Source organism: Pseudomonas sp. QTF5, assembly GCF_000512695.2.
In the GTDB taxonomy this organism is placed as follows: domain Bacteria; phylum Pseudomonadota; class Gammaproteobacteria; order Pseudomonadales; family Pseudomonadaceae; genus Aquipseudomonas.
Genome location: NZ_AZRW02000045.1, coordinates 1 through 52,189 on the forward strand (window position 1 = coordinate 1; position 52,189 = coordinate 52,189).

At 58.6% G+C, this 52,189-nt stretch carries 56 protein-coding genes; 22 read left to right on the top strand and 34 right to left on the bottom strand.

Annotated features, from left to right (window positions below):
- Window positions 1–157 precede the first annotated feature (157 nt).
- Window positions 158–1,078: a zinc ABC transporter substrate-binding protein ZnuA gene (locus tag IC37_RS25095; protein ID WP_030129663.1), complete on the bottom strand. Its 921-nt coding sequence runs from the start codon at window positions 1,076–1,078 to the stop codon at window positions 158–160.
- Between the two features lie 66 nt (window positions 1,079–1,144).
- On the opposite strand from IC37_RS25095, the gene zur reads away from it, so the two are divergent.
- Genes zur through IC37_RS25115 form a run of 4 tightly spaced genes read left to right on the top strand, consistent with a single transcriptional unit; the run spans window position 1,145 to window position 3,941 of the window.
- The gene (gene zur, locus IC37_RS25100) at window positions 1,145–1,627 is read left to right on the top strand and encodes a zinc uptake transcriptional repressor Zur (RefSeq protein ID WP_008076248.1); all 483 of its coding nucleotides are present in this window, start codon (window positions 1,145–1,147) and stop codon (window positions 1,625–1,627) included.
- Window positions 1,627–2,406, top strand: coding sequence for a zinc ABC transporter ATP-binding protein ZnuC (gene znuC, locus IC37_RS25105; RefSeq protein WP_030129662.1), 780 nt, complete (start codon window positions 1,627–1,629; stop codon window positions 2,404–2,406). The genes zur and znuC overlap by 1 nt, the downstream gene beginning before the upstream one ends.
- Window positions 2,399–3,187: a zinc ABC transporter permease subunit ZnuB gene (gene znuB, locus IC37_RS25110; RefSeq protein ID WP_030129661.1), complete on the top strand. Its 789-nt coding sequence runs from the start codon at window positions 2,399–2,401 to the stop codon at window positions 3,185–3,187. The genes znuC and znuB overlap by 8 nt, the downstream gene beginning before the upstream one ends.
- Window positions 3,188–3,224: 37 nt before the next feature.
- The gene (locus IC37_RS25115) at window positions 3,225–3,941 is read left to right on the top strand and encodes a PA5502 family lipoprotein (protein ID WP_030129660.1); all 717 of its coding nucleotides are present in this window, start codon (window positions 3,225–3,227) and stop codon (window positions 3,939–3,941) included.
- 189 nt (window positions 3,942–4,130) lie between these two features.
- Here IC37_RS25115 and katE read toward each other — a convergent pair whose 3' ends face one another.
- Window positions 4,131–6,269: a catalase HPII gene (katE, locus tag IC37_RS25120; RefSeq protein ID WP_030129659.1), complete on the bottom strand. Its 2,139-nt coding sequence runs from the start codon at window positions 6,267–6,269 to the stop codon at window positions 4,131–4,133.
- 265 nt (window positions 6,270–6,534) lie between these two features.
- Between katE and IC37_RS25125 the strand changes: the two genes are divergently transcribed.
- From IC37_RS25125 to IC37_RS25135, 3 genes are all read left to right on the top strand, one after another.
- Complete coding sequence (locus tag IC37_RS25125; RefSeq protein ID WP_030129658.1) at window positions 6,535–7,542, top strand: methionine ABC transporter ATP-binding protein; 1,008 nt, start codon at window positions 6,535–6,537, stop codon at window positions 7,540–7,542.
- Window positions 7,542–8,216 carry a methionine ABC transporter permease gene (locus IC37_RS25130; protein ID WP_030129657.1) on the top strand — a complete coding sequence of 225 codons (675 nt, stop codon included), beginning with the start codon at window positions 7,542–7,544 and terminating at the stop codon, window positions 8,214–8,216. The genes IC37_RS25125 and IC37_RS25130 overlap by 1 nt, the downstream gene beginning before the upstream one ends.
- A 77-nt stretch (window positions 8,217–8,293) precedes the next feature.
- Window positions 8,294–9,067, top strand: coding sequence for a MetQ/NlpA family ABC transporter substrate-binding protein (locus IC37_RS25135; protein ID WP_030129656.1), 774 nt, complete (start codon window positions 8,294–8,296; stop codon window positions 9,065–9,067).
- Between the two features lie 173 nt (window positions 9,068–9,240).
- Here the strand turns inward: IC37_RS25135 and IC37_RS25140 are convergent, their stop codons facing one another.
- Genes IC37_RS25140 through IC37_RS25160 form a run of 5 tightly spaced genes read right to left on the bottom strand, consistent with a single transcriptional unit; the run spans window position 9,241 to window position 13,143 of the window.
- Window positions 9,241–9,876 (bottom strand): SCO family protein, encoded by a 636-nt coding sequence (locus IC37_RS25140; RefSeq protein WP_030129655.1) that lies wholly within the window; start codon window positions 9,874–9,876, stop codon window positions 9,241–9,243.
- Window positions 9,873–10,772, bottom strand: a complete 900-nt coding sequence (gene cyoE / locus IC37_RS25145) for a heme o synthase (protein ID WP_030129654.1) — start codon at window positions 10,770–10,772, stop codon at window positions 9,873–9,875. The genes IC37_RS25140 and cyoE overlap by 4 nt, the downstream gene beginning before the upstream one ends.
- Complete coding sequence (locus tag IC37_RS25150; protein ID WP_030129653.1) at window positions 10,760–11,833, bottom strand: heme A synthase; 1,074 nt, start codon at window positions 11,831–11,833, stop codon at window positions 10,760–10,762. The genes cyoE and IC37_RS25150 overlap by 13 nt, the downstream gene beginning before the upstream one ends.
- 10 nt (window positions 11,834–11,843) lie before the next feature.
- A complete protein-coding gene (locus IC37_RS25155) occupies window positions 11,844–12,437 on the bottom strand; it encodes a hypothetical protein (protein ID WP_030129652.1) in 594 nt (197 codons plus the stop codon).
- Window positions 12,403–13,143, bottom strand: a complete 741-nt coding sequence (locus IC37_RS25160) for an SURF1 family protein (protein WP_030129651.1) — start codon at window positions 13,141–13,143, stop codon at window positions 12,403–12,405. Before IC37_RS25160 ends, IC37_RS25155 begins: the two co-directional genes overlap by 35 nt.
- A 70-nt stretch (window positions 13,144–13,213) precedes the next feature.
- Between IC37_RS25160 and IC37_RS25165 the strand changes: the two genes are divergently transcribed.
- The gene (locus IC37_RS25165) at window positions 13,214–13,417 is read left to right on the top strand and encodes a twin transmembrane helix small protein (protein WP_030129650.1); all 204 of its coding nucleotides are present in this window, start codon (window positions 13,214–13,216) and stop codon (window positions 13,415–13,417) included.
- A 24-nt stretch (window positions 13,418–13,441) separates the two neighbouring features.
- Here the strand turns inward: IC37_RS25165 and IC37_RS25170 are convergent, their stop codons facing one another.
- From IC37_RS25170 to coxB, 4 genes are all read right to left on the bottom strand, one after another.
- Window positions 13,442–14,329, bottom strand: a complete 888-nt coding sequence (locus tag IC37_RS25170; protein ID WP_030129649.1) for a cytochrome c oxidase subunit 3 — start codon at window positions 14,327–14,329, stop codon at window positions 13,442–13,444.
- Window positions 14,330–14,362: 33 nt separating this feature from the next.
- Window positions 14,363–14,920: a cytochrome c oxidase assembly protein gene (locus IC37_RS25175; RefSeq protein WP_030129648.1), complete on the bottom strand. Its 558-nt coding sequence runs from the start codon at window positions 14,918–14,920 to the stop codon at window positions 14,363–14,365.
- Window positions 14,921–15,046: 126 nt separating this feature from the next.
- The gene (ctaD, locus tag IC37_RS25180) at window positions 15,047–16,639 is read right to left on the bottom strand and encodes a cytochrome c oxidase subunit I (RefSeq protein WP_030129647.1); all 1,593 of its coding nucleotides are present in this window, start codon (window positions 16,637–16,639) and stop codon (window positions 15,047–15,049) included.
- A gap of 82 nt (window positions 16,640–16,721) precedes the next feature.
- Complete coding sequence (gene coxB / locus IC37_RS25185; protein WP_030129646.1) at window positions 16,722–17,849, bottom strand: cytochrome c oxidase subunit II; 1,128 nt, start codon at window positions 17,847–17,849, stop codon at window positions 16,722–16,724.
- 371 nt (window positions 17,850–18,220) lie between these two features.
- On the opposite strand from coxB, the gene IC37_RS25190 reads away from it, so the two are divergent.
- Window positions 18,221–18,871, top strand: a complete 651-nt coding sequence (locus tag IC37_RS25190) for a hypothetical protein (protein WP_030129645.1) — start codon at window positions 18,221–18,223, stop codon at window positions 18,869–18,871.
- A 119-nt stretch (window positions 18,872–18,990) separates the two neighbouring features.
- Here IC37_RS25190 and IC37_RS25195 read toward each other — a convergent pair whose 3' ends face one another.
- The 3 genes from IC37_RS25195 to IC37_RS25205 form a co-directional block, all read right to left on the bottom strand.
- Window positions 18,991–20,517: a SulP family inorganic anion transporter gene (locus IC37_RS25195; protein WP_030129644.1), complete on the bottom strand. Its 1,527-nt coding sequence runs from the start codon at window positions 20,515–20,517 to the stop codon at window positions 18,991–18,993.
- A gap of 81 nt (window positions 20,518–20,598) precedes the next feature.
- Window positions 20,599–21,330 carry a carbonic anhydrase gene (locus IC37_RS25200; RefSeq protein WP_030129643.1) on the bottom strand — a complete coding sequence of 244 codons (732 nt, stop codon included), beginning with the start codon at window positions 21,328–21,330 and terminating at the stop codon, window positions 20,599–20,601.
- Window positions 21,331–21,574: 244 nt separating this feature from the next.
- Window positions 21,575–22,633 (bottom strand): PA0069 family radical SAM protein, encoded by a 1,059-nt coding sequence (locus IC37_RS25205; RefSeq protein ID WP_030129642.1) that lies wholly within the window; start codon window positions 22,631–22,633, stop codon window positions 21,575–21,577.
- A 229-nt stretch (window positions 22,634–22,862) separates the two neighbouring features.
- Between IC37_RS25205 and IC37_RS25210 the strand changes: the two genes are divergently transcribed.
- Both IC37_RS25210 and IC37_RS25215 read left to right on the top strand, forming a co-directional pair.
- Window positions 22,863–23,165: a hypothetical protein gene (locus IC37_RS25210; protein ID WP_030129641.1), complete on the top strand. Its 303-nt coding sequence runs from the start codon at window positions 22,863–22,865 to the stop codon at window positions 23,163–23,165.
- Window positions 23,166–23,353: 188 nt separating this feature from the next.
- Window positions 23,354–23,995 carry a tyrosine-protein phosphatase gene (locus tag IC37_RS25215; protein ID WP_030129640.1) on the top strand — a complete coding sequence of 214 codons (642 nt, stop codon included), beginning with the start codon at window positions 23,354–23,356 and terminating at the stop codon, window positions 23,993–23,995.
- A 9-nt stretch (window positions 23,996–24,004) separates the two neighbouring features.
- Here IC37_RS25215 and IC37_RS25220 read toward each other — a convergent pair whose 3' ends face one another.
- From IC37_RS25220 to prlC, 3 genes are all read right to left on the bottom strand, one after another.
- Window positions 24,005–26,044: a M3 family metallopeptidase gene (locus IC37_RS25220; RefSeq protein ID WP_030129639.1), complete on the bottom strand. Its 2,040-nt coding sequence runs from the start codon at window positions 26,042–26,044 to the stop codon at window positions 24,005–24,007.
- Between the two features lie 112 nt (window positions 26,045–26,156).
- Window positions 26,157–26,444, bottom strand: coding sequence for a YheV family putative zinc ribbon protein (locus tag IC37_RS25225; RefSeq protein WP_030129638.1), 288 nt, complete (start codon window positions 26,442–26,444; stop codon window positions 26,157–26,159).
- Window positions 26,441–28,492 carry an oligopeptidase A gene (gene prlC, locus IC37_RS25230; protein ID WP_030129637.1) on the bottom strand — a complete coding sequence of 684 codons (2,052 nt, stop codon included), beginning with the start codon at window positions 28,490–28,492 and terminating at the stop codon, window positions 26,441–26,443. Before prlC ends, IC37_RS25225 begins: the two co-directional genes overlap by 4 nt.
- Before the next feature lie 101 nt (window positions 28,493–28,593).
- On the opposite strand from prlC, the gene IC37_RS25235 reads away from it, so the two are divergent.
- Both IC37_RS25235 and IC37_RS25240 read left to right on the top strand, forming a co-directional pair.
- Window positions 28,594–29,139: a gamma carbonic anhydrase family protein gene (locus IC37_RS25235; RefSeq protein ID WP_030129636.1), complete on the top strand. Its 546-nt coding sequence runs from the start codon at window positions 28,594–28,596 to the stop codon at window positions 29,137–29,139.
- Window positions 29,140–29,178: 39 nt separating this feature from the next.
- Entirely contained in the window at window positions 29,179–29,829 is a 651-nt protein-coding gene (locus IC37_RS25240) for an HAD family hydrolase (RefSeq protein ID WP_030129635.1), read from the top strand.
- Between the two features lie 110 nt (window positions 29,830–29,939).
- Here the strand turns inward: IC37_RS25240 and IC37_RS25245 are convergent, their stop codons facing one another.
- Window positions 29,940–31,031, bottom strand: coding sequence for an aminopeptidase (locus IC37_RS25245; RefSeq protein WP_030129634.1), 1,092 nt, complete (start codon window positions 31,029–31,031; stop codon window positions 29,940–29,942).
- A 58-nt stretch (window positions 31,032–31,089) separates the two neighbouring features.
- On the opposite strand from IC37_RS25245, the gene IC37_RS25250 reads away from it, so the two are divergent.
- Window positions 31,090–31,506, top strand: a complete 417-nt coding sequence (locus IC37_RS25250; RefSeq protein ID WP_030129633.1) for a hypothetical protein — start codon at window positions 31,090–31,092, stop codon at window positions 31,504–31,506.
- A 40-nt stretch (window positions 31,507–31,546) separates the two neighbouring features.
- Window positions 31,547–31,966, top strand: a complete 420-nt coding sequence (locus IC37_RS25255) for a hypothetical protein (RefSeq protein WP_030129632.1) — start codon at window positions 31,547–31,549, stop codon at window positions 31,964–31,966.
- Between the two features lie 6 nt (window positions 31,967–31,972).
- On the opposite strand, the gene IC37_RS25260 is transcribed toward IC37_RS25255, so the two are convergent.
- Window positions 31,973–32,206, bottom strand: coding sequence for a DUF1161 domain-containing protein (locus tag IC37_RS25260; RefSeq protein WP_030129631.1), 234 nt, complete (start codon window positions 32,204–32,206; stop codon window positions 31,973–31,975).
- A gap of 161 nt (window positions 32,207–32,367) precedes the next feature.
- Window positions 32,368–32,799 (bottom strand): OsmC family protein, encoded by a 432-nt coding sequence (locus IC37_RS25265; RefSeq protein ID WP_030129630.1) that lies wholly within the window; start codon window positions 32,797–32,799, stop codon window positions 32,368–32,370.
- Window positions 32,800–33,036: 237 nt separating this feature from the next.
- Here IC37_RS25265 and IC37_RS25270 point away from each other — a divergent pair, with 237 nt between their 5' ends.
- Window positions 33,037–34,038, top strand: coding sequence for an LLM class flavin-dependent oxidoreductase (locus tag IC37_RS25270; RefSeq protein ID WP_030129629.1), 1,002 nt, complete (start codon window positions 33,037–33,039; stop codon window positions 34,036–34,038).
- A 64-nt stretch (window positions 34,039–34,102) separates the two neighbouring features.
- On the opposite strand, the gene IC37_RS25275 is transcribed toward IC37_RS25270, so the two are convergent.
- The gene (locus IC37_RS25275) at window positions 34,103–34,327 is read right to left on the bottom strand and encodes a DUF1161 domain-containing protein (RefSeq protein ID WP_030129628.1); all 225 of its coding nucleotides are present in this window, start codon (window positions 34,325–34,327) and stop codon (window positions 34,103–34,105) included.
- A gap of 130 nt (window positions 34,328–34,457) precedes the next feature.
- Window positions 34,458–34,673, bottom strand: coding sequence for a dodecin (locus IC37_RS25280; RefSeq protein ID WP_007902773.1), 216 nt, complete (start codon window positions 34,671–34,673; stop codon window positions 34,458–34,460).
- A gap of 156 nt (window positions 34,674–34,829) precedes the next feature.
- On the opposite strand from IC37_RS25280, the gene IC37_RS25285 reads away from it, so the two are divergent.
- On the top strand, window positions 34,830–35,156 hold the full coding sequence (locus IC37_RS25285) for a YqjD family protein (RefSeq protein WP_030129627.1): 327 nt from the start codon (window positions 34,830–34,832) through the stop codon (window positions 35,154–35,156).
- Here the strand turns inward: IC37_RS25285 and IC37_RS25290 are convergent.
- Entirely contained in the window at window positions 35,153–36,046 is an 894-nt protein-coding gene (locus tag IC37_RS25290) for a LysR family transcriptional regulator (protein WP_030129626.1), read from the bottom strand. The genes IC37_RS25285 and IC37_RS25290 overlap by 4 nt on opposite strands.
- Window positions 36,047–36,158: 112 nt before the next feature.
- Here IC37_RS25290 and trpB point away from each other — a divergent pair, with 112 nt between their 5' ends.
- The 3 genes from trpB (at window position 36,159) to IC37_RS25305 (ending at window position 38,779) form a co-directional block, all read left to right on the top strand.
- Window positions 36,159–37,394, top strand: coding sequence for a tryptophan synthase subunit beta (gene trpB, locus IC37_RS25295; RefSeq protein ID WP_007902766.1), 1,236 nt, complete (start codon window positions 36,159–36,161; stop codon window positions 37,392–37,394).
- Window positions 37,394–38,206, top strand: a complete 813-nt coding sequence (gene trpA, locus IC37_RS25300) for a tryptophan synthase subunit alpha (protein ID WP_030129625.1) — start codon at window positions 37,394–37,396, stop codon at window positions 38,204–38,206. The genes trpB and trpA overlap by 1 nt, the downstream gene beginning before the upstream one ends.
- A gap of 120 nt (window positions 38,207–38,326) precedes the next feature.
- Window positions 38,327–38,779: an anti-virulence regulator CigR family protein gene (locus tag IC37_RS25305; RefSeq protein ID WP_030129624.1), complete on the top strand. Its 453-nt coding sequence runs from the start codon at window positions 38,327–38,329 to the stop codon at window positions 38,777–38,779.
- Window positions 38,780–38,907: 128 nt separating this feature from the next.
- On the opposite strand, the gene IC37_RS25310 is transcribed toward IC37_RS25305, so the two are convergent.
- From IC37_RS25310 to IC37_RS25360, 11 genes are all read right to left on the bottom strand, one after another.
- A complete protein-coding gene (locus IC37_RS25310; protein ID WP_030129623.1) occupies window positions 38,908–40,869 on the bottom strand; it encodes a DUF4105 domain-containing protein in 1,962 nt (653 codons plus the stop codon).
- Window positions 40,866–41,186, bottom strand: coding sequence for a DUF2388 domain-containing protein (locus IC37_RS25315; RefSeq protein WP_008008047.1), 321 nt, complete (start codon window positions 41,184–41,186; stop codon window positions 40,866–40,868). The genes IC37_RS25310 and IC37_RS25315 overlap by 4 nt, the downstream gene beginning before the upstream one ends.
- Before the next feature lie 28 nt (window positions 41,187–41,214).
- A complete protein-coding gene (locus IC37_RS25320) occupies window positions 41,215–41,532 on the bottom strand; it encodes a DUF2388 domain-containing protein (protein ID WP_030129622.1) in 318 nt (105 codons plus the stop codon).
- Between the two features lie 222 nt (window positions 41,533–41,754).
- Complete coding sequence (locus IC37_RS25325; protein WP_007902756.1) at window positions 41,755–42,072, bottom strand: DUF2388 domain-containing protein; 318 nt, start codon at window positions 42,070–42,072, stop codon at window positions 41,755–41,757.
- 136 nt (window positions 42,073–42,208) lie between these two features.
- Window positions 42,209–42,418, bottom strand: a complete 210-nt coding sequence (locus IC37_RS25330; RefSeq protein ID WP_030129621.1) for a DUF1127 domain-containing protein — start codon at window positions 42,416–42,418, stop codon at window positions 42,209–42,211.
- A gap of 261 nt (window positions 42,419–42,679) precedes the next feature.
- Window positions 42,680–42,895: a DUF1127 domain-containing protein gene (locus tag IC37_RS25335; protein WP_030129620.1), complete on the bottom strand. Its 216-nt coding sequence runs from the start codon at window positions 42,893–42,895 to the stop codon at window positions 42,680–42,682.
- Between the two features lie 319 nt (window positions 42,896–43,214).
- On the bottom strand, window positions 43,215–44,708 hold the full coding sequence (locus IC37_RS25340; protein ID WP_030129619.1) for an acetyl-CoA hydrolase/transferase family protein: 1,494 nt from the start codon (window positions 44,706–44,708) through the stop codon (window positions 43,215–43,217).
- 188 nt (window positions 44,709–44,896) lie between these two features.
- A complete protein-coding gene (locus IC37_RS25345; protein WP_030129618.1) occupies window positions 44,897–46,333 on the bottom strand; it encodes an NAD(P)(+) transhydrogenase (Re/Si-specific) subunit beta in 1,437 nt (478 codons plus the stop codon).
- Window positions 46,333–46,656, bottom strand: coding sequence for an NAD(P) transhydrogenase subunit alpha (locus IC37_RS25350; protein WP_003187010.1), 324 nt, complete (start codon window positions 46,654–46,656; stop codon window positions 46,333–46,335). Before IC37_RS25350 ends, IC37_RS25345 begins: the two co-directional genes overlap by 1 nt.
- 15 nt (window positions 46,657–46,671) lie before the next feature.
- Window positions 46,672–47,793, bottom strand: coding sequence for a Re/Si-specific NAD(P)(+) transhydrogenase subunit alpha (locus IC37_RS25355; RefSeq protein ID WP_030129617.1), 1,122 nt, complete (start codon window positions 47,791–47,793; stop codon window positions 46,672–46,674).
- Window positions 47,794–48,229: 436 nt separating this feature from the next.
- On the bottom strand, window positions 48,230–49,129 hold the full coding sequence (locus IC37_RS25360) for a LysR family transcriptional regulator (protein WP_030129616.1): 900 nt from the start codon (window positions 49,127–49,129) through the stop codon (window positions 48,230–48,232).
- Between the two features lie 158 nt (window positions 49,130–49,287).
- On the opposite strand from IC37_RS25360, the gene IC37_RS25365 reads away from it, so the two are divergent.
- The gene (locus IC37_RS25365; protein WP_030129615.1) at window positions 49,288–50,469 is read left to right on the top strand and encodes an acyl-CoA dehydrogenase; all 1,182 of its coding nucleotides are present in this window, start codon (window positions 49,288–49,290) and stop codon (window positions 50,467–50,469) included.
- Window positions 50,470–50,482: 13 nt separating this feature from the next.
- Complete coding sequence (locus IC37_RS25370) at window positions 50,483–51,703, top strand: CaiB/BaiF CoA-transferase family protein (RefSeq protein ID WP_030129614.1); 1,221 nt, start codon at window positions 50,483–50,485, stop codon at window positions 51,701–51,703.
- Window positions 51,704–52,189: the final 486 nt, after the last annotated feature.

Consider the following 52,189-nt stretch of genomic DNA (forward strand, 5'->3'; position numbering starts at 1 on the left):
AAATGAAGGCCTGCCTGACGGCAGGCCGTTACCGGCCCGCACACAAAAAATCTGACACTCTCCGGAGCAGCCCCAAATGAGTCGGTCAGGTAGACCGCATGGGAGCGCTTCGCACTCCAACGGGGGCAAGCCCCCTCGCCACAGTTCTGCGGGACGGTTACAACGACTCCAGACACCCCGCCAAATCATTCCCCAGCTTTTCCAGCAACTGCTCATACCCCTGAGCGGTCGCTGGCGTGTACCCGCCCAGTGCGTCCAGTTCCGCCAGTTTCACCGGCAGCCCGGCCACCAGGGTTTCTGCCAGGCGCGGGCGCAGCGGTGGTTCGCTGAACACGCAGGTCTTGCCGACTTCCTGCAACCGCGTGCGCATCGCTGCCACGTGCTGGGCACCGGGCTGCACTTCGGCAGCGACACTGAACACGCCGGCGTGCTTGAGGCCGTAAGCGTCTTCGAAGTAGTCGAAGGCTTCGTGGAACACGAAGTAAGGTTTGCCCGCGATGCCCGCCAGGCGGGCCTTCAGGCGCAGGTCCAAAGCATCGAGACGCTCATCGAACGCCTTGAGATTGCTCTGGTAGCGCGCCGCGTTGGCCGGATCTACAGCACTCAGATCGGTGGCCATTTTGGTAGCGATCACGCGGGCGTTGATCGGTGACAACCACAAGTGTGCATCCAGGCTGCCAGGGCGATGATCATGGTCATGCTCGTCGGCTTCTTCAGCGTGGGAGTGATTGTCTTCGGCGAAATGTCGCAGTTTCAGCCCAGGCAAATCCTGCACCGCGACGCTGGGCAACGTACGACCTTTCAGCACGCGAGGCAGGAAACCTTCCATGTCCGGGCCGATCCAGTACACCAGATCCACCGATTGCACTTTCCGTACGTCGGAAGGGCGCAAGGCGTAGTTATGAGGTGAGGCGCCGGGCGGTAGCAAGACTTCCGGAACCGCTATACCGTCCTGTACCGCAGCGGCGATCAGCTGCAGGGGCTTGATGCTGGTGAGCACTTTGACTTCGGCTTGAGCTGATCCGATCAGCAGGAAACTGGCGACAAATGCGACAAAGATAGAAAAAAGTCGGGACACGATGACCACTCGAAGAGGCGAGAACGGGTAACATAATAACGTCTCTCACAAAACTCGTCGCCGCTCATGCCTAAAACACCGATTGCCAGCCGTCCCCACGACCACTCTCATTGCGTCCATAGCGCATTGTCTGAGGCCGATGTCTTGTGCGCTCGTCAGGGGCTGCGGCTCACTGCCTTGCGCCGGCGGGTGCTGGAACTGGTCTGGCAAAGCCACAAACCGCTGGGTGCCTACGACATTCTGGCGGTGCTCAGCGAGCAGGACGGCCGCCGCGCCGCGCCTCCGACCGTGTACCGCGCGCTGGATTTCCTGCTGGAAAACGGCCTGGTGCACCGCATCTCCTCGCTGAACGCTTTCGTCGGCTGCAATCACCCGGAACATGCTCACCAGGGCCAGTTCCTGATCTGCCGCGAATGCCACGCCGCGATTGAGCTCGAACAGAAATCCATCAGCGACGCGATCATCGATAGCGCCAAAGATGTCGGATTTATCGTCGAGGCCCAGACCGTTGAAGTCATTGGTCTCTGCTCGGGTTGCCAGGGGGCTTGATGAGCAACGCGCTGATTCGCCTCGAGCAGGTGGCCGTCACCTTTGCCGGGCAAAACGTGCTGGACAACATCGAGCTGAGCGTCGAGCCGGGGCAGATCGTCACCCTGATCGGCCCCAACGGTGCCGGCAAAACCACGCTGGTACGCGCGGTGCTCGGCCTGTTGAAGCCGGACAGCGGCAGCGTGTGGCGCAAGCCGAAACTGCGGGTCGGTTACATGCCGCAAAAACTTCACGTCGATCCGACCCTGCCGCTTTCGGTGCTGCGCTTCTTGCGTCTGGTGCCGGGCGTGGATCGCACTCGGGCCTTGGCGGCCCTCAAGGAAGTCGGCGCCGAACAAGTCATCGACAGCCCCGTGCAAAGTGTTTCCGGTGGCGAAATGCAGCGGGTGCTACTGGCGCGGGCATTATTGCGCGAGCCGGAATTGCTGGTGCTCGATGAGCCGGTGCAAGGCGTCGATGTGGCCGGTCAAGCCGAGCTGTACAGTCTGATCACGCGTCTTCGTGACCGTCACGGCTGCGGCGTATTGATGGTTTCTCATGATCTGCATCTGGTGATGAGTACCACCGACCAAGTGGTGTGCCTGAACCGCCACGTCTGCTGTTCCGGGCATCCCGAGCAGGTCAGCGGCGATCCTGCGTTCGTCGAGTTGTTCGGAAAAAACGCACAAAGCCTGGCGATTTATCACCACCATCACGACCACGCCCACGACCTGCATGGCTCGGTGGTCAGCGCGGTCCCGTCGACTCACGTTCATGGAGATAGCTGCAAGCATGGCTGATTTTCTGCTTTATGCCCTGCTTGCAGGTCTGGCCCTGGCGCTGGTCGCGGGTCCGTTGGGTTCGTTCGTGGTCTGGCGGCGCATGGCCTATTTCGGCGACACCCTTTCCCACGCCGCACTGCTCGGCGTGGCGCTGGGTTTTCTGCTGGATGTCAGCCCGACCGTTGCCGTGACTGTAGGCTGCTTGTTGCTGGCGGTATTGCTGGTGACGTTGCAACAACGTCAGCCACTGGCGTCCGACACGCTTTTGGGAATTCTCGCACCGAGCACGCTCTCCCTGGGCTTGGTGGTACTAAGCTTCATGCATGAAGTGCGGATCGACCTGATGGCTTATCTGTTCGGCGACTTGCTGGCGATCAGCCCGACCGATCTGGCCTGGATTCTCGGCGGTAGCGCGGCGGTGCTGGCATTGCTGGTCACGTTGTGGCGACCTTTGCTCGCGATCACGGTGCACGAAGAATTGGCCAAAGTGGAAGGTTTGCCCGTGGCGGCTTTGCGCCTGGCCTTGATGTTGCTGATCGCTGTAGTGATCGCGGTGGCGATGAAAATCGTCGGCGTGTTGCTGATTACTTCGTTACTGATTATTCCGGCGGCTGCGGCACAGCGTCACGCCCGTTCGCCGGAGCAGATGGCACTGGGCGCGAGCCTGCTGGGCATGCTCGCGGTGTGTGGCGGGTTGGCGTTGTCCTGGTTCAAGGACACCCCGGCCGGCCCATCGATTGTGGTAACGGCCGCCGCGCTGTTTCTGCTGAGTTTTGTCCTGCCCCGTCGAGGGGTGTAGACTTGCTCGTTTTTTGCGCAAATAGAGAGTCGCAGGAATGAAGCCGTTCGCCTCCCGTTATCTGCTCCTTGTCGCATTTTCGCTGCTGCTGGGCGCTTGCCAAAGCACGCCACCGGCAGCCACCGAGGCTCCCGATGCGCGGGCCACGGCCATCGCACAGCTGGAACAAAGCCTGGCCAGCAGCGAGCTGGCCACGGCCGAAGGACAATTGGCAGCCTTGCAGGCCGAGTCACCCAACGATCAATCCCTCGAGCAATACCAGCGGCAATTGGCCGAAGCCTATTTGCTGCGTAGCCAGATCGTGTTGCAAAAAGGTGATGTGAATGCCGCGGCCACTGCCCTCAGCCGTGCCCGCGTATTGATGCCCAAGGCTCCGGCGCTGACCGGTGGCGTCAACAGCGCCATTGTTCATGCGCGCAAGGCTGAACTGGATAAAGCCGAAGCGGCACTTAAGGCTGCCGAAGCCAAACCTCAGGCCAAAGTCATCGATCCGACGGCGGAAAGCACTACGGTGGCGTTGAACCTCGCCGACATGAGCAAGCTTCGTCGTCAACTGGATGCCATCGCCGCCGATGTGGTGAATTATCAATGCGACGTGAGCATTCAGGCGCCGCGCACCCAGGATTACCCATGGCTGGCCACGCTGCTGACCAAACGGGTGAAGAAGCTGGATTCGGGGTTTGATCTGAAGCTGAAGAAGCAGATTCTGCGCAATATCCCGGCGCAGATGGTTTTGAGTCCGCGCAAGCCTTAAAAGCTTCGCGGGCAAGCCTCGCTCAGGTCCGCGCTGATTTCGAAATCGACACCAACCCTGTAGGAACGAGGCTTGCCCTAAATGCCAGTCAGTTAAGCGCAACCCATGTGGGAGCGGGCTTGCTCGCGAAAGCGGTATGTCAGGCGACNAGGCTTGCCCGCGAAGGCGCCCTTCCTAACGATAAAAATCTTAAGCCGGAACCGCCTTGGCCTTAGGCTCCCTATCCCACACCCGATGCTGACCGATCGCGGCAAAAAACGCCTGGAACAGCTTGGCATCGTTACCCACGATCAACCCCGCATCCACTTCCAGTTTCAATACATCCAGCAACTGCCTGGCCTCGCTATGCAGCGCAATTGCTTTCAAGTGCTTGTACGCCTCCAGCAGATAATGCAACGCCACGCCATCAGTGCTCAGCGCCTTGATCGACGCCGCGCCACCCGGCACGAACACTGCGTCGAATGCTACTGAAGGCAGACCTTCCATCGATGCATCCACCGGCAACGTTTTGCCATCGGCGGTTGTGACGGGGGCCGAGGTCGGGCCGAGCAGTTTGGCGTGCGCGCCTTCGGCCATCAGTGCCTGCTTCATCGCATCAATCGCCGCGCCATCTACCCCATTGGCTGCCAGAATCGCCACTTTTCGGGTTTTGATGTCCCCCGACAGCAGGTTGGCCTGGCTCAGGGCGGGGGAGTGATCCAGTGAAGTTTTACGCACCTCGACCGTTCCAGCCTTCGGTACCGGCAAGCCCAGGTTCTGCGCCACGCGTTTGGCCAGTTCCAGATCGATATTGGCGAGGATCTCATTCACCTGACGTGCACGAATAAACTCGCGTTCGACCTTGCCCAACTCAAAGCTGTAAGCCGCGATGATGTGTTCCTGTTCGTGCTTGCTCATGCTGTGGAAAAACAGCCGCGCTTGAGAGAAGTGGTCGCTGAACGACTCGCTGCGCTGACGGATTTTCGCAGCGTCGATGCGCTCCGGATAAGTCTCGAAGCCGCCGTTCTGCGCTGCCGGTGGGGTTTCCTTCGGCCAGCCACTGTCGATGGAGTTCGGCTCGTAGGAAGCGCGTCCCTTGTCGATGGTGGTGCGATGTTGGGCATCCCGTTGACCGTTGTGGAATGGCGACACCGGGCGGTTGATCGGGATCTCGTGAAAGTTCGGCCCACCGAGTCGGCTGATCTGCGTATCGGTGTAGGAAAACAACCGACCTTGCAGCAACGGGTCATTGGAGAAATCGATCCCCGGCACGATATGCCCGGGGCAGAAGGCGACCTGCTCGGTTTCGGCGAAGAAGTTGTCTGGGTTGCGGTTGAGTACCATCTTGCCTAGCGGAGTGATCGGCACCACTTCTTCAGGGATCAGTTTGGTCGGGTCGAGGATGTCGAAATCAAAGGCATGTTCGCTTTCTTCCTCGATAACCTGTACACCCAATTCCCATTCCGGGTAATCCCCCGTCTCAATGGCCTCCCAGAGATCACGACGGTGGAAGTCGGTGTCTTTACCGGCGAGCTTCTGCGCTTCATCCCACACCAGCGAGCAGGTGCCGGCAGCGGGGCGCCAGTGGAATTTGACGAAGTGCGCTTTGCCTTCGGCGTTGATCATGCGGAACGTGTGCACGCCGAAGCCCTGCATGGTGCGCAGGCTTTTGGGGATCGCCCGGTCGGACATGGTCCAGATCACCATGTGCGCGGATTCCGGCACCAGGGACACAAAGTCCCAGAAGGTGTCGTGGGCCGAGCCGCCGGTAGGAATCTCGTTGTGAGGTTCGGGTTTTACCGCGTGTACGAAGTCAGGGAACTTGATCGCATCCTGAATGAAGAACACCGGCATGTTGTTGCCCACCAGATCGAAGTTACCTTCGTCGGTGAAAAACTTTACCGCGAAACCTCGTACGTCCCGCACGGTATCGCCTGACCCGCGCGGACCTTGCACCGTGGAAAAGCGCACAAAAACCGGCGTTTTTTGGCTTGGGTCTTGTAGGAACCCGGCCTTGGTCAGTACGGAATGGGTTTCATACGCCTGGAAGTAACCATGGGCGCCGGTGCCGCGGGCATGGACGATGCGCTCGGGAATGCGTTCGTGGTCAAAGTGCGTGATCTTTTCACGCATGATGAAATCTTCCAGCAACGACGGCCCGCGGGCGCCGCCCTTCAACGTGTTCTGATTGTCCGCGACCTTCACGCCCTGGTTGGTGCGCAGGGCCTGTTCGGTGGCATCGGAGCGAAATTTTTCCAGGCTGTCGAGCTTGGCGTTGGTGTTGCTGCGGTCCAGGGTATCGGTCCCGGCCAGTGCACTTTTGGGGGCGGCAGGCTTTTTAGTACTCATCAGACGTAAACTCCTCGTTGCGATTCCCGTCGTAGCCAGGATTCAAGAGCAATTGGCCCAGGACGGCACCCAGGCATTTTCGAGTTGCTAAATCAGTGACTGATGAGGAGCTTGCGCCGTTCCTTTTTTCTGACCTTTGATCGCGTTATTGCCAAATCGCTGGATGAATGCGAAATAAATGCTAAGAACCTCTATACGGACAGGCTAAAATGCGCGCCCGGCTAACCGCTGATCCTTTTCTAACGCGCCCCACAAGGTTCGCTACGTGATCGAGTTTCAAAACGTCCATAAAACTTACCGCGTCGCCGGTAAGGATATTCCCGCCCTGCATCCGACCAGTCTGACGATTGAGAATGGTCAGGTCTTTGGCCTGATCGGCCATTCCGGCGCGGGAAAAAGTACGCTGCTGCGCCTGATCAACCGCCTGGAAGACGCCAGTGGCGGCAAGATCATCGTCGATGGTGAAGAAATCACCGCGCTGGATGCCAATAGCCTGCGGCGCTTCCGTCAGCAGGTCGGGATGATTTTCCAGCACTTCAACCTGTTGGCGTCCAAGACCGTGGCCGACAACGTCGCGCTGCCGCTGACGCTCGCTGGTGAACTGTCGCGCAGCGAGATCGACCAGCGTGTGGCGCAGTTGCTGGAGCGGGTTGGCTTGTCCGACCATGCAAAAAAATACCCGGCGCAACTGTCCGGTGGTCAGAAGCAGCGTGTCGGCATCGCCCGGGCCTTGGCAACCAAGCCGAAAATCCTGCTGTGCGATGAAGCCACCAGTGCCCTGGACCCGCAGACCACGGCGTCGGTCCTGCAACTACTGGCCGAAATCAACCGCGAGTTGAAGCTGACCATCGTCCTGATCACCCACGAAATGGACGTGATCCGTCGGGTCTGCGATCAGGTGGCGGTGATGGATGCCGGCAAGATCGTCGAGCAGGGTCCGGTGGCCGAGGTGTTCCTGCATCCCAAGCACCCGACCACCAAGCGCTTCGTGCAGGAAGACGAGCAAATCGACGAAAGCGAACAGCGCGATGACTTCGCCCACGTACCGGGGCGCATCGTTCGCCTGACCTTCCAGGGCGAAGCGACCTACGCGCCATTGCTGGGTACCGTCGCCCGGGAAACGGGCGTGGACTACAGCATCCTGGCGGGTCGCATCGATCGCATCAAAGACGTCCCTTACGGGCAATTGACCCTGGCCGTCACCGGTGGCGACATGGAAGCGGCGTTTGCTCACTTCACCGCAGCTGACGTCCACATGGAGGTGCTGCGCTGATGGAAGTCCTGATGAGTTTCTTTTCCAATATCGACTGGTACGAAATCTGGCTGGCTACCTGCGACACCCTGCTGATGCTCGGCGGTTCTCTGTTGTTCACCGTGCTGTTGGGTCTGCCGCTGGGCGTGTTGTTGTTCCTGTGCAGCCCGCGCCAGTTGCTGGAAGCCAAAGGCGTCTACGCGATGTTGTCGCTGATGGTGAACATTCTGCGTTCGCTGCCGTTCATCATTTTGCTGATCGTGATGATTCCGTTCACGGTGTTGATCACTGGCACCTCCTTGGGTGTCGCCGGTGCGATTCCACCCTTGGTGGTGGGCGCCACGCCGTTCTTCGCGCGATTGGTGGAAACCGCTTTGCGTGAAGTGGATCGCGGCATCATCGAGGCGACCCAAGCCATGGGTGCGACGACACGTCAGATCATCACCAATGCCTTGCTGCCGGAAGCCCGCCCGGGCATCTTCGCGGCGATTACGGTGACAGCGATTACACTGGTGTCCTACACGGCAATGGCCGGTGTGGTCGGCGCTGGCGGCCTGGGCGACCTGGCGATCCGTTTCGGTTACCAGCGTTTCCAGACGGATGTGATGGTTGTGACGGTGGTGTTGCTGCTGATGCTGGTTCAAGTGCTGCAAACCGTTGGCGACAAATTGGTTGTCCATTTCTCACGCAAATAAACAGTTCACGTAACCAAGACATGAGCCGGCCATTCGCTGGCAGGCGCCAAACGGGCGCCTCACAAGGAGTTAGCTGAATGAAAAAACTACTCGTCGCGTTCGCTGCCGTTGCAGCCTTTTCCGCACACGCTGCCGACACCCTGACCGTCGCGGCCACCCCGGTGCCTCACGCGGAAATCCTCGAGTTCGTTAAACCGGCCCTGGCCAAAGAAGGCGTGGACCTGAAGGTTAAAGTCTTCACCGACTACATCCAGCCGAACGTACAGGTGGCCGAGAAGCGTCTGGACGCCAACTTCTTCCAGCACCAGCCGTACCTGGATGAGTTCAACAAGGCCAAGGGCACTAACCTCGTCAGCGTTGCCGGTGTGCACCTGGAGCCGCTGGGCGCTTACTCCAGCAAGTACAAAACGCTGACCGAGCTGCCGGGCGGCGCCAACGTGGTGATCCCGAACGACGCTACCAACGGCGGTCGTGCGCTGTTGCTGCTGGCGAAGGCTGGCCTGATCAAGTTGAAGGATTCGAACAACATCCTGTCGACCGTGAAGGACATCACCGAGAACACCAAGGACCTGAAATTCCGTGAACTGGAAGCCGCGACCATCCCGCGCGTGCTGACTCAGGTCGACCTGGCGCTGATCAACACCAACTACGCGCTGGAAGCCAAGCTTGATCCGTCCAAGGACGCGCTGGTCATCGAAGGCAACGACTCGCCATACGTGAACATCCTCGTTGCCCGTCCGGACGACAAAAACAGCGCCGCGATGCAGAAACTGGTTGCTGCCCTGCACAGCCCGGAAGTGAAAGCCTTCATTCTCGAGAAGTACAAAGGCGCGGTATTGCCGGCGTTCTGATCAGATGATCTAAACGAAAAAAGGGGCGCAATCACTGCGCCCCTTTTTTTGTGCCTGAAACACCGTACCTGTGGGAGCGGGCTTGCTCGCGAAGAGGTCATAACATCCAACATCAATGTTGACTGTTACACCGCTTTCGCGAGCAAGCCCGCTCCCACAGGTTATTGTGTTGGTTATTCGCGCTTGAGCATCACCGGCAACTGCGCCACCAGCTTCTGGTTGTTCAACGGTGCACGAATGAACCCGCGCTGCGTCCCGTCCGGCCCGATCACCGCAAGGTTGCCGCTGTGGTCGACGGTGTAATTAGGCTTGCTAGTGTCCGCCGGAATAAACGGAATGCTCACCGCATTGGCCAGTTTCTGAAGGTCTTCGACCGAGGACGCAGTCAGCCCGATGAACTGCGGATCGAAGTAGCCCAGGTATTGCTTGAGTTGCTTGGGTGTGTCGCGATTCGGGTCGACGCTGACCAGAACGATCTGCAACTTGTCCACCGAATCCGCTGGTAGTTCGCTTTTGATCTGCCGCAGCTGTGCGAGGGTGGTCGGGCAGATGTCCGGGCAGAAGGTGTAGCCGAAGAACAGCAAACTCCACTTGCCTTTGAGCTCGTTGACCGCCACTGGCTTACCGTCCTGATCGGTCATCTTCACGTCCGGCAGGTTACGGCTTTGGGGCAACAGGATGATCCCCGCATCGATCAGTGCCGTCGGGTCGCCCTGGTTTTTCCCGGTCAGTACTTTATTGATAGTCAGGCCCAGGATCAGCGCGATCAAGGCGACGAGAATGAAGACGGTTTTCTGGGTTCGGGTCATAGGATCAACAGTAAGTAGTGGTCTACGAGCAGCGCGATAAACAGCAGGAACAAGTAGTAGATAGAGTACTTGAACGTGTTGATCGCCGCGTGCGGCCGAGTGCCACGGTACAGCACCACGGCCCATTGCAGAAACCTCGCGCCCAGTGCGAGGGCACACATCAGGTAGAGGACGCCGCTCATGTGGATCACGTAGGGCATCAGGCTGACGGCCAGCAAGGCAAAGGTATAAAGCAGGATGTGGACTTTGGTGTAGTGCTCGCCATGGGTCACCGGCAGCATCGGAATGTCAGCCTTGGCGTATTCCTCCTTGCGGTGAATCGCCAGCGCCCAGAAGTGCGGCGGGGTCCAGGCGAAGATGATCAGTACCAGCAGCAACGGTTCGGCACTGACATGACCCGTGGCGGCGGTCCAGCCGAGCAGCGGCGGGGCCGCACCAGCGAGGCCGCCGATGACGATGTTCTGCGGCGTCGCGCGTTTGAGAAAACCGGTATAAACCACCGCATAACCGAGCAAGGACGCGAGGGTCAGCCATGCCGTCAACGGGTTGGTGAAGGCCAGCAGCAAGGCCTGGCCGGTCAGCGCCAGGACCAGCGCAAACGTCAACGCCGCCGTTGGAGATACCCGACCTTCGGCCAAGGGCCGCTTGTAAGTCCGGGCCATGACGGCGTCGATGCGCCGATCCACCACATGGTTGACCGCCGCCGCACCGCCGGCACACAAGGCAATCCCCAGATTGCCGAACACCAGCACCGTCCACGGCACCCCGGCACGGGTCGCGAGAAACATGCCGACCAGCGAGGTGATCAGCATCAGCACCACCACTTTGGGCTTGGTCAGCTCCAGGTAATCCCGCCAGATGGCCTGACTGTGACGTTCGCCGATCAGAATCGCCATGGCATCTCTCCTTTTATTGTTATGGGCCCGGCTGAATGTTTACGTGGGCTGAAGCGCCAGCGTGTCGGCTGCTTGACCCGAACCAGACTGGTCCGCGCGTGGTAATTGACCAGCACCATCGTCAGCAACAGCGCCGCGCCCCCCGCGTTGTGCGCGACAGCCACCGGCAGAGGTAGATGAAACAGCACGTTGCTGATGCCCAGGGTGATTTGTGCGGCAAGGGCGATCAGCACCATGGCAGCCAGGCGCGTCATGCCGACGACCTTCAGTTGCCAGGCCAGACCGAGCAGCACAAGGGTGACCAGTAACGCGCCGATGCGGTGAGTCAGGTGAATCGCGGTGCGGGCATCGCTGTCCAGTTGCCCGCCCAGGTAATTGGGGCCGATGTGTTGGGTCAGGTGAAAGCCGTTGGCGAAATCAGCCGGTGGCAGCCATTGCCCGTGGCAAGTCGGAAAATCGATGCAGGCCACCGCCGCGTAATTGGAACTGACCCAGCCGCCGAGGGCTATCTGCCCGATCACCAGCAACAACCCGGCGGTCGCCCAGTGCTGCAAACGTCGAGGCACGGTCAGCGCCGGCAACACGCCGGACAGGCGCAAGGTCAGCAGAAACAACAGGCTCAAGGTCGCAAAGCCGCCCAGCAAATGCCCGGTGACCACTTGCGGCCAGAGCTTGAGCGTCACCGTCCACATGCCGAACGCCGCTTGGGCGAACACCACCGCCAGCACAAACAACGGTAATTTCACTGGCTGCCCCGGGTGATGACGATGGGTCCAGGCGCGGCCCGCCAGCACCGTGATCAACAGCCCCAATGTGCCGGCGAAGTAGCGGTGAAGCATCTCGTTCCAGCCTTTGTGGGCTTCTACCGGCGTATCGGGAAAATGCAGTTCGGCATGAGCCAGTTGGGCTTCGCTGTTCGGCACGCTGATAAAACCGTAGCAGCCGGGCCAGTCCGGACAGCCGAGGCCGGCGTGGGTCAGGCGCGTGTAGGCGCCGAGCAACACCACAATCAGTGCCAGCAAGGTGGCAAACAGCGCGAGGCGAAATCCAGGTTTGGCCATGACGATGCCCTTATCCGATGTTCGACAGTTTCAGCAAATGGCGCAGGTCGTTGAGCAGGTCCTTGCCCTTCACCGTCGGGTCGTAGCGCAGCACCAGATTGCCGTGAGGGTCGATGATCCACAGGTGCGGCGTGTCATTGCTCTGAGCGCCTTTGATGTAGGTCGGCGGGTCCAGCGAATAGCGCTGCAACTGCGGGTACTCGCGTTGAAGTTTAGTCGCGTAATCGCTGTTCAGTGGCTGCGCGATGGCCAGCGCATGGCTGGCGCGGGAGGCATCGCGACCGAGGCCGATCTGGATCTGCCGCGCCAGATACACCAGCTGCTGGCAGTCCACCGAACAGTCCTTGGGCGCTGTCACCAGCAATTGCCAACGGTCTTCTTGTGCCTGCACGCCGATGTCGGCGCGGGTCTGGCCGTTGCCGATCAGTTCACCGTGATAACTGCGGCCATCGGGCACCCAGAACTGCAATTTGTACATGCCGGTGGCGAGGATCATCGGACCCACCACTCCCAATACGATCAGTAACAACTGCAAGCGCCCGCGCCGACGATTTACCGGCGTTTTGGCCTCAGACATGCCGGGTGGATTCATGGCCGCTCCCATTATTGTTCTCCTTTGCGTTGTGCCATCCGAGATAGAGGTAAAGGCCGAGCAGGGCAATCGACAGGGCAAACCACTGCACGGCATAAGCCAGATGTTTTTCCGGCCCCATGACCACCACCGGCCAATCGGCCTGGTAGGTCGCGGGGCCGCTTTGCGCGCGTAATTCATAGGCGAAACCGTCACGGTCAAGCGCCGCCCAGAGCCTGGCCGGCTCAACGGCGGTGATCAGTTGTGGCCAGGTCGTGGCGTTTGGGTCGGCGTGCAATTGGAACGTTGCACCGGGGGAGACGTAGACCCAGGCGTCGAGGCTCAATGCCTGGGTCGGGGTGGTGAATGACGGCGGTGTGCGCCGATCCGGCCACGGCAACCAGCCGCGATTGACCAGCAGCCAGAGCCCGGTCGCCTGATCCTGGAATGGTTGCAGCAGTTCGACCCCGACCTTGCCGTCGCGCTGACGGTTGTCCAGCAGCAGGCTGTGTTCGGCATCGAACTGGCCGTGCAGGCGAACCCGGCGGAAGGCTGGATTTTCGGTGTGTTGCAGTTCGGTGCTGGCCATCGGTTCGGCCGCCCGGCGTTCGGCATAGCTTTGCAGCAGTGCGCTTTTCTCCGCGCCCCGGCTCAACTGCCAGAACCCGAGTGACACCAGCAAAGGCAGCAGCATCGCGACCACCAGGGTCGGCACGAGGCCCGGCCGGAAGCGCTTCATGGCGTCGCCAGAAAGTCGGTAGTCGCGATAGCTATACTCAAATGCATCGCCTGTCCCCCGGAGTGTCACCATGCTCAAAGCAGCCATCGTCCTGATGCTGATTGCCACGGTTGTCAGCCTGTTCAGCGGCCTGTTTTTTCTGGTCAAGGACGACAGCCACTCGAATCGCCTGGTCATCGCCTTGAGTGTTCGTGTTGCGCTGGCCGCCACCACTGTCGGCTTGATTGCCTGGGGTTTTTTCAGCGGCCAGTTGGTGTCTCACGTGCCTTGGTAGCTGTAGGAGCGAGCAAGCTCGCTCCTACAGCACGTAGACGAAAACGAACAGACCGATCCACACCACATCCACGAAGTGCCAGTACCAGCTCGCCGCCTCGAAGCCGAATTGATGGTCGGCATCGAAGTGCCCGCGCATGACCCGCATCAGCATCACGAACAGAATGATGGTGCCCATGGTCACGTGGGCACCGTGGAAACCGGTGAGCATGAAGAACGTTGCACCGTAGATGCCGGAACCCAGAGTCAGGCCCAGTTCGTGGTAAGCGTGGATGTACTCTTCCGCCTGGAAACCGAGGAACGCGCAACCGAGCAACACGGTCAGCGCCAGCCAGATTTTCAATGCGCCGCGATGGCCCTTCTTCAAGGCGTGGTGAGCGATGGTCACGGTGACGCTGGAACTCACCAGCAGCACGGTATTGAGCAGCGGCAGACCCCAGGGGCTGATGACTTCCTTGGGTGGAGGAAAGAGTTTCGGGTCCGGGTTGTTCAGCAGCGGCCAGGTGAATTCAAACGTTGGCCACAGCATGTGAGCGAGGCCTTTGGTGCCTTCACCGCCCAGTGCCGGGCCCGTGATGTTGCGCACATAAAACAGCGCACCGAAAAAGGCGATGAAGAACATCACCTCGGAGAAAATGAACCAGCTCATGCCCCAGCGGAACGAGCGGTCCATCTGTGCGCTATACAACCCTTGGCGACTTTCCTTGATCACCGTACCGAACCAGCCGAACAGCATGTAGGCCAGCAGCAGGCCGCCGACAAAAAAGATCAGCGGGCCGTGGGATTCCGGCCGCGCAGCCTTCAGGTCGTTGAACCAGGTGCCCAGGCCGAACACCGTGACGAACATGCCGACCGTGGCGATAATCGGCCATTTGCTTTGGGCTGGAACGTAATAATGTTCGTGAGTTGCCATTTATTGTTCTCCTTATCGGGCACGCTTTAACGTCTAGCCGCCGGTGCTTGCTGCAACAGCCACGGGCGGATGACGTGCGGTGATATCGAACAGCGTGTAGGACAGCGTCAAGTGCTTCACATCCTTGGGCATGTCGCGGTCAACAATGAACCGTACCGGCATCTCGATGCGTTGACCGGGCTGCAGCACTTGCTGGGTAAAGCAGAAACATTCGGTCTTGTGGAAGTACGCTGCGGCTGCGCTGGGCGCGATGCTCGGCACTGCCTGAGCGCTCATCGGGCGATCGGTCGGGTTGTGGGCGATAAAAATCATCTCGTTCACCGCCCCCGGGTGAGCGGTCAGCTCATCACTCTTGGGATAGAAATCCCAGGTCATGTCGGCGGAGTTGGTCGACAGAAACTGCACGCGAACCTGCCGCGAGGCGTCGACTGTTTGCTCGCCTTCATACTGCCCGGAGGTTTTGCCGTTGATGCCGAACGCCTTGCACATCACGTCGTAGATCGGCACCAGGGCAAAGCCGAAGACAAACATCGCCACCACCACCAGCAACAGGCGGGTGACCAGTTTCTTCATCGAAATCGAATCAGCCACGATGCAAGCCCTCCACATTGAACCCTGTGGGAGCGGGCTTGCTCGCGAAGAACGATGACGCGGTCCGTCTACCAGACCGCGGCGCCTGCTTCGCGAGCAAGCCCGCTCCCACAAAGGCTAGAGCGTTCATTTCACTTCCGGCGGTGTGGTGAAGGTGTGATACGGCGCCGGCGACGGAATGCTCCATTCCAGGCCTTCTGCCCCATCCCACGGTTTGGCCGGTGCCGGCTCACCGCCACGAATGGTCTTGATCACGATGAACAGGAAGAAGATCTGCGTGGCACCAAACATGAACGCACCGATCGACGACACCATGTTGAAGTCGGCGAATTGCAGGTTGTAGTCCGGAATCCGCCGCGGCATGCCCGCCAGGCCCACGAAGTGCATCGGAAAAAACGCCAGGTTCATGCCGATGAACGAGAGCCAGAAGTGCAGCTTGCCGAGGGTTTCGTCGTACATGTGGCCAGTCCATTTCGGCATCCAGTAGTAGGCCGAGGCGAAGATCCCGAAGATCGCCCCCGGCACCAGCACGTAGTGGAAGTGCGCGACCACGAAGTAGGTGTCCTGGTACTGGAAATCCGCCGGGGCGATGGCCAGCATCAACCCGGAGAACCCCCCAATGGAGAACAGGATGACGAACGCCACGGCGAACAGCATCGGCGTCTCGAAGGTCAGCGAGCCTTGCCACATGGTGCTGGCCCAGTTGAACACCTTGACCCCGGTGGGCACCGCGATCAGCAGCGTGGCGTACATGAAGAACAACTCGCCCACCAGCGGAATGCCGACCACGAACATGTGGTGCGCCCAGACGATGAACGACAGGAACGCAATACTCGCCGTGGCGTAGACCATCGAGGTGTAGCCGAACAATGGCTTGCGCGAAAAGGCCGGAATGATCGAGCTGACGGCACCGAAGGCCGGCAGGATCATGATGTACACCTCGGGGTGACCGAAGAACCAGAACACATGCTGGAACAATACCGGGTCACCGCCACCGGCGGCACTGAAGAAGCTGGTGCCGAAGTGAATGTCCATCAGCATCATGGTCACGCAGCCGGCCAGTACCGGCATCACCGCGATCAGCAGGAATGCGGTGATCAGCCAGGTCCAGACGAACAGCGGCATTTTCATCAACGTCATGCCGGGCGCGCGCAGGTTGAGGATGGTCGCGATTACGTTGATCGCGCCCATGATCGAACTGATCCCCATCAAGTGGATGGCGAAGATGAAGAACGTCACGCTTTCCGGTGCGTAGGTCGTCGACAGCGGTGCATAGAAGGTCCAGCCGAAGTTCGGCCCGCCACCGGGGGTGAACAGGGTCGATACCAGCAGCAGGAACGCTGCCGGCAACAGCCAGAAGCTGAAGTTGTTCATCCGCGGCAGGGCCATGTCCGGCGCGCCGATCATCAACGGGATCATCCAGTTGGCGAGGCCGACGAAGGCCGGCATCACCGCACCGAAGACCATCACCAGGCCGTGCATGGTGGTCATCTGGTTGAAGAATTCCGGCTGGACGATTTGCAGTCCCGGCTGGAACAGTTCGGCCCGGATCACCATGGCGAACGAGCCGCCCAGCAGGAACATGGAGAACGCGAACCACAGGTACAGCGTGCCGATATCCTTATGGTTGGTGGTCAGCACCCAGCGCATCAGGCCTTTGGCGGGGCCGTGGGCGTGGGCGGTGCCGGTATGAACATGGTCATCGACTACAACTGTCATGGCCTGTCTCCTGCAAACGGATGGGCTGGGCGGGCCGGGGCGTCATGTCCCGAGCGGTTCCTTACGTACGCAATAAACCGGGTCATTGGCTTTCCGCCTGTTTCAGCTCCAGCACTTCTTTAGGGGTGACCATGTCGCCTTTGCTGTTGCCCCAGGCGTTACGTTCGTAGGTCACGACCGCTGCGATATCGACTTCAGACAGCTGTTTGCCGAACGCCGCCATGGAGGTGCCGGGCTTGCCGTGGAAGACGATGTTCAGGTGATCCTTGATCGGCCCGGTGGCGATTTTCGAGCCCTTGAGTGCCGGGAACATCGGCGGCAGGCCCTGGCCTTCAGCCTGGTGACAGGCCACGCAAGCGGTGTGATAGACCTTGTCGCCGCGCTCCTTGAGCTCATCGAGGGTCCATTCCTTGCTGGTCAGCTCTTTGAGCTGCGCAGCTTCTGCCTTGCGCTCGCCCAGCCAGGTTTCGTAATCGGCCTTTTCCTTGACCTCGACCACGATCGGCATGAAGCCGTGATCCTTGCCGCACAGCTCGGCGCACTGGCCACGGTAGATGCCGGGCTTTTCGACACGGGTCCAGGACTCATTGACGAAGCCCGGAATCGCATCGCGCTTGACCGCGAAGGCCGGCACCCACCAGGAGTGGATGACGTCGGCGGAGGTCACCAGAAAGCGCACCTTGGCACCGATCGGCAGCACCAACGGCTTGTCGACCTCCAACAGGTAATGCTCGCCCTTGGCTTCCTTGTTGTGGATCTGATCGGCGGGGGTGTTCAGGTTGCTGAAGAATTCGACGTCCTGACCCAGGTATTTGTAGTGCCACTTCCACTGGTAGCCGGTGACCTGGATATCGATATCCGGCTCAGTGTTGTCGTACATCTTGATCAGGGTGGCGGTTGCGGGGACCGCCATGGCCACCAGAATAAGCAGGGGCACGATGGTCCAGAGAATTTCGACGGTGGTGCTTTCATGAAATTTGGCGGCCACCTGCCCGGTAGAGCGGCGGTGGACCATCATCGACCAGAACATGGCGCCGAAGACGATGATGCCGATCACTACACAGATCCAGAAAATGGTCATGTGCAGATCGAATACTGCGTGACTGATTTCAGTCGCTCCAGGCGCCATATTCACAGTCCAGGCCGCTTGCGCCTGACTGAAAATCGACCACAACAGGAGGCCCATCCAGACATGTGGATGTCGCATCATTGCGGGTTCCCCTTATAGTTCTTTTTATCCCGCCGGCTTTCACCTGCGGCAAGGGAGCGGCTTTTTCAGACTACGAACTTGAATCGCCGAGCCTTGCTGCATATGCAGTCGGGCGTCATCAGCTAACTCCATTCAGAACCGAGTATAGACAGCGACTGCCACCTCGCAACGCGATGGCGTAAATCAACCGAAACAGGTTGGACTTGCGTTCCAGGTCGCGAATGGAGAAGGATGCAGACGAGTGGTGGCAAATCGATATAACGTAGACGTCTCAAGGATGAAATAATTATGACAAATGCGTCTTAGCCTTTTTCGTAAGCCAGCTAAGTTATGTCTTCCCTATTTCATTGCCTTTGTTTCCTGGAGTTTTCATGAACACCGCCGCATTGCGCGAGCAGATCCAAAAAGCCCAACAACATGAGGCCGAGACCGGCCTGTTGACTCGTCAGCTGGAAACCCAACTGCCGCACCTTCACTCCGCTATCCAATTGCCGGATGTCGATGCCAACGGCGTGATGACGCGTTTTGTGGCCGCGTATATAGAACAAGTGCCGGACCTGCTGGACGCAGCCAATGAAGTCGCGAGGGAAGCGGGCATCGAATCGCAGATCAAGCCGGTATTGAAAATCGCCGAGCAGTTCTTCCTCCAGCCGCCGGCGATCATGGCCGGTCATATCGGCCTGGACGGTCTGCTGGATGAAGCTTATCTGGCGCATCGGTTGGTCGAAGAGGTCAACGACCTGTACATCAAGCATTTTGGCCAGCCATTGATCCCCTTGGACATGACTGTTGCCAACCTGATTGCCCACCAACTGATCGGCGAGGAATTTGCCAATCAACTGGATGAGGCGGTGCATCACGCTGTGGACGAGATGCTTAACGATGAAAGTTTCGCGCTGGAATCGGTAGAGACCTACCGCGAGAAACTCAACAGCCCGGACACTGGCGCCGCGTGGAAGCGCTGGCCATGCCTGTCGCGCCAGCTGGGCGTGGGCCTTGAGCTGGATCAGCCAGCGGCTTGATTTAACGGTAGCAATTGAACACCTGTGGGAGCGGGCTTGCTCGCGAAAGCGGCGGATCAGTCGACATTAATGTTGAATGATTGACCGCTTTCGCGAGCAAGCCCGCTCCCACATTGTTTTTAAGCGGCTGAGCCTACTCCGGTTGTGGTACGTAACCGTCCTTCAAGCCTGCGCTTCAATCCCCGCGCTTCAATCAGCAGCTTCGAACCCTTGGCCGCATTGGCCCGGCCCCACTCCTCAAGCAACTCCAGACACGAGTGATCGATGTAGCTCAGGTTATTGAGCGGCACATGCACCGTTGCGCCTGCCGGAATGGTCCCCAGCACTTGGGTCAGCGCCGGTACCTTGAGGAAAGTCGCCGCCCCCACCAATCGCAGTTCCATTTCGCCGTCCGCTGGAAGATCGATCAGGCTGATTTTCAGGCGCGAAGCCTTCCACGCCAGTTTGGCCAGTGTCAGACCGAAGCCGATCAGCACGCCGGTCAGCAGGTCGGTGAAGATGATCGCCAGTGCGGTCGCCGCATAGGTGAACATCGGCATCCGGCCATAACGGCCCAGGCCGCGAAAGGCCTTGAGGTCCACCAGCTTGAAACCGGTGTAAACCAGGACGCCCGCCAGGCTCGCCACTGGAATGCTTTGCAGCACGCTCGATAGCAGCAGCACGAACGCCAGCAACCACAGACCGTGGAACACCGTCGACAGTCGGGTGGTGGCGCCGGCCTGAACGTTGGCCGAACTGCGCACGATCACTCCGGTCATCGGCAGTGCACCGAGCAAACCGCAGAGCATATTGCCGACGCCTTGTGCTGACAGTTCGCGGTCGAAGTCCGAGCGTTGTCCACTGTGCATGCGGTCCACGGCGGCGGCCGAGAGCAGGGTTTCGGCGCTGGCGATAAAGGCCACGGCGAAGGCAGCGATCAGCAAGGCCGGGTCTGCGAGATTGAGCAAGTCTGCCGGGCGCAGCCAGTCGATAGCTTCTGCCAGGTTGGCCGGGACTTCCACGCGTTTGACCTGCAAAGTGAGCATCAGGCTGGCGACCGTTGCCAGGCCGACCCCGAGCAATGCTCCGGGAACGAACCGCAGGGAATGCGGGCGCAGTTTTTCCCACAGCCACATCACGGCAATGGTCGACAGCCCAAGCAAACCTGCTTGCCAGCCAAACGAAGGCAAAGCCTGAATCACTGCAGCAGGGAAGGCCGCCAGATTATCCAGCCCCGACGGCTTGGGCACGGCATCGAGCATTACATGCACCTGTGACAGCACGATCAGCACCCCAATCCCGGCGAGCATGCCGTACACCACCGCGGGCGCGGTGACCCGAAACCAGCACCCCAGCTTCAAGCGTCCGGCCACCAATTGCAGAAAACCCGCCAGCAGCAGGATCGGCCCGAGCATGGCAATACCATGTTGGCGCACCAGTTCGAACACCAATACCGCCAGACCCGCCGCCGGGCCGCTGACTTGCAGTGGCGAACCGGCAAGCCAGCCGACCACCAGACCACCAATGATGCCAGTGATCAGTCCTTTGGACGGTGGCAGCCCCGAGGCGATGGCGATACCCATGCACAAGGGCAGGGCGACCAGAAACACAACCACCGAAGCCAGCAGCTCCCGTGGCAGAACAGCTATTAATTGAGCAGCACGCATGGTGACTCTCCCGAAGTTTTCTTCAGGCATGGCAAAGCCAGGCTGCCAGATCAGCAGCCTCGGCTAAACCATACGGAGGATTTAGAAGCGCGCTTTGGGCGTCGCCACCGGAATCGGATGACTGCCATCGAGCGGCAGGAAACACCCCTGATCCGCGTCGTAAGCATTGATTTCGCTGGTTTCGATGTTGTAAACCCAGCCATGGATAAACAACTGACCGTTGGCCATGCGCGAGGCCACCGACGGGTGCGTGCGCAAGTGCTGTAACTGAGCGATCACATTCTCTTCAGTGAGGATGTGCATGCTTTCGTTTTCATCAGTGCAATTGCAGTTGTCCTGGACCATGGTTTTTGCCACTTCGGCATGCCGCAACCAAGCCTTGACCGTCGGCATCTTTTCCAGGCTCTGCGGGTTGAGCACTGCGCGCATCGCGCCACAGTCAGAGTGCCCGCAGATAATGATGTGCTGCACGCCGAGAGCCAGCACCGCGTATTCGATGGCCGTGGAAACACCGCCGTTCATTTGCCCATAGGGCGGCACGACGTTGCCGACGTTGCGGGTGACGAACAAGTCGCCAGGGGCGCTTTGGGTAATCAGTTCGGGAACGATGCGTGAATCGGCACACGCGATGAACATCGCCCGAGGCCGCTGGGCCGTGGCGAGTTTTTTGAAGAGTTCTTCCTGCTGCGGAAAGATCTCGTGATGAAAGTGCAAAAAGCCGTCAACGATATGCTGCAGCGCTGCATCGGCGGTTTCCGCCTCGGGTTGGGCTGAAGCCGACGCAGCCAAAGGCTGTTTATCCTTGTCACTCATGATTCATCCTCTTTGGCGGAGTCAGGGAATTTTCCCGTTTTGTCCGGTGTGAAGCCAGTGGCTGTATAAAAAACATCCCGGTCGAAAAGCCAGACCCGTCAGTCACTCGATGAACAAGGTAGCCGTCGAAACTTAACTCAAACTGAATAAAACGCTCTAGAACGAGTGTTCCAGGTCACAGGAAACGTGACCAGCCTAAACGCGCTATATCGTTCTCTCTATTCAACCATAGGGCCAATTGTCCTTAAATCAACGACATTTGGCGACCCGGCGGACAAAAGGCTTCGCAATTCAGATTGAAACCTTCCCGACGATCGAGCCCCAGGCGCTTGATGGTTTTGGCGAAGCGTTGCGCCAACAGGTCGGCAAATGGCCCTTCACCGCGCATTCTGGCACCGAACCGGCTGTCGTAGAGCTCGCCTCCACGGCTTTGGCGGATCAGGCTCAACACATGAGCCGCACGCAGAGGATAGTGGGCGGCCAGCCACTCTTCGAACAGCGGCGCCACTTCCAGCGGCAAACGCAACATCATGTAGGCCGCGCTTTGCGCGCCGGCCGCATGGGCTTCGGTCAGCAGGCTTTCGAGTTCGCTGTCGTTGATCATTGGAATCATCGGTGAACACAAAACGCCCACCGGAATGCCGGCTTCGCGCATCACCCGGATCGCTCGCAGTCGTGCCTTGGGTGCCGCGGCGCGAGGTTCCAGGATGCGTTTGAGTTCGTCATCCAGCGTGGTCAGGCTGATCATCACCGCCACCAGCCTTTGCTCGGCGAGTTCGGCCAGCAGATCCAGATCGCGGAGAATCAGCGAGCCCTTGGTGATGATGGTCACCGGGTGGCGGTAACGCAGCAGCACTTCGAGCGTCTTGCGGGTGATTCTGTGTTCGCGCTCGATGGGCTGATAAGGGTCAGTGTTGGAGCCCAGGTTGATCGGCGCACATTGATAGCCGCGCCGGGACAGTTGCTCCTCCAGCACATCGGCGGCATTGGTTTTGGCGATCAGTCTGGTTTCGAAATCCAGCCCCGGTGACATGTCCCAATAGGCGTGGCTGGGCCGTGCGTAGCAATAGATGCAGCCGTGCTCGCAGCCGCGATAGGGATTGATCGAGCGATCGAAGGGTAAATCCGGCGAATTGTTACGGGTGATGATGGTTTTCGCTGTCTCGATGCGCACCTCGGTGCCTTGAGTCACCGGCACTTCCTGATACCAGCCGTCGTCCTCGGGCACCGAGCGGTTAGGCGCGAAACGGTTATGAGGGTTGGTCGCGGTGCCGCGACCGCGCGGCGGCAATGGAGTGCTCATCGGTCAATACTCGTTGCTGTATGTGCATACAGTATCCGAGGTCGGGCGAGCCGGCCAGTGCCGTTCGGCACTCTGGTGGGGCTGTCTACTTTTTGCCGACGGATAACTCGGGAAGTACAATTTTGGCAATGCCGGGAAACATATAACGGTTAGCCTGGAAGTAAGCCTTGTAAGTACTATTCGCGGCACACGAAGTGTTCGTGAATTACTCATTAAAAGGAATTAATAAATGTCGTTCTTTAATCAGCGCGGTATCTTTTTACAGCTTATGCAACCAAGTCCTTCGGAACCAAACACGCTCGTTTCAATGCAGCTTGCCCGTAAGGAATTGGGCTGGGATGCCGTAAACGAAGCGCAGATAGAGGCCTTGGTGGATTCCGTCTATATGACTGCAACCTCGGTTGATGGCGGGCGTTCCTTCAATATCAAAGTTGTCAAAAGTGATGTGGACGGTGACGGCGATATCGACAACGGCGACAAGGAAAAACTATTGGCTCTGGCAAAAGCTTATTCCAGTATCGTCAATCCGTAAGTATGTTTTCAAACTAAGCCTGTGTGGATATTCATGCAGGTTTAGTTGTGAGCGGTGCGTCGGATCAGCAATCGCAGAAATTCAAAAGGAGCTGATTCACGATCCTTTGACAGATGGCTCACGGACCTTTGACCGTTCAACGCTCATTGTGGCGTCGTCACCCCCGCCTCTCAATACGGTCGCCGAACATGTCCCCACGCCTCATCCTTGCGATATGTCTGTCGCTGGTTGCACTGTTCAACCTGACGTTCGCTCACGCTGACGAGACAATCGCGCCCCGTCCCGCCGAGTGGGCTCAACCGATCGAGGTTCAGTACAACCTTTTCCAGATGTCCCCGACGCTCTACCGCAGCGCATTACCCGACCGCGGAGTCGTTCCCTTGCTGGCAAAACTCAAGGTCGCCACGGTGATCAACTTCCTGCCCGAGTCCGATTCAAGCTGGCTGACCACGCCAGGTATCGAACAAGTTCAACTGCCCTACCGCACCAATCACGTGGATGATGCGGATGTACTCAGGTCCCTTCGGACCATTCAGAGTGCCGAGGCCAAAGGCCCGGTGTTGATGCACTGCAAACACGGCTCGGACCGGACTGGCCTGATGGCCGCCATGTACCGGGTGGTCGTGCAGGGATGGAGCAAGGAAGATGCCCTGAATGAGATGACTCAAGGTGGCTTTGGTGACAGCAGCCACTTCAGGGACGGTGTTCATTACATGATGCAGGCCGATGCCGACAAACTGCGCACTGCGCTGGCCAACGGGGAGTGCAGCACGAGCCCGTTTGCTACTTGTTCGATGAACAGTTGGTTCAAATCGGCGCATGTCGAGTAACGCATTGCGTCAACTGGCAATGACCTCTGGGGCGGTCGCAATAAACCCGTCGTCAATCGGCCGACCCAGGAACGCTGTCAGAGAGACCAGTAACGAGCGCGAGTCTCCGGGCGCAAAACAGGTCTCGCGAAATGCTCTGCCTGTCCGGGCGTTAAAGACCGAATCCTGCTGAAACCGTTTAAAGGCTTCGGTTGCCAGTACACCCGACCACTTGTAGGCATAAACCGAGGCCGCATACCCGGTCACCATGTAGTCAAAGCTGTTGGCGAACCGGCAATAGGACGGTAATTGCAAGTGAGGAATCTCCCGCAGTACGTCTTCAAATACCTGTTGAACGTAATAGCCGTCGCTCGGGCTGCGGTGCAATTCGAAATCGAACAACGCACCCATCAGAAATTGCGCGGTTTGCCAGCTGTTCTGGGTTTGAATGGCTGAAAGTGCTGCCTCGACACGCTCCTCGGTCAGGCGTTCGCCGGTCTCGTGGTGAGCCGCGAGCCACAGCAAAAACTCTCGTGACAGACAGCACTGTTCGAATAACTGGCCTGCAAACTCAGCTGAATCACGTCCCAGTTGGGAAATGCCGGAAAGGGTGTAGTGAGGCGAATGGGTCAATAAATGCTGCAAGCAATGACCAAATTCGTGGAACAGAACGCGCAGGTCCAGATGGGCAAGCAGGCAAGGCTGATCTGCGACGCCTGACGTGAAGTTGCTGTGCAGAACGGCAATCGGCAGCGTCAATCGACCTTCGGCGTTCAGCCGCCGGTTGCGATGAGTGGCGGTCCAGGCATAGTCCGGCGCTTCTTCGCGGTGGTAAGGATCAAGGTAGATATGTCCGATCACCTGTCCATGCTCGCTGACTTCAAACAGGCGAACACTGTCATGCCAGCGACTGAACTCTTTTTGCTCGACGATCTCGACCCCAAACATGTGCTCACTGAAGAAGCAGAGTCGGCGCAACGTCCCATCCAGCGGGAAATAATCGCGCAGGTTTCTCAGGGCGCCACCAAGGTGTTGCTGGCGTAAATGTTCGGCTAGAAACTCCTGGTCCCAAGGTTGGAACTCCGCGATATTGCGTTCCAGCGCAAATGCCTTGAGCACCTGTGCGTCTTTTTCGAAGACTGGCGTTGCCAGCGTTATTTGCCGCCGCAGGAACCCGCTGACGTGTGCGGTGGATTCCGCCATTTCCGTTGCCAGGTTCAATTGCGCGAAATTCTCATACCCCAGCAATCTGGCTTTCTGGTGACGCAGGGACAAGAGCAACGCCAGTACCGGACCATTATCGAATTGCCCCGCGTGGGGGCCTTGATCGGAAGCCCGTGTGCTGTAGGCAACGAAGTATTCTTCGCGCAGGGTTCGATCTTCTGCATACGTCATGACCTGATGATAGGTGTCCTGGGCCAGACGGATCAGCCACCCATCATGCCCTGCCTGTTGCGCGTTGAGCGCCAGGCGGTCTTTGGTTACCTGGGACAGTCCGCTGAGTCGTTCAATGTTATCGATGCGCTTGGTCCAGGCTGCGGAAGCACTCTCCAATTGAGTCATAAACAAGCGCTGGAGCGCGCTGATGTCGAAATTAATGCGAGCGAGTTGCTGCTGTTGTTCGGCAGGCAAGTCGATTCCCGACAAGCGAAATTTGCGCAAAATCTTGTCTAAAACCGCTTTGCGCGGCGCATCGAAGTTCGCTGCAATCGGGCTTTGAGCCAGCTGTTGGTAAACCCGGAACAGGGCCTGATTAAGCATCTTTTCGGAGGTGTATCGTGCCGCAGCGTCGCTGCATCTGGCACTCCGCTGTTTCCAGGCGGCGTCACGTTTCACCATGCCAAGGGTTTCGATGACGGACATGGCTTCACCCAGGCGTGCATCGGTTTCATCGACAGCCAACACCAGGTCATCCCAGGTCGGGAAAACGGTTTGGGAAGCGATGATTTCGGCCAGGGTCTGGCGGTTGTCCGCAATGATTGTTTCGATGGCCGGGACAAGATGCTCGGCGCGGACTTCTGAATAGGGCGGCAGCACCCAGGCTTGCAACAGCGGGTTGGTGTCGGACATGGCGTCTTCCTTGAATAACGGCTGATTTCGGTCAGCCTAAAAAGGAAGCGCAGGGGGAGGTGGTAGATAGTTACCACCTTCCACTCGATCAAAAGTGGAAGGTGGTGATGGCTCAGTGTTGCTCGTCTGGCTTCTTCTTCAACTTCGGGTTCGGAAAAAACTGCACGGCCTGGACCTTGGCATCTGGCACCTTGAGTGCCGAAGTATTGACCCGCGTGCCCAATTCCTTGGGCACCGACAGACCTTGTTCATTCAGCGTGTCGGAATAACCGCAGGCCACGCACTCGCGATGCGGAACGGCGTCTTCGCTCCACATCATCAGCTTGTCCGGCTCGCTGCAGGCCGGGCAGACCGCCCCGGCGATAAAGCGTTTTTTGGTAATCACATGTCCCTCACTCATGCTGCCGCGTCCTCACTCAGGCCGCTGTGGCGCAAGAGTGCGTCAATCGATGGCGCACGGCCACGGAAGTCGACGAACAGCACCATTGGTTCTTGGGAACCGCCCCGCGCCAGGATCGCTTCACGGAATGCACGACCAGTCTCGGCATTGAGCACGCCGTCTTCTTCGAATTTCGAGAAGGCATCGGCCGACAATACTTCAGCCCATTTATAGCTGTAGTAACCCGCCGCGTAACCGCCGGCAAAGATGTGGGCGAAGCTGTTGGGGAAACGGTTGTAGGCCGGCGGACGCATGACCGAGACTTCGTCGCGCACGCCTTCGAGCACTTGCAGCACACTGCGACCATCGCCGTGGGTGGCGTGCAGTTCGAAGTCGAACAGCGAGAACTCCAGTTGGCGGACCATCATCAGGCCGGACTGGAAGTTCTTCGCCGCGAGCATTTTCTCCAGCAGATCCTGAGGCAACGGCTCGCCGGTTTCGTAGTGACCGGAAATCAGCGCCAGACCTTCCGGCTCCCAGCACCAGTTTTCCATGAACTGGCTTGGCAGCTCGACCGCATCCCAGGCCACGCCATTGATGCCGGACACGCCAGCATGCTCGACGCGGGTCAGCAGGTGATGCAGGCCGTGACCGAATTCGTGGAACAGGGTGGTCACTTCGTCGTGGGTCAGCAGGGCTGGTTTACCGCTGTCGGCCGGGGTGAAATTGCACACCAGATTCGCCACCGGGCTTTGCAGCACGCCATTGATTGTGCGGCGATGATCGCGAGCGCCGTCCATCCAGGCACCGCCGCGCTTGTTGGCGCGGGCATACAGGTCGAAGAAGAATCGGCCGACGTGTTGGCCGTTTTCCTTGATTTCGAACAGGCGAACGTCCGGGTGCCAGGTATCGAAGCCTTTCAGCTCGGCGATCTCGATGCCGTACAGGCGCTGGACGATGGCGAACAACCCACCCAGAACCTTGTCGATCGGGAAGTATGCGCGAAGGGTTTCCTGGGCGACGCTGTAGCGCTGTTCGCGAAGTTTTTCACCGTAGAAACCGCTGTCCCAGCTTTGCAGGTCCGGGCAACCTTGTTCGGCGGCGTAGGCCTTGAGCTGTTGCAGATCCTGGGCGGCGAAAGGCTTGCTGCGTTTTGCCAGGTCGCGCAGGAAACTCAGTACCTGATCATTGGACTCGGCCATTTTGGTGGCCAGGCTCAGCTCCGAGAAGCTGGTGAAGCCCAACAGTTTTGCCAGCTCCTGACGCAGGTCGAGGATCTCTTCCATGACCGGGCCGTTATCATTCTGACCGGCATTCGGGCCTTGGTCCGACGCACGGGTGCAATAGGCGGCGTAGAGTTCTTCACGCAGGGCGCGGTCGTGGGCGTAGGTCATCACCGCGTAGTAACTCGGGAATTCCAGGGTGATCAGCCAGCCGTCGAGGTCTTTGGCTTGTGCGGCGGCGGCCATTTGTGCCTTGGCCGACTCGGTCAGGCCGGCGAGGGCGGCTTCGTCGGTGACGTGCTTGGTCCAGGCCTGGGTGGCGTCGAGCAACTGATTGGAGAAGCGGCTGCCCAGCTCCGACAGTTTGCTCTGCACATCGGCGTAACGCTTTTGCTCAGGCGCAGGCAGGTCGATACCCGACAGACGGAAGTCACGCAGGGCGTGTTCCAGGATCGTTTTCTGCGCCACGTCGAAACCGGCAGCCTCAGGGCTGTTGGCCAGCGCTTCAAAGGCCTGGAACAGTTCACGGTTCTGGCCCAGCTCGGTGGCGTAGGCGCTCAAGGCCGGCAGGCAGGACTCGTAGGCTTCGCGCAACTCGGCGCTGTTGCACACGGCATTGAGGTGGCTGACCGGGCTCCAGGCGGCGCCCAGACGATCGTTGAGCTCATCCATCGCCAGCACCAGGCCGGCCCAGGTCGGTTGTTTGCCCTGGGTTTTGAGGATGTCGACAATGGCGGCGCGGTTGTCAGCCAGGATCTTTTCAATGGCCGGTTGCACGTGTTCGGCACGGATCGCCGAGAATGGCGGCAGGTCGTAGGACTGCAGAAGAGGGTTGTTCACGCTCACGGTTGGCACCTTGGCTGGAAAACATGCGGGAAGAAACATGGCCCCATCTTAATTACAATCGACGCTCACCGCAGCTATCAGCAAAAGAGAGAGAGCCTATCGTGACCCTTCGCAAGTATCAGAACCACACGCCGCTGCTGGGCAAAGGCGCCTTTGTCGACGGCTCGGCGGTGGTGATCGGCGACGTCGAAATCGGCGAAGACAGCTCCGTCTGGCCGCTGACAGTGATCCGCGGCGACATGCATCGCATCCGAATCGGTGCGCGCACCAGTGTGCAGGACGGCTGCGTGCTGCACATTACCCACGCCGGGCCGTTCAATCCTGATGGCTTCCCGCTGCTGATCGGCGCCGATGTGACCATCGCGCATAAAGTCATGCTTCATGGTTGTGCCGTGGGTAACCGGATTCTGATCGGCATGGGCAGCATCGTCATGGACGGTGCGGTGGTCGAGGACGATGTGATCATCGGCGCCGGCAGTCTGGTACCCCCGGGCAAGCGCCTGGAAAGCGGTTTCCTCTATGTCGGTAGCCCGGTGAAACAGATCCGTCCGCTGACGGACAAGGAAAAAGCCTTTTTCACCTACAGTGCGGCGAATTACGTAAAGCTCAAGGATCTGCATCTGGCCGAGGGCTACGACCAGCTCTAAGCCTCTTGATAACGGAAAGTGTCTTGCTCAGGAATTTTCATGCACTACCAAACCGTACTGTTCGACCTCGATGGCACGCTGACCGACCCGCGCGAAGGCATCACCCGCTCCATCCAGTTCGCCCTGAGCAAACTGGGGATCGATGAGCCGGACCTGACCAGGCTTGAGCATTTCATTGGCCCGCCGTTGTTGCAGGCGTTCATGCAGTTCTACGCCTTCGACGAACCCAAGGCCTGGGAAGCGGTGAACTTCTATCGCGAGCGCTTCAAGGTCACCGGCCTGTATGAGAACCGCGTGTTCGACGGCGTCACGCCGCTGCTGGAAACCCTCGGTGGGCAAGGGCGACAGCTGTACATCGCGACCTCCAAGCCGTGGGTTTTCGCCCGGGAAATCGCCCGGCACTTCGACTTCGCCAAGCATTTCAAAGTGATTTACGGCAGTGAGCTGGATGGCACGCGAACCGACAAGGTCGAGCTGATTGCGCACTTGATGAGCGAAGAAGGCCTGGACCCGGCCAATACCCTGATGATCGGCGACCGTAAACACGATCTGATCGGCGCTCGCAGCAATGGACTGGACGCGGCGGCGGTGGGTTATGGGTTTGGCAGCCGAGAGGAGTTGAGCGCAGAAGCACCGGCGTATCACTTCGAAACGCTGGAGGAGATGCATCAGGCGTTTTTGCAGCGTTAGTTGAATCGCCTTCGCGGGCAAGCTCGCTCCCACAGGGGATTTGTATTTTGCCAAAGGGCTTTGGCATATACCGATCTAATGTGTGCGGGCTTGCTCGCGAAGAGGCCCGCTCAGCCACCGGAACTGGCTGATCCCGCCAACACCTTCAACGCCGCCTTACGCTCCTCAACCGGTAATGCGCCCAATTTCTCCACCGCCGCATAAAACCTCACCCAATCCCCATCGACCTGCCCGAACAGCGCGGCAAACGCCGGCACCCATTGGTCATACAAACCAAACGGCAACAGTCGAGCATTGTTCATCGGGGTGTTGATCCAGGCGTCGTAGCGTTTATTCCCGGCCCATTGGCTGTCGCGCAGCGTCCGGTATTCACGGCGCAATTGTTCGAACTCTGCCGCTTTCCGTTTACGCATTTGCTCGGCAGGCAGCGGCAGCGTGTAAAGCCGTTCCAGCCTCTTGCGGGCGTCTAGAACCAATTGGATGAACTGGTCGCGTTGCTGCTCCAACGCTCCATTATCCGGCGGCATACCGCGGAATGCGCGCCATTGCCGAGTGCCTTCCTGTTCGACGAAGGTGGCGAAGGATTCGTTGAACTCGGTGTCGTCTTTCACATAAAAACGTTGATGGGCGAGTTCGTGAAAAATCAGCGTGGCCAACCGTTCGTCGCCCCAACCCATCATCGAGCTCATGATCGGGTCGTTGAACCAACCGAGCGTCGAATAGGCCTCGACGCCGCCGATCGACACGTCCATACCTTGCAGACGCTGCAAGGCGGCCTCACCGCGGGCAGCGCTCTGGCTGTAATACCCGCGATAGGCGACGCAGCCAGCGATGGGGAAGCAATGGTTCTGCGGCTTCAACGAAAACTCCGGCGTGGCAAAGACATTCCAGACTACAAACGGTCGACCGATGTCGGCGTACAGGCGGTAGCTCGGGTTGTCTGGCAGGTGCAGGTGTTGGCTGGCGAATGTCCGGGCCTTTTGTGATTGGGCCAGACGCGCGCGCAATTGCTGATCGCGGCCTGGATCTGAAATCACACTGGAAACCGGCTCCCGTGCCCGCAGCAAGTGCAGCTGACCACTGGCCAATTGGCCGTAATAGCTGATGCTGGCGCAGCCATTGAGCAACAAAAGAAACACACCCGGAAACAAAATGCGTAAAACGCGATCAAGTAACCCAAGGCTTGGACGCGGCCTGATCAAAATGAATCATCCCTGGAAAGTCTGCCCGCAAGACTATCCCGCCTATTGGAGCTCCGCTATGCGCAAGTTGATGCTGACGGGAGGCCTGCTGATGCTGGCCGGTTGTGCTGGAGTGCCCACCCCTGATCCTTCGCAGGCATGGATCGATCTGGATTCACAGCTGGAAGACACCGCGCTGCAAGCGCTGGAAGTCGATGACAAGGCTTCGATCGATAAGCGCTACTTCGAGGTGCAGCCTGGTAGCCATGAGCTGACGGTTCGCTACTTGTTTGCAGTCCAGCCGACCAACATTGGCCCCGACGCCGAGCCGCTGTGGCGCGACTGCCAGTTGAATGTGAAATTCAAGGACTTCAACGCCGGTCAGCGGTATCAGTTGCAAGCGGGGTATATCGGCTTTCGGCCGTGGGCGAAGCTCTACGATCAACAGCGAAAAGTGATTGGGCAGGGCACCCCCGCAGGCTGCCAACGTACCTGATCGGCGCTATGCTGAATAACCAGTCCTTGGGATATTCATCATGCGCAGGTTGTTGCTGTTACTCGCTGCTGGCGCCTTTGTCGGTTGCGCGAGTCCGTTGCCGGCGGTCGATCCGCAGATGGCCTGGGTCGACTTCGCCACACCGAGCCCTGGCGGTAAATTGCTGATGGCCGAACGGCTGGACAACCAGCGGCTGAGCGACGGGCGTTACTTCCAGGTCACCCCGGGTAGCCATGAGCTGAGAGTCCGTTTCGATTTTGAAGTGTTTGGCGGAGGCTCGGGTTTGATGAATGCTCCGCTGGAACGGCTGTGCTACCTGACCATCAACTACGACCATTTCGAGGCCGGCCAGCGTTACCTGCTGGAAGCGCGTTCCATAGCGTTCACTCCCAGCGCCCGGCTGTACAACGCGAAGCGGGAGATTGTCGCCGAGGATCGACTGACTAATTGCGTCATGTGAGACGAATCAACGGTCATTTTTTTGGTAGATGATTTTCTTGGTGCCGCCTTCGCATGAGCCGACGACCATGTTCTGATCGTGCACTTCGTCATTGGTGACGATTTCCAGGGTGTAGGACGTGACGTTATTGGCCTGGATCTTGGCTTCGATCTCGGCCTTGAGTTCCTCACAGGATTTCGGTGCCGCGAGGGCCGATGTGGCCAGCGTGCAACAGATAACTGCCAAGGCAAAACGTTTCATGGTTGAAGCTCCCTTGAGGCAGCGCGCATGGTGATGCGCTGAAGCTGCTGTCATTTATTCGACCACAGTTTCGCCGGTCAGGCTGTAATGCAGGACAAAAAAGATCGCAGCCTTCGGCAGTTCCTACAGGAAGCTGCCGAAGGCTGCGATCTTTTATCGGTTTAGCTGATCAACGTCGCATCCAGGCTGATTTTCGCATTCAACACTTTGGAGACTGGGCAGCCTTCTTTGGCCTTGTTGCTCAGTTCCTCGAATTGCGCCTGGGTCGCCCCGGGGATTTTCGCCTTGAGAATCAGTTTTACCGCTGTGATTGCAAAGCCACCGTCTACCTGGTCCAAGGTGACTTCGGCATTGGTGTCGATACTGTCAGCCTTAAGGTTGGCCTCGCCGAGAATCATTGAAAATGCCATGGAGAAACAGCCCGCATGAGCCGCGCCGATCAACTCTTCCGGATTGGTGCCTTTACCGCCTTCGAAACGGGCCTTGAAGCCGTAGGGCGCTTCTCTGAGGACACCGGTTTCGGTGGAAATCGAGCCGATACCGGTTTTCAGATCACCTTCCCAATGAGCCGATGCCTTCTTTGTGATAGCCATGTCTGCCTCCTCAAGATCCGGCGCGAAACGTCGCGCCTTCGTGGTTTTCGGTTGCCAGGGTTCTGAGGATAGACCGTCAGGCAAAGTTCACCTCATCCGATCAGTCCTCTAATTGTGTAGGAATTTGGTCTCTTCTATTGAAACTCGGGTATATGCCCTCATTGCAGAGAACACGCTTATAGACTCGGCAGGTTTCGTTCGTGAAAAAACCTGCTTACCCATTGGAGAAGCAGGTTCATGAAACGACTGTCTGATATCAAGTTTTCGACCCTCGATCTGGTGCCCGTTCGGGAGAACGGCAGTGCGGCCCAGTCCCTGCACAATTCCCTGGATCTGGCGCAGCACGTCGAAAAACTCGGCTACAACCGCTTCTGGGTCGCCGAGCACCACAACATGGACGGGATCGCCAGTTCGGCGACCTCAGTTCTGCTGGGCTATCTGGCCGGTGGCACCTCGACCATTCGTGTCGGTTCGGGTGGCGTGATGCTGCCCAACCACGCGCCGCTGGTGATCGCCGAGCAGTTCGGCACCCTCGAAAGTCTGTACCCGGGACGGATCGACCTGGGCCTGGGGCGCGCGCCCGGCTCCGATCAGATGACCGCCCGCGCCTTGCGTCGTGAGCGCTCCGGCAGCGCCGACGACTTCCCGGAAGACGTAGCCGAACTGATGCGCTACCTCGGTCCACGCACGCCGGACCAGCGGATCATTGCCATGCCGGGTACCGGCACCAACGTCCCGATCTGGTTACTGGGTTCGAGCCTGTTCAGTGCCCAACTGGCCGGTGAGCGCGGTTTGCCCTACGCCTTTGCCTCACATTTCGCACCGCGCTTCATGCATGAGGCGATTCGCGTTTACCGCAACCACTTCAAGCCTTCCGCGGTTTTGGATAAGCCTTACGTGATGCTCGGCGTGCCACTGGTGGCCGCGGATACCGATGAGCAGGCTAATTACCTGGCAACCTCAGTCTACCAGCGGATTCTCGCGTTGATGCGTGGCCAGAGCCTAGTGCAACGCCCGCCGGTGAAGACCATGGACGGCCTGTGGCTGCCCCATGAGAAAGAAGCGGTCGGTGATTTCCTTGGTCTGGCCATGGTCGGCAGCCCGCAGAAAATCCGCGCCAAGCTGGAAGTGTTGATCGAACAGACTCAGGCCGATGAGCTGATTTTTACCTGTGACCTGTACGAACATGCCGATCGCGTGCATTCCTATGAGTTGCTGGCGCAGGTCATGAAGGGCTGAGGCGCAAACAGCGCCCACAAAAAAGCCGACGCCATTGCGTCGGCTTTTTCATTTTCGAGGGCGGTCAGCCTTGTTTGTAGACGATTTGCCTGGAGCCTTTTTCACAGGTACCGACGACTTTTCCGTCAGCAGCAGCGCCTTTGTCGACGATCTCCAGTGTGTAATTGGAAACGCCCTTGGCATCCAGTTTCGCTGAGATTTCGGCTTTCAGCTCGTCGCACGACTTGCCCTGGGCAAAGGCTGTTCCCGCAAGGCTCAACAAACCTATCGCCAAAATAAACTTCTTCATGGGTTGCACTCCCTGGTCGGATCAATAGGGGGAGGGCATCCAGCTATCGGCCGGACGCACTCACCACGTAGCGCTTTGCCATTCCCTATGGCATTCGGCCGGCGCGCAAGTTCAGAAGACTAGCTTAAGCTCAGCTACTGGCAATCCGAAATCCGACTTTGAGCGTCACCTGGAAGTGTGCCGCTTTGCCGTCCTTGATGTGTCCGCGGGTTTCGGTCACTTCAAACCATTCCATGTACTTGAGACTTTTGTTGGCTTCAGCCAGGGCGTTGTTGATGGCGTCTTCAATGCTGGTGGTGGATGAGCCAACCAGTTCGACTTTTTTGTAGGTGTGATGGTCAGTCATGGCGTTCTCCTAAGGGTGTGAAATACAGCCTAGCAGTGATTTTTCGTATTTCTTCTGTCGGCCAATTCGAAGTGGAAGTTCAGATTTACTGCACTTTCTCGAACCCCTGAAGTCCCAACCAACACACGCACTCATCAACAATGCAGGAGAGCCACCATGGCCAACACCTCGTTACGCAAAGCCTCATTGCAAAGCATGGAAGCCGAGATCGAGAGTCTGCTGAAATCGTTGGAAAGCCTGAAGGACGACGCCTCGGACGAGTCGCGTAGAACCATTAAAACGCTGAAAAGCAACGCCGAGAACGCGCTGAAACATTCCCGCCATCTGCTCGCCGATGCCTATGAAGAGGTCAAGGTCAAAACCCGTGAAACCGGGATCGCGACACGTGACTACGCCCAGGAACACCCTTGGACTACAGCCGGCGTCGCCGTTGGTGCGCTGGGTCTTCTGGCAGCCTACCTGCTGTGCAAACGCGGTAATTAAGGCGCCTGGCGCAGTTCGTTTTTAAGCCATTGCGCCAATTGCCGAGCGCGGCCGTCCGCGGCGCGCTTGGGTAGCCATAACGCCAGTTGCGCCGGGGTTTCACAGAAACCCCATGGCGCAACCAGGCGACCGGCCTTCAAGTCCTCGGCCACCAGCGGCTCGGGCGCGATGGCCACACCCAGCCCGGCCACTGCCGCCTCCAGCAAGTAATACAAATGCTCGAAACCCTGACCGTACTTCAGCGCCCTGGCGTCGAGGCCGCTTTGCTGTGCCCAGCTTGGCCAGGCTTGCGGGCGTGAGGTGGTGTGCAGCAAAGGCTCAGTCAGCAGTGCGTTTGGCGGTGCGTTCTGCAGCCTTTCATGACCGATGAATCGGGGGCTCATGACCGGGCCGATGCGTTCGCTGGCCAATTCGTAGACCTGCATGTCTGTCGGCCATGGCGGTTCGGCAAACACCAGCAAGGCATCCAGGCCCGGCCGCCGTGGATCGAGATCGCCTTCGCCAGCCGACAGGTGCAAGCGCAGATCCGGCAGGTCCGCATTGAGCCGCCCCAAACGCGGAATGAACCAGCGCGCCAGCAGGCTGCCAGAGCAGCCGAGCACGAACGGCGCATCGGCGGTGCTCTGGGTCAGTTCGGCGCAAACGCTGCGCAAACGTTCGAAGGCTTCGCCGCTGGCATCGCGCAAACGAACACCGGCATCTGTGAGTTTAAGGCCGCGTCCATCCTTGATGAACAGACTCACGCCGAGGTGTTCTTCCAGCACCTTGAGTTGTCGGCTGACCGCACCATGAGTGACGTGCAGCTGTTCGGCGGCCTGACTGACGCTGTTCAGGCGGGCAGTGGCTTCGAAGGCGCGAAGGGCGTTCAGCGGAGGAAGGTCGTGGCTCATTGGATCTGTGAGTTTTCCTGACAGGTTACGGCGATCTTATCGGTTTTCAGTGCGGGATGTCAGGGGTAGAGTGAACCCCATCGTCACCTCTCGAATACAACTGGAGCGACCCATGACCCAGACTAATCTGCGCAACGGCCCCGACGCCAACGGCCTGTTCGGCGCGTTCGGTGGCCGTTACGTCGCCGAAACCCTGATGCCGTTGATCCTCGATCTGGCCCGCGAATACGAAGCGGCCAAGGAAGATCCGGCGTTCAAAGAAGAATTGGCCTACTTCCAGCGAGATTACGTCGGACGTCCAAGCCCACTGTATTTCGCCGAGCGTCTAACCGAGTTCTGTGGTGGCGCGAAGATTTACCTCAAGCGCGAAGAGCTGAACCACACCGGCGCGCACAAGATCAACAACTGCATCGGCCAGATCCTGCTGGCGCGGCGCATGGGCAAAAAACGCATCATCGCTGAGACCGGCGCTGGCATGCACGGCGTGGCGACCGCCACCGTGGCTGCGCGTTTTGGCCTCGATTGCGTGATCTACATGGGCACCACCGACATTGAGCGTCAGCAAGCCAACGTGTTTCGCATGAAACTGCTGGGCGCCGAAGTGATCCCGGTGGTCGCCGGTACCGGTACCCTTAAAGATGCGATGAACGAAGCCCTGCGTGACTGGGTGACCAACGTCGACAGCACCTTCTACCTGATCGGCACCGTGGCCGGCCCGCACCCGTACCCTGCCATGGTTCGTGACTTCCAGGCTGTGATCGGCAAGGAAACCCGCGAACAGTTGCAAGCTCAGGAAGGCCGTCTGCCAGACAGTCTGGTGGCGTGCATCGGTGGTGGTTCCAATGCCATGGGCCTGTTCCACCCGTTCCTCGATGACAAGAGCGTTGAGATCATCGGCGTCGAAGCCGCCGGTTATGGCATCGAAACCGGCAAGCACGCGGCCAGTCTGAATGGCGGTGTGCCGGGCGTGTTGCACGGCAACCGTACTTTCCTGCTGCAGGACGATGATGGTCAAATCATCGACGCCCACTCGATTTCCGCCGGCCTCGACTATCCGGGCATCGGCCCGGAACACGCCTGGTTGCATGATATCGGCCGCGTTCAGTACACCTCGGTGACCGACGATGAAGCCCTCGACGCGTTCCACAAATGCTGTCGCCTGGAAGGGATTATTCCTGCACTGGAAAGCGCCCATGCCCTGGCCGAAGTGTTCAAACGCGCACCGACGTTGCCGAAAGATCACCTGATGGTGGTCAACCTGTCCGGCCGTGGCGATAAAGACATGCAAACCGTGATGCACCACATGGAACACTCTCAACAAGAGCAATCCAAGCAGGAGAAACACTGATGAGCCGCCTGCAAACGCGTTTTGCCGAACTCAAGGAACAGAACCGCGCCGCCCTGGTGACCTTCGTGACCGCCGGCGACCCGAGCTACGATACATCTCTGGCGATCCTCAAGGGCTTGCCGGGAGCGGGTGCCGACGTGATCGAGTTGGGCATGCCCTTCACCGATCCGATGGCCGATGGCCCGGCGATTCAACTGGCCAACATTCGTGCCTTGGGCGCCAAACAGAACCTGGCGAAAACCCTGCAAATGGTTCGCGAATTCCGCGAAGGCAATAGTGAGACTCCGCTGGTGCTGATGGGTTACTTCAACCCGATTCACATGTACGGCGTGCCTCGCTTCATCGCTGAAGCCAAAGAGGCCGGTGTCGATGGCTTGATCGTGGTCGACATGCCGCCCGAGCATAACGGCGAGCTGTGTGATCCTGCACAGGCGGCAGGCCTGGACTTCATTCGTCTGACCACTCCGACGACTGATGACGTGCGCTTGCCGACCGTTCTGAATGGCAGTTCCGGCTTTGTTTACTATGTGTCCGTGGCGGGTGTGACCGGTGCGGGCGCGGCGACTCTGGAGCATGTCGAAGAAGCTGTCACCCGTCTGCGTCGCCATACCGATCTGCCGATCAGCATCGGTTTTGGTATCCGCACACCGGAGCAAGCGGCGGCCATCGCCCGTCTGGCTGACGGTGTGGTGGTGGGGTCGGCACTGATCGATCACATCGCCAATGCCTCGACACCGGATCAGGCTGTGGAGGGTGTACTCAGCCTGTGCGCTGCCTTGTCTGACGGCGTACGTAAAGCGCGGGTCAGCTGAAGGTAAAGTTCCTGATACAGAGGAATTAGAGCCTCGCGGCACAGACTAAACAGCAAGACCGAGGGCTTCAGGACGACGTTCTGAAGCCCTTTTTGTTGTATGGCTGCGAGGAAAGACCTGATGAAAATGCCGAAACGTCTGATTGCCAGCATGGGCGTGCTGATGCTCAGTGCGACCCCGTTGCTGCACGCCAGCGCCGATCAGCGCGACGATCACGACCGCGGCGGGCCGCAGCAGGGCCATTACGATAACCGCGGTGACAATCGTGGCGACGATCACCGTGGCCCGCAGGATCATCGCGGCGGTCCACCACGGGATTTCGGCCCGGTGCGGCAGACCATCCACGATAACCATGGCTATTTCGTACGCGGTGCGCCGCCACCTCCAGGCGTTCATCTGGTCCGTGGCCGGCCATTACCTCACGGTTATTACGGCGAACGCCTGGATAACCGCGCGTTGGGCCGACTGCCGTACTACCCGGGGTATGAGTGGCGTCGTGCGGGCGGCGATATTGTGCTGATCGCCGTAGGCACCGGGATTGTTTATGAAATTCTTGATGGGGTTTTGTATTGATTCACAGCTAAGTAATCAGGCAACCCACTGTGGCGAGGGAGCTTGCTCCCGCTGGTGCGCGAAGCGTCCCCAAAATCGGAGCAAGCTCCCTCGCCACAGAGGGTTCTACTCTTTCGGGGTCCTATGCTTCAGGGCAATTCCAACCCACCCGCAGCCTTGTGCAACTTCCGCAAATGTTCGCCAACCTGCTTCAGGTTGGCTTCGTTGGCGGCCATCTCGGCGGCACGACTCGGTTCGAGCAACGCTCTCACTTCCTTGTCGAGATCCCCGGTCAGCGCTTGCAGCTGCTTCTGGCGCAGGCTGCTTTCCGACTCCAGGCGCGTCCACTCGCTTGGTTGCGGCAAACCATAACCACCGGTGCCAAGCAGTTCGGCCGGACGGCTGAGGAAGCCGCTGTTGGCGAGAATCTCCTGCAAGGTCGCATTGGCCTTATCCATGCCGCCATTCTTCAATTCCCGAGCGCCCAGATAACGTTGCTTCACTTCGTCCTGGGCCAGCACCATCTGCTGACGGAAACTGGCCTGCTCCAGCAGCAGCAACGCCGCGCTGGTGCGCAAATCAGCCTGATCAATCCATTTGCGGCGCTCATCAGCTTTCAAGGCCAGCCAGTCCTCGACCTTGTCCTGCTTGATCGGCAAATGCTTTTTCAGCACTTCGAACATCGCTTGATAACGCTCGCGGAAGGAATCGAAGCGATAGCCCAGACGTAATGCTTCGCGGGGATCGTCCAGCACGCTGGTGTCCGCCAATCCGCGGCCCTTGAGCACCTCCAGCAAACCGTTAGGCATGATGCTGTCGAGGCCGACCAGTTGCGCATTGTTGGTGCTGCTGCGCAGTAATTTCAGGCCTTCTACCGCGCAGTTGTTGGACAGGAAAAAATAGTTGCCGTCGTAACTCCAGTGCATCTCCGCGGCGTGCTCCACCACGTCTTCGATCTCGTTTTGCGACAGGTTCAGCGGCACTGAGGCCAGGCTGCGCAGTTCGGTCTTGGTGTATTCGTCGATCACCTGGGCCAGTGGCAAGACAAACAGGCGCGACGGGTATTTACCCACCAGCCCATCCCAGCTCGACAGCTGTAAGTCACCGACGAAGGCGCGGTAGGACAACACCAGATGCTGATCCAGATCCAGTCGACAATCTGGCCCGCGAGGCCGACCCGGTGCACAGATCACTAGCCGCAGCATGCTGTGGCCCCAGCGGCTGACCCAGTTCTGGTTGGCTTCTGCCAGTAGATAGTCAACAGCGTAAACCCGCTCCGGATCGACCTGACCCAGGGGCTGCTTGGCGAAGTCGTTACCCGCATTGAGGAAGGCGAATGATTGGGCGCATGTGTCTTTGGCGGCGGGCGCCCAGCCGAAATGTTCTTTGTAGTAGCGATACAGCGCAGGGCGACGGCAGGCATAGCTTGGGTCGAGGAGGAAGTACTCCATGTTGACCGCGACGAACTCCTTCGGGCTGCTCGTCTCGTAGATGTCCGGGCTGCGGGCAATCTGCCGGTTGTGCTGTTCGCGCTCGCCGCGCCGACCGACGTATTGCGGCCAGCCGGCCAAATCCAGCAGACGAGGGTCATCGCTGAGGGTCCAGCGTCGCTCCGTCTGCCCACGGCATTGATCGGGGATGCCGATCAGCCCGGAGCTGCTGTGACGTTGCGTGCAACGCTGGATCAGCGTGCGCTCGGCGGCAGGCCACAGGCGCGCACGGTCATAAATGTGGGTGAGTTCATGCAGCACCGTGGCGAGCATTTCCCGGCGCACGGTACCGTGGGGGCGATATGTTTTTTTGGTCGCGGCGCTGCCGTTGGTGAGGCTGGCGAGCAGATTGCGATTCAGGTCGAGCTCGGACACCAGCGACGCCTGGCCGTAAGCATCGCTCGGCATGTCGTCGGTCCAGCCAACATCAATGCGCCGGTCCAGTTGTTCAATGAAGCGCGGGGGTAACGCCTGCATGGCTTCATCGAGCAGCGCCTGACTGGCCTGCTGTTGCGCGGGGCTCAGGCCGTCGGTCTTGAGCCGTAGTTGCAGGCCGGCCTGAGCCGTGTTGCCAAGCAGCAACACAACCCCGGCCAGCAGCCAGGCACCTAGCGACTTCACAGTGCGAGGATGGCTTCGGCGAGAACCTGATCACTGGCGTCTCGGGCTTCCGGTACGCGGGTGCGCAAGGTGTCGAAGGCCGCTTCCAGGTGTGCGCCACGGATTTCACCGTCGCTGGCGACGAAACTGGCCGCATCGTCGTGGGCTTCACGGACAATCTTCGAATCACGGATGGACGTGGTGGTATCGGACGTGAAATCAAGCGTGCGCTGGGAGGCACGAATGATGATGTTACTGGTGGCTACCAGGGTGTGCGCCTGGGCCACGTCGGCCAACAACAGCAGGCCAAGGGTGGCAGCAATCAGCGGGCTACGCATGGAACGACTCCGGAGGAACAAGGGATAACTATTGGACGAGAATTGCCTCTGCCAGTTCAAGGTCGCTGGCATGAAGTTTTGGCTGGGTCCGGCGCAGGTAAATCAAGGCGGACTCCAGTTGCGATCCTCGCAGTTGGCCGTCACTGGCAATGAACGCGGCAGCGTCATCCCGGGCGGCGATCAGCAGTTTATGGTCGAAGGGCGCGGAGGTCACCATGCTGGAAGCATAACCACTGGCCACGGTGCCTTGCGTAGAGAGGTTGAAAGCGTCGAAGGCATGGGCCGAACCCGACCAGCAAGCCGCAAGAAAAACCGCAGTGATCGACAGATTGGAAAGAAAACGCATGAGACTCGTTAGCTGAAAGCGAGTCCAAAGGCTAGCGCAATGCCCGGGCTAGAGCCAGTGCCGAAACATTGGGACACCTGTGGGAGCGGGCTTGCTCGCGAAAGCGGTGTGTCAGGCGACATCAATGTTGGATGTGCTGACGCCTTCGCGAGCAAGCCCGCTCCCACATGGATTGCATTTAACTGAACAGCATTAGGGCGTGTCCCGTGTCAGAGCTGTCGCTTAGATCGTCAGGATAGCCTGGGCCAGCTGTGCGTCGGTCGCATTCAGTTGTGGAGTCTGTTGGCGGATATGGTCGAGAGCACTTTCCAGTTTCACACCACGAATGGCGCCTTCACTGGCGACGAAGCTGGCAGCATCGTCACGAGCAGCACGGACGATTTTGTCGTCGCGAAAGGAAGACGAGACATCCGACGTTGCGTCGGAAGAAGCCTTCAATCCACCCACAATGGAATCGGTGGTTACGATAAAGCTGGTGGCGTGAGAATTGGCGGCCACGGCAAGCAGGGCGGCAGCACTGAGCAGACGAAGACGGGACATGGGGTAGCTCCTTTGGATAGACCGATTGAGAGGTGGCGCAGGATCAGATGCCTGTCGTAAAGCGTTCGCCACGTTCTATCTGAATATTAGGCCTGTGCACCTCGGTTAGAACAGTCCCGTCTGTAAATGGAGAAAGCTAGCGCCAGAACGGTTTGTCCACTTCGTTGAGGCGATCGGCATGGCTGATGCCCAGATCCGAGAGCTGTTGATCATTGAGTTGGCCCAGTAACCGTCGGGTGCGAGCCCTTTCCAGGCTGTCGGTGAGCGCTCTCAGTAATCCTCGAAGCTTGACCAAGCGGGGCTTCGCTTGCGGTGTGACGATGGAAACATTTAGTAAGTTATTCATGGGGCGCGGTCCTTTTGCCTGGTAGTCGGGATTCAATGGTGACCCCGATACGCCTGCAGGCACAGACACACTCCGATGAAATTGTACTGGTTCATTTTATATGAATAATAAACTGTACCTGTTAGTGGTTATCTCTTCTGTACGGCCCAATATGAAAGCTCCAAAACGACAAAACCCGTCGTGGTTTCCCACGACGGGTTTTGTTTGTTCAATTCGGGGTGCTGGCGGTGGATCCGGAGGATCAGAGCCAGCGACGCTAACTTAGCGCCAGAACGGCTTGCTCAGCTCTTCGTAGCGTTGTGCTTCGCTAATCCCGGCGTCAGCCAGCAGACGCGAATCCAGACGAGCCAATTGATGGCGGCTGGTGATGCGGCGCTGCCACAGCATCAGGTTGGCGATAACGCGCAGAGGCATGGAAGCCTGGGTTTTTGCAGCGGTGTCTTCGAAGAACAGTTCGGAACTGAGTGTACGTTCCATGGTTTTCATCCTTCCGCTTATGGCGGGATTAGGTAGTGGTTTAACTGATGCCAATGATCCTCTCGTTTGGCCAGTCTCTGTAGATACAGTTCACCTGTATTGTGAGAGACCAGTTAACTGTTAAACGGTGGTGTACTGGTCGAAATTGAGGCAACTGTACCTGTTCGCACTTGTTTGGTGCGCTTTTGATCATTTCAACGTAAAAGGTAGGCAAATGCCGTAGGAAAAGACCGGTACAGCAGTACAGTTTTTGGCGTGATGGAGTGTTATCACCGCGAGCTGACGAAACTGTGTTCGCGTCAGCTGCAATCTGTATCAATTACTCCGCCAGCATGCGCCCGGTTTCTTCCAGGTTTATGTGCCAACTCAGGGCATCGCGAAGGATGTGCGGTGTATGCCCGCCGACTGCGCAAGCGGCAGTGAAGTAGTCATTCAAGGCTGGGCGATAGTCCGGGTGAACGCAGTTGTCGATGATGACCCGGGCGCGCTCACGCGGTGCCAGGCCACGCAGGTCGGCCAGGCCGATCTCGGTCACGAGAATGTCGACGTCATGTTCTGTGTGGTCGACGTGGCTGACCATGGGGACCACGCTGGAAATCGCGCCACCCTTGGCAATCGACTTGGTGACAAAGATCGCCAGGTGCGCATTGCGCGCGAAATCGCCGGAGCCGCCGATGCCGTTCATCATTCGCGTGCCGCAGACATGGGTGGAGTTGACGTTGCCGTACAGGTCGAATTCCAGTGCGGTATTGATGCCAATGATGCCTAGGCGCCGCACCACTTCGGGGTGATTGGAGATCTCTTGCGGGCGCAGCACCAGCTTGTCCTTATAGTGCTCCAGGTTCCCGAATACATCGGCATTGCGCCGGCTCGACAGGGTGATCGAACTGCCCGAAGCAAAGCTCAGCTTGCCAGCATCGATCAGATCGAAAGTCGAATCCTGCAGCACTTCGGAGTACATGGTGAGGTCTTCGAACGGCGAGTCGATCAAACCGCACATCACCGAATTGGCGATAGTGCCGATACCGGCTTGCAGCGGGCCGAGCTTGTTGGTCATGCGCCCGGCAGCCACTTCCTGTTTGAAGAAATCGATCAGGTGGTCAGCGATGGCCTGTGTGTCGCTGTCGGGTGGCAAGACAGTGGACGGCGAGTCGGACTGGTTAGTGATCACGATCGCGACGATTTTTTCGGGTGGTATCGGGATGGCGGTGCTGCCGATGCGGTCGTCGACCTTCACCAGCGGAATAGGCGTGCGGGTCGGCCGATAGGTCGGGATATAGATGTCGTGCAGGCCTTCGAGATTCGGGTTGTGAGCCAGGTTGATCTCAACGATCACGTGCTTGGCGAAAATCGCAAAGCTGGCCGAGTTGCCTACCGAGGTGGTCGGCACGATATGGCCTTGCTCGGTGATTGCCACGGCTTCGATCACCGCGATGTCCGGTAGCTTGAGTTGTTGGTTACGCAGTAGCTCTACGGTTTCCGACAGGTGCTGGTCGATGAACATGACTTCGCCGGCATTGATCGCCTTGCGCAGGGTGCTGTCCACCTGGAACGGCATGCGTCGCGACAGTACGCCGGCTTCAGTCAGTTGCTTGTCGAGATCGTTGCCCAGGCTGGCGCCGGTCATCAGAGTGATTTTCAGCGGCGTGACCTTGGCGCGCTCGGCCAAGGCATGAGGTACGGCCTTGGCTTCGCCGGCTCGGGTAAAGCCGCTCATGCCGACGGTCATGCCGTCCTGAATCAGAGCGGCAGCGTCGGCGGCGCTCATCACCTTGTCCAACAATGAAGGCAAGCGAATGCGGTCACGGTACATGATTGTTTTCTCGGGCAACGGAAGCAAGGTGCGCAGTCTAGTGAATTTGATCGTTGCCCGTCCCGCTACCAAGGTCGCATTCGAGGTGTCTATTCTGGGCCTTTAGGACAAAACACCGTTACAGGATCGGTAACAGCCACAAACAAAAACGCCCCGACGAGTCGGGGCGTTCAGGTTGCCGAAGGGTGTTACTCGACGGCTTTAACCATGTCTTCGATGACTTTCTTGGCATCGCCGAAAACCATCATGGTCTTGTCCAGGTAGAACAGTTCGTTATCCAGACCGGCATAGCCGCTGGCCATCGAGCGCTTGTTGACGATGATGGTCTTGGCTTTGAACGCTTCGAGAATCGGCATGCCGGCAATCGGCGACTTCGGATCGTTCTTGGCCGCCGGGTTGACCACGTCGTTGGCGCCCAGCACCAGCACCACGTCGGCCTGACCGAACTCGGAGTTGATATCTTCCATCTCGAACACCTGGTCGTAAGGCACTTCTGCCTCGGCGAGCAATACGTTCATGTGGCCAGGCATCCGACCCGCAACCGGGTGAATCGCATACTTCACGGTCACACCACGGTGGGTCAGCTTCTCGGTCAATTCTTTCAATGCGTGCTGCGCGCGGGCCACCGCCAGGCCATAGCCCGGAACGATGATCACAGTGTCGGCGTTGGTCAGCAAGAAGGTGGCGTCGTCAGCCGAACCGGATTTCACCGGGCGGGCTTCTTTCGAGCCTGCCGGGCCAGCGGCATCTGCTGTGTTGCCGAAACCGCCGAGCAGCACATTGAAGAACGAACGGTTCATCGCCTTGCACATGATGTACGAGAGAATCGCACCGCTTGAGCCCACCAGGGAGCCGGCGATGATCAGCATCGAGTTGTTCAGCGAGAAGCCGATACCCGCCGCTGCCCAGCCGGAGTAGCTGTTGAGCATCGACACCACGACGGGCATGTCGGCACCACCGATCGGGATGATGATCAGCACACCCATCACGAAGGCCAGGGCCAGCATCAGCGCGAAAGCGCTGAGACTGCCGGTCAGCATGAAGGTGATGCCCAATACCAGCGTCGCCAGACCCAGCAGCAAGTTCAGTTTATGCTGGCCAGCGAACTGTACCGGTGCGCCTTGGAACAGACGGAACTTGTACTTGCCCGACAGCTTGCCAAACGCGATCACCGAACCGGAGAAGGTGATTGCACCGATGGCCGCGCCGAGGAACAGCTCCAGACGGTTGCCCGCCGGAATCGAATCCCCCAGCTGTTTAACGATGCCCAAGGATTGCGGTTCGACCACCGCCGCAATGGCGATGAACACCGCAGCCATACCGATCATGCTGTGCATGAAGGCGACCAGTTCCGGCATCTTGGTCATTTCAACGCGTTTGGCCATGATCGAACCGGCAGTGCCGCCGACCAACAGACCCACAATGACGTAACCGATGCCGGCAGTAGCGAGCTCTGCCCCCAGCTTATAAATGAGGCCAACCGTGGTGAGGATCGCCAACGCCATACCGAGCATGCCGTAGACATTGCCGCGTCGCGACGTGGTGGGGTGCGACAGGCCTTTGAGGGCCTGGATGAAGCAGATCGACGCAATCAGGTAGAGCGTCGTTACCAGATTCATGCTCATTACTTGGGCGCCTCTTCTTTTACGGCTTTCGGGGCTTTTTTCTTGAACATCTCAAGCATGCGACGCGTTACCAGGAAGCCACCGAACACGTTCACGGCCGCCAGCGCCACCGCCAGGGTGCCCATGGTCTTGCCCAGTGGGGTCACGGTCAAAGCTGCCGCCAGCATGGCGCCGACGATCACAATCGCCGAAATGGCGTTGGTCACCGCCATCAACGGCGTATGCAGTGCAGGTGTAACATTCCACACCACGTGATAACCGACATAAATCGCCAGCACGAAGATGATCAGGTTGTAGATACCGGGGGAGATAAGCTCTTCCATCGTCTGAATCCCTGCTTAGGCGTTTTTGCGGATGACTTGGCCGTCGCGGCACATCAGGCACGCGGCGACGATGTCGTCTTCGAGGTTGATCTCGAACTGGCCTTCCTTGGTGAAGACCAGCTTCAGGAAGTCCAGCAGGTTGCGCGCGTACAGCGCCGAAGCATCAGCCGCGACTGCGCCGGCCAGATTGGTCGGGCCGCAAATGGTCACGCCATTCTCGACGACAACCTGATCGGCCACGGTCAGCGGGCAGTTGCCGCCTTGGGCTGCCGCGAGGTCGATGACCACGGAGCCTGGCTTCATCTGCGCCACTGTTTCGGCGCTCAACAGCGTCGGCGCCTTGCGGCCGGGGATCAGCGCAGTAGTAATGACGATGTCAGCCTGCTTGGCGCGTTCGTGCACGGCCAAGGCCTGGCGCTGCATCCAGCTGGCCGGCATTGGGCGTGCGTAACCGCCGACGCCGACGGCGCATTCGCGCTCTTCATCGGTTTCGTACGGCACATCGACGAATTTCGCACCCAGGGATTCGATCTGTTCCTTCACCGCAGGACGCACGTCGGACGCTTCAATCACCGCACCCAGACGTTTCGCCGTGGCAATCGCCTGCAAACCGGCTACGCCAGCGCCAAGAATCAGCACACGCGCCGCTTTCACGGTGCCCGCAGCAGTCATCAGCATCGGCATGAAGCGAGGATAGTGGTGAGCTGCCAGCAACACGGCTTTATAGCCGGCGATGTTCGCCTGGGAGGACAACACATCCAGGCTCTGGGCGCGGGAGGTGCGCGGTGCGGCTTCCAGCGCAAACGCGGTAATGCCGCACTCAGCCAGCTTGGCAATGGTTTCATTGCTGAACGGATTGAGCATGCCCACCACAACGGTGCCGCTTTTTATCAGCGTCAGTTCGCTGTCGCTGGGAGCGACCACCTTGAGAATCAGCTCGGCACCAAATGCATCATTGGCGCTGCCAATGGTTGCGCCCGCCGCTTCATAAGCACTGTCGACAACGCTGGCATTAATGCCAGCGCCGCTTTGCACAGTGACTTTATGGCCCTGGCCGATCAGCTTCTTGATGGTTTCCGGGGTTGCAGCAACCCGTGTTTCACCCGTCTGGGTTTCGAGAGGAACACCAATGTGCACGTCAAATCTCCTGCGTGATCTTATTGAGTAAACCCAAGCACTTCGGATGGTGCGTCTGGGGGCGGCCGATCAGCACGATCCCGCCAAATCAGGGGCGGGGCGCGGCATTTTGCAGGCGAACTTTGTGCCCTTCAAGGGATTATGACGGGTGACGGAAAATTAACTACAAGTCACCCCGTGACCGAATGTCGCACTGATCGGTTCAATCCCTTGCAGGGCGTGGCTTGTGAGGATTCTGTCCAAAATTCAAGAATTTACATATCGGCACGGTGAATGAGGCGTCATTGCCTGCCAATAGAGGCTCAAGGCCACGTATTCAGGCCTTTGTAGGACGTTTGTGCTACTCCTCAGTACAGTCTGCCAATATGCGACAAATACTTATATCTGTAGTGCTTTTGTTTTCCTGACTACGGGGTCAGCTAATAACGAGGAGCCTTTATCCTTCTAGGCTGTAGCTTTGTGCCTGATTCACCAGCCAATCGCGAAATGCCCTTAAAGACGCTGATTCGACCTTTCGCTCGGGAATCATCAGGTAATAGGCCTTGATGCTCGATAGTGCCTGGGCGTTGGCAATCACCAGGCGCTTCTCTGCCAATTCGCGCTGAATCAGGAAAGGTGGAATCAGCGCGATCCCCATATCGTGCATCGCCGCTTGAGCAAGCATGGAGAATAGCTCGTAACGCGGCCCTGTCATGTCTCGCGGGATATTCAGGTTTTGAGAGTTGAACCACTGGCGCCAGGCATAAGGGCGTGTGGTTTGCTGCAGTAGGGGCAGTTCGGCGATTTCAGTGGGGCTCAGATTGGTTTTCTTGCCCAGTAATGTGGGACTGCACACCGGCATCGGATTTTCGCCCATTAGCCTGTGGGATTCGGTACCCGACCAGGCGGCGTCGCCGAAATAGATAGCGGCATCGAAATCGGTGTCGGCAAACAGGAAGGGGCGGGTGCGGTTGGTGAGGTTGACGGTCACTTCCGGATGTTTGTGCTGAAAATCCTTGAGTCGCGGCAGCAGCCATTGAGTGCCGAAGGTTGGCACCACCGCCAGCTCGATCACGTTGGCACCTTGCTGGCCCATCACTGACAAGGTGTCCCGTTCAACCGCGTCGAGTTGTGTGGCTACTCGGCGGCTATAGGAAAGCCCGGCCTCCGTCAGCTTCACTCCACGCCGCGAGCGTCGGAACAGTTCGACGCTGAGGAACTCCTCAAGGCTGGCGATCTGTCGGCAAATCGCTCCCTGCGTGAGGGAAAGTTCCTGGGCGGCCTTGGTAAAACTCTCGTGGCGTGCTGCAGCTTCAAAACTGATCAGGGCGGTTGTACTGGGGATCTTCCTGCGCATGTACGTCAACCTCACTAATACATCGCATATAGGCTATTTTTGCGACGTTACGGAGTGAGAAATTAGCACAACAGTATGCAAAATCCTCGTTTGTCGTGAAGCCGAACCCGGCCTAGGATCGGTCCACGTTATTTGACCCGATTCGAGAGGACTCACTCATGGGCGGTAAAGCTAGCTTCAACTGGATCGATCCCCTGCTGCTGGATCAACAGCTCACCGAAGAAGAGCGCATGATTCGCGACACGGCTCAGCAATTCGCTCAGCAGAAGCTCGCGCCGCGCGTTCTCGAAGCTTTCCGCCATGAGAAGACCGACCCGGCGATCTTTCGCGAGATGGGTGAAGTGGGTCTGTTGGGGGCGACCATTCCTGAGCAATACGGTGGCAGCGGCCTGAACTACGTCAGTTACGGTCTGATTGCCCGTGAGGTCGAGCGCGTCGACTCCGGCTATCGCTCGATGATGAGCGTGCAGTCCTCGCTGGTCATGGTGCCGATCAACGAATTCGGTACCGAAGCACAGAAGCAGAAATACCTGCCGAAGCTGGCTTCGGGTGAATGGATCGGTTGCTTTGGTCTGACCGAGCCTGACCACGGTTCCGACCCGGGCGCGATGATTACTCGTGCACGCAAAGTGGAAGGCGGCTACAGCCTCACCGGCAGCAAAATGTGGATCACCAACAGCCCGATCGCCGACGTGTTCGTGGTCTGGGGCAAGGACGACGCGGGCGACATTCGTGGTTTCGTTCTGGAGAAGGGCTGGAAAGGTCTGAGCGCTCCGGCGATTCACGGCAAGGTCGGCCTGCGTGCATCCATCACCGGCGAGATCGTCATGGACAACGTGTTTGTCCCTGAAGAGAACATCTTCCCGGATGTCCGGGGCTTGAAAGGTCCTTTTACCTGCCTTAATTCGGCGCGTTACGGCATTTCCTGGGGCGCACTGGGTGCTGCCGAGTTCTGCTGGCATACCGCTCGTCAGTACACCCTGGATCGCAAGCAGTTTGGTCGTCCATTGGCGGCCACACAGTTGATCCAGAAGAAGCTGGCTGACATGCAGACCGAAATCACTCTGGCGCTGCAAGGCTGCCTGCGTCTGGGTCGGATGAAGGATGAAGGCACGGCTGCCGTCGAGATTACTTCGATGATGAAGCGCAACTCCTGTGGCAAATCCCTCGACATCGCCCGCATGGCGCGCGACATGCTGGGTGGCAACGGCATCTCCGATGAGTTCGGTGTCGCTCGGCATCTGGTCAACCTGGAAGTGGTGAATACCTATGAAGGTACGCATGACGTCCATGCACTGATCCTCGGTCGCGCGCAGACCGGCATCCAGGCGTTCTATTAATAGGAGAACGGCCATGGGCGCGCTTTCGCATCTACGGGTACTGGATTTATCGCGGGTACTCGCCGGGCCCTGGGCCGGGCAGATCCTGGCGGACCTTGGCGCCGAAGTCATCAAGGTCGAGCGCCCGGGCAATGGCGATGACACGCGCGCCTGGGGGCCTCCGTTCCTTAAAGACGCCTATGGCGAGAACACCAGCGAGGCGGCCTATTACTTGTCCGCCAACCGCAACAAGCAATCAGTGACCATCGACTTCACGCGGCCAGAAGGGCAGCAGCTTGTGCGTGAGTTGGCGGCGAAGTCGGACATCCTCATTGAGAACTTCAAGGTCGGTGGCCTGGCGGCTTATGGGCTGGACTATGAGTCGCTCAAGGCGATTAATCCGAAGCTGATCTATTGCTCGATCACTGGATTCGGTCAGACAGGTCCGTATGCCAAGCGTGCGGGTTATGACTTCATGATCCAGGGCTTGGGCGGTCTGATGAGTTTGACCGGTCGTCCCGAAGGAGATGAAGGTGCGGGCCCGGTGAAAGTCGGTGTGGCGCTGACAGATATTTTGACCGGTCTCTATTCGACGGTAGCGATCCTGGCGGCCCTGGCTCATCGGGATCAGGGTGGTGGCGGTCAGCATATAGATATGGCATTACTGGATGTCCAGGTGGCTTGTCTGGCCAATCAGGCGATGAACTACCTGACTACAGGCAATGCGCCTAAACGCCTGGGCAACGCTCACCCGAATATCGTGCCTTATCAGGACTTTCCTACGGCTGATGGCGACTTCATCCTCACCGTGGGTAACGATGGGCAGTTCCGCAAGTTTGCAGAGGTGGCCGGTCAACCGCAGTGGGCGGATGATCCACGTTTTGCGACCAACAAATTGCGGGTGGCTAACCGAGCAGTATTGATTCCGCTGATCCGCCAGGCGACCGTGTTCAAGACTACTGCCGAATGGGTGGCGCAGTTGGAGCAGGCAGGCGTGCCATGCGGGCCGATCAATGATCTGGCTCAGGTGTTTGCCGATCCTCAGGTTCAGGCGCGGGGGTTGGCCATTGAGCTGCCTCATGCTTTGGCCGGGATGGTGCCCCAGGTAGCGAGCCCGATACGCCTGTCCGAGACTCCGGTGGAGTACCGTAGTGCGCCTCCTTTGTTGGGTGAGCACACGTTGGAAGTTCTGCAGCGGGTGTTGGGTTTGGATGTCGGCGTCGTTACTGGGTTCAAGGCGTCTGGAGTGCTCTGAGGATTCCTTCTATATAGCAGGATAGCAGGGCTGGTTTTGCTCTCCTATATAGAAGGAAATGTGCAGTTTTCAGGCTTTCGGCAAGTTATTGATAGAAAGGCGTAATTAGAGGTTGACGGCAAATTCTGAAAGCCTATAATTCGCCCCACTTCCGGCGCAGTCGAAACGGAAAACTCCTTGGTAAACAATGAGTTATGCAGTTTTCGGCAGCGATTACGCTTCAGTTCATCGAGGCCAGAAGGAGTTGGTAAGGCAGTGTGTTGTCGCCTTATTGACGGTTCGATCATCTCGGTCGAAAGCGGAGAAAAAGAGGTGTTGACAGCAGCGAGTAACGCTGTAGAATTCGCCTCCCGCTAACGAGAGATCGGAAGCGCAAGTGGTTGAAGTTGTTAAAGATTTCCAAGCGAAACTTTGAAAACTTCTGAAAATAACCGCTTGACAGTAACAGGGGCTGCTGTAGAATGCGCGCCTCGGTTGAGACGAAAG

Excerpts from the sequence above, each read along its gene's own strand:
- zur (WP_008076248.1), top strand. The coding sequence starts at position 1,145 with ATGCCTAAAACACCGATTGCCAGCCGTCCCCACGACCACTCTCATTGC.
- znuC (WP_030129662.1), top strand. The coding sequence starts at position 1,627 with ATGAGCAACGCGCTGATTCGCCTCGAGCAGGTGGCCGTCACCTTTGCC.
- znuB (WP_030129661.1), top strand. The coding sequence starts at position 2,399 with ATGGCTGATTTTCTGCTTTATGCCCTGCTTGCAGGTCTGGCCCTGGCG.
- IC37_RS25115 (WP_030129660.1), top strand. The coding sequence starts at position 3,225 with ATGAAGCCGTTCGCCTCCCGTTATCTGCTCCTTGTCGCATTTTCGCTG.
- katE (WP_030129659.1), bottom strand. The coding sequence starts at position 6,269 with ATGAGTACTAAAAAGCCTGCCGCCCCCAAAAGTGCACTGGCCGGGACC.
- IC37_RS25130 (WP_030129657.1), top strand. The coding sequence starts at position 7,542 with ATGGAAGTCCTGATGAGTTTCTTTTCCAATATCGACTGGTACGAAATC.
- IC37_RS25135 (WP_030129656.1), top strand. The coding sequence starts at position 8,294 with ATGAAAAAACTACTCGTCGCGTTCGCTGCCGTTGCAGCCTTTTCCGCA.
- IC37_RS25140 (WP_030129655.1), bottom strand. The coding sequence starts at position 9,876 with ATGACCCGAACCCAGAAAACCGTCTTCATTCTCGTCGCCTTGATCGCG.
- cyoE (WP_030129654.1), bottom strand. The coding sequence starts at position 10,772 with ATGGCGATTCTGATCGGCGAACGTCACAGTCAGGCCATCTGGCGGGAT.
- IC37_RS25150 (WP_030129653.1), bottom strand. The coding sequence starts at position 11,833 with ATGGCCAAACCTGGATTTCGCCTCGCGCTGTTTGCCACCTTGCTGGCA.
- IC37_RS25155 (WP_030129652.1), bottom strand. The coding sequence starts at position 12,437 with ATGGGAGCGGCCATGAATCCACCCGGCATGTCTGAGGCCAAAACGCCG.
- IC37_RS25160 (WP_030129651.1), bottom strand. The coding sequence starts at position 13,143 with ATGAAGCGCTTCCGGCCGGGCCTCGTGCCGACCCTGGTGGTCGCGATG.
- IC37_RS25165 (WP_030129650.1), top strand. The coding sequence starts at position 13,214 with ATGCTCAAAGCAGCCATCGTCCTGATGCTGATTGCCACGGTTGTCAGC.
- IC37_RS25170 (WP_030129649.1), bottom strand. The coding sequence starts at position 14,329 with ATGGCAACTCACGAACATTATTACGTTCCAGCCCAAAGCAAATGGCCG.
- ctaD (WP_030129647.1), bottom strand. The coding sequence starts at position 16,639 with ATGACAGTTGTAGTCGATGACCATGTTCATACCGGCACCGCCCACGCC.
- coxB (WP_030129646.1), bottom strand. The coding sequence starts at position 17,849 with ATGATGCGACATCCACATGTCTGGATGGGCCTCCTGTTGTGGTCGATT.
- IC37_RS25190 (WP_030129645.1), top strand. The coding sequence starts at position 18,221 with ATGAACACCGCCGCATTGCGCGAGCAGATCCAAAAAGCCCAACAACAT.
- IC37_RS25195 (WP_030129644.1), bottom strand. The coding sequence starts at position 20,517 with ATGCGTGCTGCTCAATTAATAGCTGTTCTGCCACGGGAGCTGCTGGCT.
- IC37_RS25200 (WP_030129643.1), bottom strand. The coding sequence starts at position 21,330 with ATGAGTGACAAGGATAAACAGCCTTTGGCTGCGTCGGCTTCAGCCCAA.
- IC37_RS25205 (WP_030129642.1), bottom strand. The coding sequence starts at position 22,633 with ATGAGCACTCCATTGCCGCCGCGCGGTCGCGGCACCGCGACCAACCCT.
- IC37_RS25210 (WP_030129641.1), top strand. The coding sequence starts at position 22,863 with ATGTCGTTCTTTAATCAGCGCGGTATCTTTTTACAGCTTATGCAACCA.
- IC37_RS25215 (WP_030129640.1), top strand. The coding sequence starts at position 23,354 with ATGTCCCCACGCCTCATCCTTGCGATATGTCTGTCGCTGGTTGCACTG.
- IC37_RS25220 (WP_030129639.1), bottom strand. The coding sequence starts at position 26,044 with ATGTCCGACACCAACCCGCTGTTGCAAGCCTGGGTGCTGCCGCCCTAT.
- IC37_RS25225 (WP_030129638.1), bottom strand. The coding sequence starts at position 26,444 with ATGAGTGAGGGACATGTGATTACCAAAAAACGCTTTATCGCCGGGGCG.
- IC37_RS25240 (WP_030129635.1), top strand. The coding sequence starts at position 29,179 with ATGCACTACCAAACCGTACTGTTCGACCTCGATGGCACGCTGACCGAC.
- IC37_RS25250 (WP_030129633.1), top strand. The coding sequence starts at position 31,090 with ATGCGCAAGTTGATGCTGACGGGAGGCCTGCTGATGCTGGCCGGTTGT.
- IC37_RS25255 (WP_030129632.1), top strand. The coding sequence starts at position 31,547 with ATGCGCAGGTTGTTGCTGTTACTCGCTGCTGGCGCCTTTGTCGGTTGC.
- IC37_RS25260 (WP_030129631.1), bottom strand. The coding sequence starts at position 32,206 with ATGAAACGTTTTGCCTTGGCAGTTATCTGTTGCACGCTGGCCACATCG.
- IC37_RS25265 (WP_030129630.1), bottom strand. The coding sequence starts at position 32,799 with ATGGCTATCACAAAGAAGGCATCGGCTCATTGGGAAGGTGATCTGAAA.
- IC37_RS25270 (WP_030129629.1), top strand. The coding sequence starts at position 33,037 with ATGAAACGACTGTCTGATATCAAGTTTTCGACCCTCGATCTGGTGCCC.
- IC37_RS25275 (WP_030129628.1), bottom strand. The coding sequence starts at position 34,327 with ATGAAGAAGTTTATTTTGGCGATAGGTTTGTTGAGCCTTGCGGGAACA.
- IC37_RS25280 (WP_007902773.1), bottom strand. The coding sequence starts at position 34,673 with ATGACTGACCATCACACCTACAAAAAAGTCGAACTGGTTGGCTCATCC.
- IC37_RS25285 (WP_030129627.1), top strand. The coding sequence starts at position 34,830 with ATGGCCAACACCTCGTTACGCAAAGCCTCATTGCAAAGCATGGAAGCC.
- IC37_RS25290 (WP_030129626.1), bottom strand. The coding sequence starts at position 36,046 with ATGAGCCACGACCTTCCTCCGCTGAACGCCCTTCGCGCCTTCGAAGCC.
- trpB (WP_007902766.1), top strand. The coding sequence starts at position 36,159 with ATGACCCAGACTAATCTGCGCAACGGCCCCGACGCCAACGGCCTGTTC.
- trpA (WP_030129625.1), top strand. The coding sequence starts at position 37,394 with ATGAGCCGCCTGCAAACGCGTTTTGCCGAACTCAAGGAACAGAACCGC.
- IC37_RS25305 (WP_030129624.1), top strand. The coding sequence starts at position 38,327 with ATGAAAATGCCGAAACGTCTGATTGCCAGCATGGGCGTGCTGATGCTC.
- IC37_RS25315 (WP_008008047.1), bottom strand. The coding sequence starts at position 41,186 with ATGCGTAGCCCGCTGATTGCTGCCACCCTTGGCCTGCTGTTGTTGGCC.
- IC37_RS25320 (WP_030129622.1), bottom strand. The coding sequence starts at position 41,532 with ATGCGTTTTCTTTCCAATCTGTCGATCACTGCGGTTTTTCTTGCGGCT.
- IC37_RS25325 (WP_007902756.1), bottom strand. The coding sequence starts at position 42,072 with ATGTCCCGTCTTCGTCTGCTCAGTGCTGCCGCCCTGCTTGCCGTGGCC.
- IC37_RS25330 (WP_030129621.1), bottom strand. The coding sequence starts at position 42,418 with ATGAATAACTTACTAAATGTTTCCATCGTCACACCGCAAGCGAAGCCC.
- IC37_RS25335 (WP_030129620.1), bottom strand. The coding sequence starts at position 42,895 with ATGGAACGTACACTCAGTTCCGAACTGTTCTTCGAAGACACCGCTGCA.
- IC37_RS25340 (WP_030129619.1), bottom strand. The coding sequence starts at position 44,708 with ATGTACCGTGACCGCATTCGCTTGCCTTCATTGTTGGACAAGGTGATG.
- IC37_RS25345 (WP_030129618.1), bottom strand. The coding sequence starts at position 46,333 with ATGAGCATGAATCTGGTAACGACGCTCTACCTGATTGCGTCGATCTGC.
- IC37_RS25350 (WP_003187010.1), bottom strand. The coding sequence starts at position 46,656 with ATGGAAGAGCTTATCTCCCCCGGTATCTACAACCTGATCATCTTCGTG.
- IC37_RS25360 (WP_030129616.1), bottom strand. The coding sequence starts at position 49,129 with ATGCGCAGGAAGATCCCCAGTACAACCGCCCTGATCAGTTTTGAAGCT.
- IC37_RS25365 (WP_030129615.1), top strand. The coding sequence starts at position 49,288 with ATGGGCGGTAAAGCTAGCTTCAACTGGATCGATCCCCTGCTGCTGGAT.
- IC37_RS25370 (WP_030129614.1), top strand. The coding sequence starts at position 50,483 with ATGGGCGCGCTTTCGCATCTACGGGTACTGGATTTATCGCGGGTACTC.